Annotated in this window: 42 protein-coding genes and 1 pseudogene; 25 read left to right on the forward strand and 18 right to left on the reverse strand. The window is 40.8% G+C overall.

All coding sequences use genetic code 11. The features are described 5' to 3' along the window. Positions 1 to 103 precede the first annotated feature (103 nt). Entirely contained in the window at positions 104 to 643 is a 540-nt protein-coding gene (locus tag H6G26_RS16960) for a hypothetical protein (protein ID WP_190730355.1), read from the forward strand. Positions 644 to 829: 186 nt separating this feature from the next. Here H6G26_RS16960 and H6G26_RS16965 read toward each other — a convergent pair whose 3' ends face one another. Beyond that, on the reverse strand, positions 830 to 1,150 hold the full coding sequence (locus H6G26_RS16965) for a hypothetical protein (protein ID WP_190730356.1): 321 nt from the start codon (positions 1,148 to 1,150) through the stop codon (positions 830 to 832). A gap of 93 nt (positions 1,151 to 1,243) precedes the next feature. Here H6G26_RS16965 and H6G26_RS16970 point away from each other — a divergent pair, with 93 nt between their 5' ends. Together H6G26_RS16970 and H6G26_RS16980 are read left to right on the forward strand one after the other, a co-directional pair. Further along, complete coding sequence (locus H6G26_RS16970; RefSeq protein WP_190730357.1) at positions 1,244 to 1,540, forward strand: hypothetical protein; 297 nt, start codon at positions 1,244 to 1,246, stop codon at positions 1,538 to 1,540. A gap of 791 nt (positions 1,541 to 2,331) precedes the next feature. After that, complete coding sequence (locus tag H6G26_RS16980; protein WP_190730400.1) at positions 2,332 to 2,487, forward strand: hypothetical protein; 156 nt, start codon at positions 2,332 to 2,334, stop codon at positions 2,485 to 2,487. A 154-nt stretch (positions 2,488 to 2,641) separates the two neighbouring features. Here H6G26_RS16980 and H6G26_RS16985 read toward each other — a convergent pair whose 3' ends face one another. Both H6G26_RS16985 and H6G26_RS16990 read right to left on the reverse strand, forming a co-directional pair. Then, positions 2,642 to 7,249: an NB-ARC domain-containing protein gene (locus H6G26_RS16985; RefSeq protein WP_190730359.1), complete on the reverse strand. Its 4,608-nt coding sequence runs from the start codon at positions 7,247 to 7,249 to the stop codon at positions 2,642 to 2,644. Positions 7,250 to 7,273: 24 nt separating this feature from the next. Further along, complete coding sequence (locus tag H6G26_RS16990) at positions 7,274 to 7,672, reverse strand: hypothetical protein (RefSeq protein WP_190730360.1); 399 nt, start codon at positions 7,670 to 7,672, stop codon at positions 7,274 to 7,276. Between the two features lie 255 nt (positions 7,673 to 7,927). Between H6G26_RS16990 and H6G26_RS16995 the strand changes: the two genes are divergently transcribed. Beyond that, positions 7,928 to 8,242, forward strand: coding sequence for a hypothetical protein (locus tag H6G26_RS16995; RefSeq protein ID WP_190730361.1), 315 nt, complete (start codon positions 7,928 to 7,930; stop codon positions 8,240 to 8,242). A gap of 106 nt (positions 8,243 to 8,348) precedes the next feature. On the opposite strand, the gene H6G26_RS17000 is transcribed toward H6G26_RS16995, so the two are convergent. Both H6G26_RS17000 and H6G26_RS17005 read right to left on the reverse strand, forming a co-directional pair. After that, entirely contained in the window at positions 8,349 to 8,660 is a 312-nt protein-coding gene (locus H6G26_RS17000) for a hypothetical protein (RefSeq protein WP_190730362.1), read from the reverse strand. A gap of 216 nt (positions 8,661 to 8,876) precedes the next feature. After that, positions 8,877 to 9,266 carry a hypothetical protein gene (locus H6G26_RS17005; protein WP_190730363.1) on the reverse strand — a complete coding sequence of 130 codons (390 nt, stop codon included), beginning with the start codon at positions 9,264 to 9,266 and terminating at the stop codon, positions 8,877 to 8,879. Positions 9,267 to 9,487: 221 nt separating this feature from the next. On the opposite strand from H6G26_RS17005, the gene H6G26_RS17010 reads away from it, so the two are divergent. Further along, positions 9,488 to 9,631 (forward strand): hypothetical protein, encoded by a 144-nt coding sequence (locus tag H6G26_RS17010; protein ID WP_190730364.1) that lies wholly within the window; start codon positions 9,488 to 9,490, stop codon positions 9,629 to 9,631. Positions 9,632 to 10,193: 562 nt separating this feature from the next. On the opposite strand, the gene H6G26_RS17015 is transcribed toward H6G26_RS17010, so the two are convergent. Continuing rightward, a complete protein-coding gene (locus H6G26_RS17015; RefSeq protein WP_190730365.1) occupies positions 10,194 to 10,529 on the reverse strand; it encodes a hypothetical protein in 336 nt (111 codons plus the stop codon). Between the two features lie 704 nt (positions 10,530 to 11,233). Between H6G26_RS17015 and H6G26_RS17020 the strand changes: the two genes are divergently transcribed. Both H6G26_RS17020 and H6G26_RS17025 read left to right on the forward strand, forming a co-directional pair. Then, positions 11,234 to 11,623, forward strand: a complete 390-nt coding sequence (locus H6G26_RS17020; protein WP_190730366.1) for a hypothetical protein — start codon at positions 11,234 to 11,236, stop codon at positions 11,621 to 11,623. Between the two features lie 593 nt (positions 11,624 to 12,216). Then, positions 12,217 to 13,236 (forward strand): DVUA0089 family protein, encoded by a 1,020-nt coding sequence (locus H6G26_RS17025; RefSeq protein WP_190730367.1) that lies wholly within the window; start codon positions 12,217 to 12,219, stop codon positions 13,234 to 13,236. A gap of 445 nt (positions 13,237 to 13,681) precedes the next feature. Here the strand turns inward: H6G26_RS17025 and H6G26_RS17030 are convergent, their stop codons facing one another. From H6G26_RS17030 to H6G26_RS17050, 5 genes are all read right to left on the reverse strand, one after another. Next, a complete protein-coding gene (locus H6G26_RS17030; protein ID WP_190730368.1) occupies positions 13,682 to 13,957 on the reverse strand; it encodes an HU family DNA-binding protein in 276 nt (91 codons plus the stop codon). Positions 13,958 to 14,433: 476 nt separating this feature from the next. After that, positions 14,434 to 14,805: a hypothetical protein gene (locus tag H6G26_RS17035; RefSeq protein WP_190730369.1), complete on the reverse strand. Its 372-nt coding sequence runs from the start codon at positions 14,803 to 14,805 to the stop codon at positions 14,434 to 14,436. 723 nt (positions 14,806 to 15,528) lie between these two features. Further along, positions 15,529 to 15,780, reverse strand: a complete 252-nt coding sequence (locus tag H6G26_RS17040) for a hypothetical protein (RefSeq protein ID WP_190730370.1) — start codon at positions 15,778 to 15,780, stop codon at positions 15,529 to 15,531. A gap of 481 nt (positions 15,781 to 16,261) precedes the next feature. After that, positions 16,262 to 17,149 (reverse strand): protein kinase family protein, encoded by an 888-nt coding sequence (locus H6G26_RS17045; RefSeq protein ID WP_190730371.1) that lies wholly within the window; start codon positions 17,147 to 17,149, stop codon positions 16,262 to 16,264. Between the two features lie 554 nt (positions 17,150 to 17,703). After that, complete coding sequence (locus H6G26_RS17050) at positions 17,704 to 19,917, reverse strand: phosphoketolase (protein WP_190730372.1); 2,214 nt, start codon at positions 19,915 to 19,917, stop codon at positions 17,704 to 17,706. Between the two features lie 572 nt (positions 19,918 to 20,489). On the opposite strand from H6G26_RS17050, the gene H6G26_RS17055 reads away from it, so the two are divergent. The 6 genes from H6G26_RS17055 (at position 20,490) to H6G26_RS17080 (ending at position 27,852) form a co-directional block, all read left to right on the forward strand. After that, positions 20,490 to 21,866 (forward strand): cytochrome P450, encoded by a 1,377-nt coding sequence (locus H6G26_RS17055; protein WP_190730373.1) that lies wholly within the window; start codon positions 20,490 to 20,492, stop codon positions 21,864 to 21,866. Between the two features lie 102 nt (positions 21,867 to 21,968). Continuing rightward, entirely contained in the window at positions 21,969 to 22,727 is a 759-nt protein-coding gene (locus H6G26_RS17060; RefSeq protein WP_190730374.1) for a DUF2993 domain-containing protein, read from the forward strand. Between the two features lie 104 nt (positions 22,728 to 22,831). Beyond that, positions 22,832 to 24,526 carry a beta-carotene ketolase CrtO gene (crtO, locus tag H6G26_RS17065; protein ID WP_190730375.1) on the forward strand — a complete coding sequence of 565 codons (1,695 nt, stop codon included), beginning with the start codon at positions 22,832 to 22,834 and terminating at the stop codon, positions 24,524 to 24,526. 407 nt (positions 24,527 to 24,933) lie between these two features. Continuing rightward, the gene (locus tag H6G26_RS17070; protein ID WP_190730376.1) at positions 24,934 to 25,677 is read left to right on the forward strand and encodes a tetratricopeptide repeat protein; all 744 of its coding nucleotides are present in this window, start codon (positions 24,934 to 24,936) and stop codon (positions 25,675 to 25,677) included. Between the two features lie 80 nt (positions 25,678 to 25,757). Next, positions 25,758 to 26,642 carry an NAD(P)-dependent oxidoreductase gene (locus H6G26_RS17075; RefSeq protein WP_190730377.1) on the forward strand — a complete coding sequence of 295 codons (885 nt, stop codon included), beginning with the start codon at positions 25,758 to 25,760 and terminating at the stop codon, positions 26,640 to 26,642. Positions 26,643 to 26,940: 298 nt separating this feature from the next. Beyond that, positions 26,941 to 27,852, forward strand: a complete 912-nt coding sequence (locus H6G26_RS17080; protein WP_190730378.1) for a PDZ domain-containing protein — start codon at positions 26,941 to 26,943, stop codon at positions 27,850 to 27,852. Positions 27,853 to 27,889: 37 nt separating this feature from the next. On the opposite strand, the gene H6G26_RS17085 is transcribed toward H6G26_RS17080, so the two are convergent. Beyond that, positions 27,890 to 28,189: a hypothetical protein gene (locus tag H6G26_RS17085; RefSeq protein WP_190730379.1), complete on the reverse strand. Its 300-nt coding sequence runs from the start codon at positions 28,187 to 28,189 to the stop codon at positions 27,890 to 27,892. 77 nt (positions 28,190 to 28,266) lie between these two features. Here H6G26_RS17085 and H6G26_RS17090 point away from each other — a divergent pair, with 77 nt between their 5' ends. From H6G26_RS17090 to H6G26_RS17100, 3 genes are all read left to right on the forward strand, one after another. Further along, complete coding sequence (locus H6G26_RS17090) at positions 28,267 to 29,103, forward strand: trypsin-like peptidase domain-containing protein (RefSeq protein WP_190730380.1); 837 nt, start codon at positions 28,267 to 28,269, stop codon at positions 29,101 to 29,103. Continuing rightward, entirely contained in the window at positions 29,100 to 29,732 is a 633-nt protein-coding gene (locus H6G26_RS17095; RefSeq protein WP_190730381.1) for a response regulator transcription factor, read from the forward strand. Before H6G26_RS17090 ends, H6G26_RS17095 begins: the two co-directional genes overlap by 4 nt. Before the next feature lie 436 nt (positions 29,733 to 30,168). Then, positions 30,169 to 31,389 carry a glycosyltransferase family 4 protein gene (locus H6G26_RS17100; protein WP_190730382.1) on the forward strand — a complete coding sequence of 407 codons (1,221 nt, stop codon included), beginning with the start codon at positions 30,169 to 30,171 and terminating at the stop codon, positions 31,387 to 31,389. A 271-nt stretch (positions 31,390 to 31,660) separates the two neighbouring features. On the opposite strand, the gene H6G26_RS17105 is transcribed toward H6G26_RS17100, so the two are convergent. Both H6G26_RS17105 and H6G26_RS17110 read right to left on the reverse strand, forming a co-directional pair. Further along, the gene (locus tag H6G26_RS17105; protein ID WP_190730383.1) at positions 31,661 to 31,942 is read right to left on the reverse strand and encodes a hypothetical protein; all 282 of its coding nucleotides are present in this window, start codon (positions 31,940 to 31,942) and stop codon (positions 31,661 to 31,663) included. Next, positions 31,935 to 32,168 carry a hypothetical protein gene (locus H6G26_RS17110; RefSeq protein ID WP_190730384.1) on the reverse strand — a complete coding sequence of 78 codons (234 nt, stop codon included), beginning with the start codon at positions 32,166 to 32,168 and terminating at the stop codon, positions 31,935 to 31,937. Before H6G26_RS17110 ends, H6G26_RS17105 begins: the two co-directional genes overlap by 8 nt. Positions 32,169 to 32,882: 714 nt before the next feature. On the opposite strand from H6G26_RS17110, the gene H6G26_RS17115 reads away from it, so the two are divergent. The 4 genes from H6G26_RS17115 to H6G26_RS17130 all read left to right on the forward strand — a co-directional run bounded on the left by H6G26_RS17115 (position 32,883) and on the right by H6G26_RS17130 (position 38,639). Beyond that, complete coding sequence (locus H6G26_RS17115; RefSeq protein ID WP_190730385.1) at positions 32,883 to 34,322, forward strand: calcium-binding protein; 1,440 nt, start codon at positions 32,883 to 32,885, stop codon at positions 34,320 to 34,322. A 274-nt stretch (positions 34,323 to 34,596) separates the two neighbouring features. Next, entirely contained in the window at positions 34,597 to 35,406 is an 810-nt protein-coding gene (locus H6G26_RS17120; RefSeq protein ID WP_190730386.1) for a hypothetical protein, read from the forward strand. An 896-nt stretch (positions 35,407 to 36,302) separates the two neighbouring features. Further along, complete coding sequence (locus H6G26_RS17125; RefSeq protein WP_190730387.1) at positions 36,303 to 37,523, forward strand: MFS transporter; 1,221 nt, start codon at positions 36,303 to 36,305, stop codon at positions 37,521 to 37,523. Between the two features lie 141 nt (positions 37,524 to 37,664). Then, positions 37,665 to 38,639 (forward strand): hypothetical protein, encoded by a 975-nt coding sequence (locus tag H6G26_RS17130; protein WP_190730388.1) that lies wholly within the window; start codon positions 37,665 to 37,667, stop codon positions 38,637 to 38,639. Positions 38,640 to 38,996: 357 nt separating this feature from the next. Here the strand turns inward: H6G26_RS17130 and H6G26_RS17135 are convergent, their stop codons facing one another. Next, positions 38,997 to 41,048 (reverse strand): bluetail domain-containing putative surface protein, encoded by a 2,052-nt coding sequence (locus H6G26_RS17135; protein WP_190730389.1) that lies wholly within the window; start codon positions 41,046 to 41,048, stop codon positions 38,997 to 38,999. Positions 41,049 to 41,491: 443 nt separating this feature from the next. Further along, positions 41,492 to 42,937: an FAD-binding domain-containing protein gene (locus H6G26_RS17140; RefSeq protein WP_190730390.1), complete on the reverse strand. Its 1,446-nt coding sequence runs from the start codon at positions 42,935 to 42,937 to the stop codon at positions 41,492 to 41,494. Between the two features lie 245 nt (positions 42,938 to 43,182). On the opposite strand from H6G26_RS17140, the gene H6G26_RS17145 reads away from it, so the two are divergent. Then, a complete protein-coding gene (locus H6G26_RS17145; RefSeq protein ID WP_190730391.1) occupies positions 43,183 to 43,758 on the forward strand; it encodes a cupin domain-containing protein in 576 nt (191 codons plus the stop codon). A gap of 152 nt (positions 43,759 to 43,910) precedes the next feature. Here the strand turns inward: H6G26_RS17145 and H6G26_RS17150 are convergent, their stop codons facing one another. Beyond that, positions 43,911 to 44,117 carry a transposase gene (locus H6G26_RS17150; RefSeq protein WP_190730399.1) on the reverse strand — a complete coding sequence of 69 codons (207 nt, stop codon included), beginning with the start codon at positions 44,115 to 44,117 and terminating at the stop codon, positions 43,911 to 43,913. 312 nt (positions 44,118 to 44,429) lie between these two features. Here H6G26_RS17150 and H6G26_RS41800 point away from each other — a divergent pair, with 312 nt between their 5' ends. The 4 genes from H6G26_RS41800 to H6G26_RS17165 all read left to right on the forward strand — a co-directional run bounded on the left by H6G26_RS41800 (position 44,430) and on the right by H6G26_RS17165 (position 47,065). Beyond that, entirely contained in the window at positions 44,430 to 44,654 is a 225-nt protein-coding gene (locus H6G26_RS41800) for a hypothetical protein (protein WP_199326947.1), read from the forward strand. Beyond that, entirely contained in the window at positions 44,647 to 44,790 is a 144-nt protein-coding gene (locus H6G26_RS41805; RefSeq protein ID WP_199326948.1) for a filamentous hemagglutinin N-terminal domain-containing protein, read from the forward strand. Before H6G26_RS41800 ends, H6G26_RS41805 begins: the two co-directional genes overlap by 8 nt. Before the next feature lie 23 nt (positions 44,791 to 44,813). Then, positions 44,814 to 46,457: a hypothetical protein gene (locus H6G26_RS17160; protein ID WP_190730392.1), complete on the forward strand. Its 1,644-nt coding sequence runs from the start codon at positions 44,814 to 44,816 to the stop codon at positions 46,455 to 46,457. A gap of 233 nt (positions 46,458 to 46,690) precedes the next feature. After that, positions 46,691 to 47,065, forward strand: a complete 375-nt coding sequence (locus H6G26_RS17165; protein ID WP_190730393.1) for a hypothetical protein — start codon at positions 46,691 to 46,693, stop codon at positions 47,063 to 47,065. An 805-nt stretch (positions 47,066 to 47,870) separates the two neighbouring features. Here the strand turns inward: H6G26_RS17165 and H6G26_RS17170 are convergent. Then, positions 47,871 to 48,058: pseudogene (locus tag H6G26_RS17170) on the reverse strand (IS630 family transposase); the annotation flags it as partial.

Consider the following 48,058-nt stretch of genomic DNA (forward strand, 5'->3'; position numbering starts at 1 on the left):
ATAATGGCGTGATTTTTCTAATTGTTGCCGCTATTTACTACGGCATTATCAACCCCTAGTGTGTTGGTACAAAACAACTAAACTTTCAATACAGTGCAAAACAATGACTTTACCTGAACAAAAGCGCTCTATCGGTGTATTTCATAACGATTCTGATGCCCAAAAGGCACTTACTGAACTGAAAACGGCAGGTTTTCCTATGGATAAAGTTTCCGTGCTTGGGCCGAATGCAAGTTCTGATGAGATAGTGGAGGCTGCTGGCAATAAAGGCAACGTTGAAAATCAAGGTGATCAAATTGCCAGAGCAGGTACAATCTCCGGAGGTGCCTTGGGAGGGCTAGTTGGCGTAGTAGCTGGCCTTACGGCTTTAACAATCCCTGGTTTGGGCGCAATCGTAGCAGGAGGCGCGGCAGCAAACGCTTTAGCTACAACCCTTGTAGGTACTGCTGTAGGAGCAACAGCTGGTGGCTTGGTTGGGGGAATGAGTAGTTTAGCGATTCCTGCACAAAGAGTTGAAGCTTACAAAGATCAGCTATCACGCGGTGGCTACTTGGTGATGGTGGAAGGCTCAGAAGATGATATCGGTCGCGCTGAAGTTATTCTTAGCCGTGGTGGTATTCAAGACTGGTTTACTTATAGCTGATAAGTCTTTCGCCAAGTTAATACCTTCGCTAAAAAGGTAGGTATAATTGACACTCCCCCATCAAGCTACGCTGTGATGGGGGAGTGTCAATGCTCCATTTAGATTGCGGCCACTCTGGCAATGCTGTCACCAGTTGGAGAAGAGATCGATAAATATGAACTTCAGAAAGCTTGGGGATAGTGTTGCCTATGAGTTTTGATGTCGGTTAATGGTAGTTTGACGACATCTCTTGAGAGGGGACTGGGAGAAAGTCAGCAGCCGACATATTAGCGATCGCCGCGTGTTAGACTGTCCACTGGACAAACTAGACACGTCCACTGGACAGTTACCTATATGACTGTAGAAATCGATCCGTTCCCCGTTGCTGCACTCCTTGATAGGTACAATCTTGGCAAACAAGCGGTTTACAACCGGATAGACGCGCTCGACATTAAGACATTCAAGCAGGGGAATAAATCTTACATCACTGCATCGGATGTGGAATTGCTCGATCAGCTGCACGACCATATCAGCGCTGGGGGGAAAATGGATGATTTCAAATCCCCATTAGCTGAACTAATGAGCAGTCCAGTGGACACGCTAGACACGTCCAGTAGACTAGTGGACAGACTGGACACGACCACTGGACAACCAGACTTGGCACTGGGGGAGGTAGTTCAGTTGGTGGAAGCGATCGCTCGTCACCTGCGACCCGCCGAGCCACTACAGCACCTCAAAGAGCTTCAGCTTGCTGCTACCGAGGGCTGGCTACTTTCTTCATCTGAAGTGGAGGGGCTTGTTAGGTGTAAGCCGAGGGTGAAGAAGGGCGAACAGCAGTTTACTCGTGGGTCGTTCAGTTTTGTGAGGTCTGGGAAGATTGGGAACCAGTCAGCCTGGAAGATAGTAAGAGTCAATTAAGCAGTAATTAAGAAACAGCAATTTATATAAAGCTGTGCATCGTTCTTGCCCGGTCGGGGCTGGAGGGGGGAATTTAATGATAAAAGTCAAAATAAATAGTGATACTACTCAGATAAAAAAACCTAAAAAATATTACGCTGGCATGGTGTAAACGCACCTTCCGTTATTTTTAGTAGCTAAACAGGGTACAAAAATGGTGATCGCTCTATAGAACAGTGAGATATTGCAAGGAAATTTTAATATGTTTGCAGAAAATCTTGAGGGCGACGAATTACCAAGGTTGTATAACGATGACTTGGAAACAGCCAAGAATTATATATATTCACTGGTAACAGCAAAAAGACGCAGTTTTTATGATCTTGGTAGGGTCTTCACATTGGGACAGCATTCGGTATATGTGAGTCAAGAACTCGAACGGGGACTTGAATGGGGAAGAGGATTTTTTCTAGAGATTTTATATGCATTACGAGAAGATGGACTTATATTTGTTAGATTTTTTGGAGATCCAGAATATAAATTTACTCTAGTCAATAATTGGAGTGTTCTTGACAACTTTGTGGGGAACATAATAGCCGAGCTACCCAGAGAACACCTGAAAATGTGTGAATACAAAGATTTTCTGAAGAGTGACTATTGGAAGCTTATACAAAGGTTAATACTAGAGCGGGACAAACATACTTGTCAGCACTGTAAGGCAAAAAGTAAATTACAAGTGCATCATAAAACGTATAGACACAGAGGAGATGAAATATGGTTCCGAGAAGACTTAATAACTCTGTGTAAAAGATGCCATGATGCAGAACACGAGAGAGGACTGGCATCGCAGTAAAAGCGATCAAGTCTCGACTGGGCAAGGAAGGGGAGCAGCACTGGCAGTCCAAAGCCTTTACTACAAACGATTGACAGCCTTACAAGATAGCCGTTTCTTAATTGGCTTTCTTACTTAGGCTGGCTTATTGCTTCAGAGAATATGCTCTTCTCTGTATCATCTAAACCCAAATTACACGATTGTCGGCTCGACGCCAGATCAATATATATAGGCAGCAATTACACGTAATGGCTCATTCGTGTAATGCGATCGCTAACTAAAAATGTTGTTCTTTAGTGCCACCATCGTACCACATCCTGGATAGCACTACTAACGGATGCTATTGCTTTGTGACCACCTAGCGCAAAGATCATTGGAACTATTGCCTGTATATCATGCAGCAAATCCTTTCGTGTGCGGAGAGATAGCCTGTGAAGTGAATCTTGCCATAAAAGAATAAGTTGGGATTGTGGCATTTGGGACAGTTTGTCAGCTAAGGCACTCAGGGCATCGACGCGATTCTTATCATCCTGAATCTCCCTAGTAACAGCCAGTGCCTCTCGTAACAATTCAGGTGGCAGTTTATCAGCCAAAGTACTTAAAGCTTGGACACGCTCATTTACTCCCTGAATTGCTAGAACTGCTTTAAAGGCTTCTGGGAACAAAGTTTCTGGTAAGTAAGGAGCCAAAGTACTTAAGGCTTGGACGCGCTCATTTACTCCCTGAATTGCTAGAACTGCTTTAAAGGCTTCTGGTAACAAAGTTTCTGGTAAGTAAGGAGCCAAAGTACTTAAAGCTTGGACGCGCTCATTTACTCCCTGAATTGCTAGAACTGCTTTAAAGGCTTCTGGCAAAATATTTGGCAGTTTTTGAGCCAAGGCAATCAGCAACTGGACACGCTCATTAGGATCTTTAATTGCCTCCGCTATCTGTAAAGTTTTTAGTAACAAACTTTCTGGTAGATGGGGAATTAAAGCAGTTAAAGCTTGTACTTGTAAGCTATTGTTTTGAATTATTTGTGTTCCCTGGAGAAAGCTACCTTTAATTGCTTGCGTTGCTTGTAAAGCTTTTGGCAACAACTCATCTGGGAGATAAGGGAACAAGGCAATCAAAGCTTGAGTATAGTATTCTTTATCCTCAAATCTTAAAGCTATATTTAGTGCTTCTGACAACAAGTTTTTTGGTAGTTTAGGAACTAAGTTTCTCAAACTTTGAACACGGTTCTGTTCATCCGAAATTGCCTGTAGAGTTTTAAGAGCTTCAAGAAAAGCTTCTGGTAGTAATGATGATATACTTATAAAGTATTGAACGCGTAATCTCGCCGATGTAATTCTCTTTGCTATCTTTAGCATTTTTGATAAATTTTCACGGCGTTGCTGAATCATGAGATGATTTTGTTCAATATGGAACAAAGTTTCAATGTTTCCAGCCTCTAATTCATCCTGCAAATATGCAACGCCATTTTCAGTAAAATATAGAGTTAAAGTAGTTAAAGCCTTAGCACGCTCCCTCTTATCCTCGATTCCCTGTGCTGCCTTGAGAGCTTTCGGTAAAATATTCGGTAGATGAGGACTTAGAATATTTAAGATTTGAATACGATATTGATCATCAGGGAGTGACTGTAAAAGATTAATAATTTTTGGTAAAACATCTGGGATATAAGTAACCAAAGCACTTAAAAGTTGAGTACAATAATATTTATCCTCAAATCTATCTGCTACTTTGATAACTTCTGGTAAAAATTTTTGTGGGAGGTGTGCAATAAGATTTATCAGGACTTGAGCGCGATAATTTTCATTTTTAATAGTCTCTATTATTTTAAACGTTTCTGTTCCATTTTCTGCTAAATAGGGTAATAGATTATGTAGAATTTTTGCAAATTCAAAGTCATCTCTAATTACCTGTAAGAATTGCAGGGTTTGCGGCAAAATATTTGACGGAGAATAAGGAACTAAAGCGCCTAAAGCTTGGGCAACTTCCAAGTCATCTCTAATTACTTGCACTAATTGGAAAGCTTCTGGCAAAATCGTTGGTAAATAAGGAGCCAAAGTACACAGTGCTTGGATTTTATGATGATCTGTGAGTGACCTTGTTAATCTTAAAGCTTCTAGCAATAAATCCTTTGGTATGCGAGGAATCAGAACACTCAAAAGTTGGGTACAATGCTTCTCATCTGAGAACGCTCGTGCGCTATTTAGGGCTTCTGGGAATAAAGTTTCTGGCAAATGAGGAGCTAATTTAATTAAAGCTTGCACACGAAGTGCGTGATCTTTAATAGCTCGTACTTTCCAAAATACTTCTTTTAGTAAATCTTTTGATAAGTCAGGATAAAAGGCACTTATAGCTTGAACATAAAGCTTATTGTCGTCAGTTTCTCTGACTACTTTAAGAGCTTCTAAAAACAAATCCTGTGGTAAACGAGGAACTAGTACGCATAGTACTTGTACATAATGCTCTTCATTTAAGAGCCTCAGTATCTTTTTTAAAAAATTTGACAGTAAATTTTTTGGCAAATAGGGAACAAGAATACATAGTGCTTGGGCTTGATATTTTGCATTCCTAATTCTCCAGACTTCTATCAAAGCTTCTGATAACGAAGAATCTGATAGGTGGTGTGCCAAAATTTTTAAAGCTTTAATAACATATATTTCATTACTAATATTATTTACATTTCTTTCTTGATTAACAAGATTCCGTATTGCACTAAGGGCTTGTGGTACAATATCTTGGCAATATGAAGCTAAGGTACTTATAGCTACTGCTTTATGTCCCAGTAATGCTGGTTTCTGTTGTTCGTAAAAATCCGCTGTTTTGAGAGCTTCTGGCAAAATTTCTGGGAAGTATGGAAACAGGGAACTTAAAGCTTCAGTGCGATTAATTAACTTTGTTGATCTTGCCGTGTTGAGAGCTTCTGGCAAAATTTCTGGCAGATAAGAAGCTAAAGCAATTAGAGCTTCAAGTCGATACTCTTCAGTCTCAATATTTCGTGCAGTTGTGAGGGCTTCTGACAACAAAGACTCTGGTACACTAGGAATCAAGGCAATTAAAACTTTAACTCGATACTCTTCAGTCTCAATACTCTGTGCAGATGTGAGGGCTTCTGGCAACGAATACTTCGGTAGATGAGGAGCCAAGGCAATTAGCGATTCAATAAAATCTAACTCATCTTTAATTATTTTTGCTGCATTGAAAGCTTCTAAAATTGCCTGTTCTGCAAGTGGTTGTGATAAAAAAGCAACTAATCTTAAAATTGTCGCCACTTTTTGTTTTGGATCTGGAATATTTTTAGCATAAGCTAGACTTTGTTGCGAACTCCACATCTGTTGTTGGACAAGTTCTACTAATAAATTAGGAGGAATTTTACTAGCAAAACTGTTGAATGAAGTAGTGATAAGCGCATAGTAAAATTGTAGTCCTATGGTTTTTGGTAATATTGTTTCGGTGCAAGAAGCATCTATAAGTTTGCAAGCACGATCAATATCATTTAAGTAACCATCTATCTGTCCTAAGTGTTCTCGTACTTTGTACCAGTCATTGCATCCTGTTTCAGATTCTTCACGCAATAACTGGTGAATCTCTTCTACTTTTTGAGCCTTTTCCAAATGCCAAACTAGATGCTGATGGATATAACCGTCATTGGGCAGGGTATGCCAAAGGTTTTTATCGGTTAAATTTCGATACTTCTTCAAGAAAGTAGCGTGAGCAACAGGCAGAGTTATACCTAACCCTGGTAGATTGCCAAAGCGCTTCGGGTTTAGTGGGGCAGTTAACAAATTACGTGCAAGGTCATGAAATAAGTCATGTAAACGGTAGGTTAGTGTTCCATCTGTCAAGGGGACACCAGACAATAACAGTGCTTTCGAGTGCAAGTAGCTCAACTCATCCTCTGCATCCCGCTCATCATCCATATCCCAGAGCGTTGCAGTCATTGTCTGAGTAATAGTTACATCCTCCGGTAATATTCCCAGCCAGATGAAATTTTCTCGCGTAACGGAAGCTAATCGCTGGACGCTCAAATTTAATGATGCAGTTAAACTGAGTTTTTTTAAGCTTGCTTCATCCGCCGCATCTCTGGCTGATTTATTATCTAATGTTTTTAAGCGGGCTACCTCTAACTGCATATCCTCCACAAGAACTTTCCAAGGAGTACCACCAGCAACTTGGGCAGCGGCTAGTTCCAATGCCAAAGGCAAGTAACCAAGTTCTTTTGCTAAAGCTTCAGCCTTCTGAATTTCCTCTGTGTCAGTGAGGTTACGTCCTAATTTCTTAGCCAGCAGTTCCATCGCTTGGGATGCCTGCATCACATCCAGAGAATATGTGCTGGCTCCGAGAAGTTGGGCGATTCCTGCTTCGCGGGTTGTTATCAAAACTTGACAACGCGCTCCACCAATATTAAATGCTTGTGCATCCCTTGTATCCCAAGCATCGTCTACTACCAGCAGCACAGCTTTGTCATACAGCAGTGTACGCAGTTGATTGGAAGTAGCTTCCACGCTAGTGGCTTTAAAGTTGTAGTCCCCCAATGCCTGTACCCAGCCACTAAGCAGAGATAGAAGATTAGGCTGCTGACCTAATGTTGCCCAGAGAATCCCATCACAAAAATGAGCTTGCACTTCTTGATCTTGTGCTAAAGCCGTTGCTAGGGTGGATTTACCAACCGAACCCAAGCCGTGAATAGCTGTCACTACCAAAGTACGGACATCATTTGACTCTGTAAGTAGACGAGTTTTTAGGTCTTGGCTGTATTCGGGACGATCTACATAGTAAGTTGGTAATGGTGGTGCTTGGAATGGACGTAACTGTTTTTGCTCTCTAATATTCTGAGTTCCGATGAAAGCTTGTCCACCAGGAGCAACATAAACACCAATTTTCTCAGCGAACTTCCCGGAATCGTCAGGCATTTATAGAGTTACTTGTCACTAAGTTTAAAAGGACATATTATCGATCTTTCCTGTTCCACCAGGCATAACCACCTGACCAATTTTTTCTGCCAATTTTTGTAAATTAGGCATAGCAAGAATTTCATTAAATTTGGGATTGGGTTCTGCTTTCGCTGCTGCTGCTAATTCCTGCATGGCTTGATTTACTTCAGGATTTATTTGAGCAACAGATTCTACTTCTAGTACAGCTTTGCCATAATCGAGTGGTTGAGAAGGTGCTTTTTCAATAGCAACTACAGTATCGGGAGAGTGTTTTTTGAGAGTGACGAGAAACTGAGCAGTCTTATCCCATAAGGCTTCGCCTACCTTTTCGCCAGTTTTTTCCAAAGCTTTAGTCGCAATCACAGTCCCAATAGCGATCGCACCAGCAGTAAGCGGTTCCATATGCTACCTCGTAAGCACAGCATTTTATTTATTAATACATGGTTTCTGTTCTAGATTCCACAATCTCCGCAATTGAAGTAAAAAGCTTCTAGTTTAAATTTCGACTCATCAATCACATCGCATTACACGTTTGGGCTATTACGTGGAATCGGCGCGTCAAAGGATTGATCTGACGTTAGTCGAAGTAATACCATTTTCGATTGAGAATTGCTGTCTGCGCCTTGGCTTGTCAATCCAAAAGTTTAGCTTAGTTTTATGGACAGTATAATTTGCCCCGTTAGATATCGAGTCATTGAGCGTAAGATTACTCCGGAAAGGTCTTACTGGCATTTTGTTCAAAGTAAAACTTTTTACAACCCATTAAATTTGCCAGATGGCGATATTGAATTCATGTTTGGCACAACTAAAAAGAAAGTTGTTGTTGAACTTTTCCGGATCAGCGGTGGGAAGCCGGGATACTACTTGGCTGACCTCCGCAACAAAGAATATTATTACTGTGGAACCGATCCAGAAAATATTAAGGTACAACTGCGATCGCTTGGCATTGGCAGAGACGATCCAGTAGGGTAGCGGCATCGCTACTCCAAAATGATATCAGCTATGCTGACAACATCATATCGACACCCAAGAGCTTGCCCGCGTGCTGGTTTTTCGCATGGTATTATAATGTCAGTTTTCAGACCATTGGATCATCCCGCCCGATACCAAGCGATCGCAGTTCCGCGTGAACTGAATCAGAATTATCCCCGCAATAATAAAATTGCTTTTGCTTGAGATCGCCAATGTAATAACCTGGCTTTCCACCATTGACTCGAAATAACTCAATTACCAACTTTTCACGCGAAATATCATATTTACGGGTGGCAAACTCAAGATCCGGTGGCTCACCAAGCGGGTTGTAAAAAGATTCACCCTTTATATGCTGCCAGCCTCCTTGATTGTGATAGAAGATTCTTAAGTAACTGGGAATGCAGATGTTAATATTCATGTGCCATCGCTTTCATATCATGTCTGGCTAATTAGTTACAGTTACCACATCTGTGCAAAAATCGGAAAACCCTCTTTCTCCCCTGCTCCCAGCAAGAACTGCGGTCTTAATGATAAGTCTTTAATTGGTTTTCTTAAAAGCTCTATAAATTCATTTCCCTTTAATTTTCTGTCAACAACCGCGTCAATAGCGTTTAGTGCAAGAAATAATCTGAGGTCAAGCCAAGGTTTGTGGACAGTAACCCAATCCTTTGATGAAATTTTGCTGGAACGTTTCTATCTCCTCTTTTTGTGGCTGACCATGAGAAACTACAGCAACCTGGTAGCGACGCATGACATCAACAGGGGACTGTCCGCCAGCTAAACTCCAAAGCGCCAATTGTACCCGCTTTGGTGGTGAGTAACTACTTCCTAATTCACTTAAGATTGACCTGAAGTTACCATCTTCTTTATGTGAGAGTTGATGGTTCAGCCTGACTCTAATCACCCAGCCGTCAATAGTATTAATCACAGTGACAAAACTGACTTTGAGTTGAGGTCTACCATGCAGGTATTCAACCAACCGTAGTGTAAGGCTAGCATTTGCAAGATAGCAGAGGTATTCCATATGAGTGCTGGTGAATTGGGGTTAGTTCACTTTAAAAATATAGAAACAATTTGAGGAACTTGTGAGCAAGAGATTTAAATGTATTTTATATATCTTTTTTATTTCGGTTTTTACTGTTGAATCCTTTTAATTTGCGGGGAATTTAACAATGTATCAATTAATTTATCCGAAGTCTGGCTAATCCAGGTGTTTTTTTCTCTCTTGTGAGAAATTCGGGTTAAGTGACTGGGAATGGAGATGTCAATATTCATGTGCGATCGCTTTTTCTGGATATCCAGAAAATTATCGACGAACAAGGTTTGAAGAAGAACGAACTAGGATCGGCGATCGCCTACAACGGGACAAAACCGATTGGCTTAACCTGAAGCCGCGCATACCGAGGTTTTGCACCTTCTAAGTATACCGCTTAACGGTTAAAACTGGCGACGTAATCCTATCGCATCAGTGAGAGGTTAGAGTGATTGCACTTTTGTCAAGAGGGTACAGGAGGCGAGCGACGCTCGCTTCCTGTACCCTCTATTTGATTATCATTATCTTTAACATCTTTGACAACTTAAATAAGATATCAAAAGGTATTGTAACGAGAGAATAACTTTGTCAAAACTGGGCTTAATTCTTAGGTAAATTCAATTATCAAATGAGGTAATGAAAAATTTGGTTTACCGCCATGCCCAAGCGACTAAAACAAAACTCTGACCACCCACACCGCATTGGTAAGAGGTTAAGATAAAGCGCCTTTTGTCAAACAGTCTCTACATTCAGTCATCTCGCATCCTCTGCATTAATCGCATAGTTTAAGTTATGTTTGAAACAAAAACTCCCTAAGTGATTCTATTCACCTGTTGTTACAGTTGGACACTGGTTTATCTGACCTGTACGGGTGACTACGGTTGGTGCAAGAAATGAGTCAAGAGTACATGAAAATACTTAGCGGATGACTTCTAGAAAGCGGTAATCGCGCATCCACTTTTCCCCTTCCTGGTCGCTCAAGACGGCAAGACGTCCGGTAGTCATAAACGCTAGCTTGAAAATTTCCCACTGCTCATCAGTAATTTCCCCCTGTTGTGACATCACACCTCCTTCATCCCAGATAATGGTCACTTGTCTACCTCCGGCAATCTCGAAGTGACCCAAGCGAATAATCCGACCAGTATGCCACTCAAACTGAGAACCAGCTTCCCTGGCTTGAGAAGCTTCGAGTGCTTCTGCGCTGGAGTGGAGAGTTTGATCTTGTTGATTATTCGGTGATTTCTGCTTTGTCATAGATTGTCCTAATCCTTTTTGATATTTGCTTGAGTTGATTGGGCATGAAGGCAAGGCTCAATATACAACGCCGGTTCAACCTGTATCTTCTACCTCACGCTGTAGCCTTGTTGAAAGTGATTGCCGCTTTTCTAGCTTCAGCTAATATTACATTTTTATAAATATCTGTTACATTACGTTACATATAGCGAACTGCAAACAAGGCATTTTTGAAACCACCCAAATATTGGGTTTCTCCAAAACGAATCGCACTTACTCATATCTCGGCTCAATACCTTATTAGTATTTACTTTTGTCAATAAGATAGCCTAACCGCCCCAAAACCTTAATTTGACGTGAGCGGTAGTCAGGGCTGACTCTCAATACGGTTCGGTTAAGGTTTAAGCAGTATTGGTTACATAGAATGTGAGTGTTTCAATTTTGCCTCCAGTTCCTTTATGTATGGTTTCTTGGAAGGAAATTTGGCTCTAGTTTTTTTAACAACTCTTGGGTTACTTCTTCCTTCACGCTCTGATATCTGCTCATCAAGAATTTCACACGCAAGCCAGGTTAAAAAAAAGGTACTTCTTCGGGATCAAGACGTTGAAATTTAGGAATAGCACGGCAGGCAACGTTAAGGGTTCCGGTAAAACTTAGTCGCAAAGGGGAGATTTGAGAGTTAGAATTTGCCGTTTGCACCCTGATGACAATTATCAGTTTACATAGTGTGTGACCTTAACCGAACCGTATTGCAAGTGATTGTGGATGAATTTACCAACCTCAAATCGCTGTGCGGCGAAAGTGCGATCGCATTTTTCAATATGAGCTTAACCGATACTCGCAAAGCCAAGGAATATTTATTAGGTATAACTCACAATGCCACTAATGAATCATTTCCAGATAGTACAGCAAGCGCTCATCAATCGGGTACTGTGTTACTTGAGAAATTCTCAGCCAATGGTGAAACACCTTTAAAAAGGGTCGTTGTTCGCTATGGGCTAGTGGATGAGCAGGGCAATAATCTTGATGATGTTGAGAAGACTTTACCAGATTGGTTTCGCCCAGAAAAGATTTATCAGCATTTCAACGGTAAGCTATTAAATTTTGAAGATTAACCAATCTTTCCATACCAAAGGAAGGCTAAACAGTACGATGCCTGCGACGGTAAACTACGTACCGAAGGACAAATAAAAAAAGCTGGCTAATCTCAAGCCAGCTTTTCCATTAGAGTGTATGTTGCTTCTCTTAGAAACGAATTTACCATCAAGTCTTCTTTGTATACATCTATTAAATTGATATTAACCTACTAATACTTTCCTTTTTTTCCATTTATATAAGTTACATTTTGTCAAAACAAATTAGATGCGTTTCCCCTGGAACATTACCTCTTAAATAAATTTTACAAACTTAAGGCAAAAAATAAATATTTCTTCTCATCTGTAGGGAACCTAATACAGATATTGTTGAAATCGTAAGCTGAGTGCAAACATTAGTTGTCACAAATTATTTAATGTATCGTTATTTAATTCAACTACCCATTTTTCTGGCTGACAACTAAATTTATTTGCATAAAGCGTAACTCTATTGGTGGCTTTTTAGTAAATTCAATTGGTTCTGCTACAACAAATTTAGCTGTTTACAATAAATTGCTAGTAGCCACGACAGTTCTATTACACAAGTTCTTCCTTAGGCAACAGAGGTAAAACATATGGCAACCTTCCCCACAAATGGTAATGATACTCTTACCGGCGGTCCAAACGCTGATACTTTGAACGGGCTCGGTGGCAATGATACTTTGAACGGGCTCGATGGCAACGACAGACTTAATGGTGGTCCTGGGTTTGATAACCTTAATGGTGGTATTGGAAATGATAGCCTGCTAGGTGGAACTGGCAACGACAGACTTAATGGTGGCTCGGGGCTTGATACCCTCGATGGTGGTCCTGGGTTTGATACCCTTAATGGTGAAGGTGGCAATGACATACTTCGTGGTAGCCAGGGAAATGATGTCCTCTCTGGTAGCGCTGGAAGGGATAGATTTGTGCTTAGGCAAGGGTTGACCGATAACATTTTCAATACGGCTAGTGGTAATAGTGACTTTACCCGCATTACTGACTTCAATGTTAACGAGGGTGATGTAATAGAACTACCTAATCTTGGAGTTAATGGTAATGTGAATGAAAGCGGCGATGCAGGAGAGACTATTTCTAATAGCCAGGTTATTCCACAAGGCACAACACCGCTAGATAGTATTTCTGGCACAATTGATAATAATAACGATGTTGACTTGTACCAAATCAATTTAACAGGCGCACAGTTTTCTGCAACGACAACTGATGCAGCTGAATTTGACACACAGTTGTTTTTGTTTGACGAGGATGGCGTTTTGCTCGCACAAAATGATGACGCCAGCAGCCTTCAATCAGAGCTTACGGGTTTATCATTAGATTCTGGAACCTACTTTTTGGGAATTTCGAGCTTCAATAACGATCCAAGCAATCCAGTTGGAGACCGACTTACCTCCTTTATAGGTACCGGAAACTCAAGCGGTGACTACACGATTGAATTAGTTGGGGTTGAGTCTAATCCTCCTACGTTTACCTTGGGTGAATCTCCTGCTGGTTTACCTGTAGGAACAGCGTTATTTTTTCAAAACGACTTAATTGCAATTGTTCAAGGAAGTGGGGTTCCAACAGATTTTACAACTGGCTTCGATTTCGGTGTCTAGATGCCTGAAATTACGTTTCTGAATTGATTATTCTCCGGTGTTTTTCTAGATCGGTTGGTTGAGTATTCTGAATTGATTATTCTCCGGTGTTTTTCTAGATCGGTTGGTTGAGTATAATGAGTAAAAAGTTTTACTAGTTTGAGGACCAAGCAACCGATCTATCTCTCTTCTGCCACTTTCCGGGTATTCTGAATAACTGGAGCTTTTTGAGTTCGGCATCAGAGATAGTTGGAGAACCTGCGATGCCTACGCCTACGCCTGACATTCACCAGCATACAAATCCTTGCTTGCCGCTTTCACAGACTCGATAACAGCCCCAGTTTCATCATCATCAGCCGCCTCTGCATCAATAATGGTGTACCCATCCTCGACTAATCCCCTCTAGCACCGATTCGCGATAGCAGCGCATCTCGACGTTTATGACAGAGCCATGCATCACTAGTGTTTAAGGTGCTACTTTTTCCCGAAACTGTTTACCAGCAGAAAATGCAGGTATTTTGGTAGCTGGAATCGTGATTGTCTCATTGGTTTTGGGATTACGCCCTTCACGTTGGGAGCGTTCGCGTCGCTCGAATGACCCAAAGCCTATAAGTGTTACCTTCTCACCATTTGCTACAGCTTCAGTAACCACTGACAAAAAAGCACTAATAACTTCATCGGCTTGCTTTTTTGTGATGTTGGTCTTTGCTGCTACAGCATCTACTAATTCACCTTTGTTCATAAATTTCCACTAAGCATTGCAAGTAAAGGAAATGTAGCATTAATAACTATTATCAGGAAAGGGGAAAAAGGAATAAGAATCAAACAATACATGAAAATTAACAATGCACAACTACTATTGCATTCTTGCCCTGTTCCAGATTTTCTTTGATCAGCAAGCCATCACCAGTAGCCAGGGTAAACAATGGTTTATAGAGGTTTTTATTATCTGGGCAATCGCGTAGTTATGATTATAAAATTTTATATTTACGCAATATATAACAATTTTTAGGATCATAAAAATTGTGCGACACTGCATTGCATTACAGACGAGTAGGATTGTTGCGATCGCTATACGGGATCATTATGCAAAGTTTAGGCATGGGCTGTTTTTCGTCAACAAACGACCTTTGCTTTGATCTTGGTCAGATCAAGATTTAATGATCGCCTGTTGACACAAATGAGAGAATATACCGCGCTTGAGTGCAAACGATATTCTTATTTTTGTTTGCAGCTTGCGGTAGGTTCTACATTGTAGAAAGTCCCTGGCTTGGGGTTAATTGAACGCAACTCCTGGATAAAAGCATTAAATTTTGTATTGCTTATGCCGAAGCCAGCTTCAGCACAAGCAGATAAACCCCCTTCGATGGGAATAGGAGATCCCACCCTGGGACTAAATACAATGAATTTATCGACGGTGCCAGTGGCGACCCCAAACCCGATAACCTGGCGAATTGTTCGCAAAGCAGCATTATCTAAAGAACCACCAATACTGCCAATACTGATATTAACCGCACGACTCTCAGCAAAGGCCGGCGCACTAATAGACAATACTGCCCCGACAATAATCAAAGAGGTGAACTTCTTCATTTTCCTTTCCTCCAAAAAATAGAAAAACTAATACAGAGGTTCTGACATGGATGAGGTACATTAGAGACTTTACCATGTAAGAATTTCAGATATCTTGTTGTACCTCACTCGACTCAAAACCTATGTAGGTAAAAAAGCGTAGACTAACTCTTTATTATACGGAAAGTTTCTATTTTTAAGAGGAATTCAGCAGTCAGAATCAATTTATGTGGGGATTCAGACCTCCACTGATTGTTCGCATAGCATCCTGTCGGGAAGACCACCAAATTTTAAATTTGGTAGGGTGGGGGCATTGCTCCTGCATACCTATTTAGAAGTCTAGTTGAGGGAGTGAGGAAAGGAAAAACTGCTCTGGCTCGCAGATCATGCTTCTGAACGTTTAGGGCGTTTAATTACGGCTAGGGGAGTTAAACCTGTAGGTTTAAGCCAATTTCCATTAGGTACTTACTTTATACCCAGCAAAATTTGTGTGGATATAAAAATGAGTCTACTTATAGGAAGTTGGCTTCATCGTCTGTAAAATTGGTTACGCAGTTGCACTGAGTTAGATAGGTTGTAAAATTTTTTAAATAACCGCAGAGGCACAGAGAACGCAGAGAGAATTAAATATAGAGACAAGAGGAATAATTTCTAAGAATTCCAAACTTTTGTGAACTTTATCATCTCTCTTTTCTCTGCCTACTCCGCGCCTATGTGGTAATTAAAAATTGTAGTCAGAGTAAGTTACCCATGAATATGAAGAAATAGGGAATAACCACTGGCAGCAAAAATAAAAAGGATAGCTGTAGGAAAAATTACTACATCCCTAACAATAAATAAAATCCAATCTTTTCTTAGTTCTTGTTTAAATTTAAGTTCTCTCAGCTTTCGCTCAAGTTCTACGTCTTCTTGTGACTGCAAATTTTCAGGTGAGATAATTAGTGGATTGTCACCTTTTTGGGCAATTATTTTTGGTAAATCTGTTCTATCTGTCATGCTGTTTAGATGCCAAGAATTAAAATATTACTGCCGAATCCCTTTGATAAAGTCTGTCCTTGCTTCAATTATTGAAGACATTAAAACATAACACACTAACAAATTTATATTTAATCAGATGAGAGGATGATTTCATTCACTATCAATTGATTTGCTTCTGAAACTCCTAGTTTTTTGGTTTCTTCTTTAGCTATAACCATAATTTGCATCAAGGTTATAGCCTGACGTAGAACATCACTTTTACTTATGCCAGATGGAGAAACTGTGGCAATTGTTTCACTCTATAGCATACAAGTACGTCCAATCGGTAGAAGAGAAATTGCGCGATCGCGCCTGATAAATTAATGTAAACAGTGCGATCGCATTTCCTCAACTCATCTTCCTGAATACTTAACGACTGAAGTCACGGATATACGAATAAAACCTGCAAAGGCAGGTTTATAAAAGGAAAATATTGCTTACTTTTACCAATTATTGATTACTACTGTAATTTACTTGCCTGTGATATTTCACGCCAAAAATCGAGGGCTGTTTGGGTTCTGTCAGCAACGTGCCTACGTAGTGCTTTTGCTATCGCGTATTTATATGGTGAAGAGAGACTTTCTGCTAATTGGCGTGGTTTTCCTGCCAATATTTCTTCACATGTAAAAGTTTGAATATTTCCAATTAATAAACTTAATAGCAATAACCCTGTGTGGTAGATGTCTACCTGTCGTCCAATCTTCCCATATTCTTTTGGATCAAGAGATTCTGGAGGTAGCATCCATTCTGCAAGTATGGTATTAAAAATATTAATATCATTTTCTAATCTACTTATTCCTAAGTCCCCAATTTTGAACATAAAAACTGGCTCTTTATTTGGAATTAACCTATCGTACATCAATGACACAAAAACATTTCCAGAATGGATATCTTTGTGAACGTAACCAGCATTGTGCATAAAGTGAATTCCACATAATAGCTCTCGTGCAAGGCATGGTAGCCAAATCTCACCTGCTAAATCTGGCATCTCAAGCAACTCTTTAAGCGTACAATGACAACGCTCTATAATCAGGTAAAAAGTATTACAATACTCAAAGGCATCATACACATAAGTAATATTTGGATGACGTAAGTCCACTAGCTTATTTAACTCTTCTGACCATTCTTGCTGAACCTGCTCATAACTGCGGTTTTGAGGCACAAGAACTTTAGCTACTAGTTCATTTTCCCACTCATCTTGACATTCATATACCAAGCCGAAGGAACCTTGTCCTATACTTTCACCAATTAAGTATCTTTGATTAATAACATTTCCAGGTTGAGGGGGGCAAAAAAACTTTGGTAGCTGGAATTTTCGGGAATTAATCATTAGTGGCTTTAGCCTCATTATTAAAACCCCCATAATAGCAAACACCCACCCAATAAATCACTTAGGTGGGCGTATCAGATGATATTATATGTATTCAGCCTTAATGTACTAAAATGATCGCACTTTTCGTCAAGCCTCCACAGTGAATCCATTAAACGCCATGTTTTCCATAAAAATATCGCCTTTCATCCTGACTTGTGAATCAAGTTTTGAACTCGTAAACTAGCTTTTGTGACTTGAAAAGCAGCTTTTGCGACTTGAAAACCTGTTAACGTTAAACAATTTCAGCAAATATAACCATATTTATTTTATAAACTAACGCGGTGTGCAACTTTATCTCAAACCTAACCTCCAGCCTCTTCCCTACGAGGGAAGGGGAGTAATATTCAAAGCCTCTCTCCGCTTCGGGGAGAGGTTTGGAGAGGGGTTTTAAAAATAAGTCGCACATCGCGTTAAACTAATCTCAATGCCTTAAAAGTTCTCATAAAAAAAAACGCAAATATACGCATTAAACGCAATTTTTCAGCATTCCCATACGTATATTTGCGATAAAATAAAAGACAATCGCAGCCTTAATGGACTAACGCGATCGCACGTTTCGTCAACGCTTCAGCAGTTAATCCATTAAACGCCATCAACTCACCAGCACTCGCTGTAGTTTCGCCACGTTTCCAAGCAAAGGTGTCGCGCTTGGCTGTACTCCTTAACAGAATCGGTTCTAGCATCCCCGCAGCACCACCAGTAACGGCAATTAACGCATCGCCATCAAATAATTCGGCAAATTTAGCATCATCTAAGAAACCGCCTTCGGGTTGGGAACAAGTATCCCAAGCAGTATCATGGCTACGGTACAATTGCCGAGGATTGATAACAGAAACTATCTTTGCACCAATACCTTCAGTTTCTAAAAAAGCAGCAGCTTCAAATACTGGCATTAATGTTAAATCGCCAATCACAGCAAATACAACTTGTTTATCGCCAGCAACTTCATGCAATAGCACCGCACCATCGCGTAACCCTTGACGAGTTTGTTCTAAAGTTGTGCGAATTGGCAATGGCGATTTACTAGCTGTAATCACAACTCCCTTATTCTTAGTTTTCAATGCCCAGTCATAACAGACTTGAATACTATTAGCATCAGGCGGAAATAATGGGAAAACATTTCCATTTCGCATCAACGAAGCAAAGTAAGCTTCAATTTCGGGACGTTGGTGAGTCCAACCGTTGCGCCCTTGCTCTAATGCGCCTGCTGTAAATAAAGTAATAGTCGAAGGAGTTTGACGGCGTAATTCTGCCATTGATTGGGTTACAGTTTGCCAAATTGGTAATCCGTTGATGGCAAAAGATTCGTAAGAACACCACAATGTTCTCGCACCCATTAACGCTAAACCCGCAGCTAAACCGGCACAAGCATCTTCACTCAATGGTTCATAAACTTGTCCATTTGGTGCTTGATTATATAAGTCGTCGGTTGTGGGGTGGATAATCTTTAATGCTTGGTTGATGTTGGCAATTCCTGATGCTTCATTACCATCGGCGTTGGTGACGAGGAAATTCTGATCTTTATTTCCCACTATTCCTACCAATCGTCCCATTGCGGTTGTGGAAACTTTTGGTTCGCCTCCAACTGCATATTCTTCTAAAGGTAATTCGCCTAATTCTGGTAATGGAAATTCAAATTCTGTCACCACAGTTTTTGCTGCTGGGCCACCACCGGCGCGTTCTGCATTTGTTCTAACTAATTGCCAAGCTTCCGCAGACAAAGCACGGGTTTGCAATGCACTAACAATATGCGGCGCATCCAGCGTATCTTTAGGATACAGGTTGTGAGATTTTGCCCCGCGCGCGTGGACTCCTGCACCTTTGAGTTGTTTAATAATGAAGACGGTAAGTTTACCGCCTAACGCCGATCGCGCTGCTTTATCTACACCAGAAAGTACTGCTTGAGTAAATGCTAGGCGTTTCTCAAAGGAAAAGGCGGTACTATCAACGTAATCCCCTGGTTGATTTTGATCATCGAAATCCTTGGCATCCACTAAAACCACTTCATCAAAACCGTTACCTTGCCAATATGCCTGCATCTGTTCATTGGTTTTCAGAGAAACCATGCTGTGATGTTCTTGGCTGTAACCGTTCCACACCAACACCGGCAAGAAATTGGTGACAGCAGGATAAGCAGTATGGAAATGTGCGATCGCACTTACAATATAAGGCTCACCCAATCCACCATCACCAACTGTAAAGGGGAACAACTTATCTTTGTGCAACAGTGCAGCTGCCATTGCAAAGTGTTGCCCTTGTCCCAAAGGCCCAGCCGGTGCGAGAATACCGGGAATGTAACCAGAAAGGTGTCCTAAAAGTCCGTGCTTTTCTCGGAAGCGATCGCGCAATTCTTGGACTGTAAAAATTCCCATGTCTTCTAACGAACGATCCAAGAACATGGCACTATAAAATCCGGGGGCGTGGTGTCCGACTTCGGTAATAATGTTCTTGTATCCCAGCATGACAAGAGATGCGTAAGCTTCCGCTTGGCTGGCGAATCCGCCGGGATGCCCAGAAGCTTTACTCGCAGTAACTTGCAAAGTTAGGTAGCGTAAGGCATCAGCAGCAAGTAAAGTTTGATATACAGCATTCGGTTCTGTGGGAGATGCGATCGCTACTTTGCCCGACTCTATAGCAGGTGTTGCGCCATAAGTTTCAAAATCTGGTAACGCTTCACCAAAATATTGAATTCCTTCAGAAAAATTAGGAAGCGCTGAAGATGCCTTTGGGGAGATTGCAGTCATGCTGAGTACCTTTTGACGATTCGGTGAAACTGTAGATGCTTGTTGAATTTAACAAAAATTTTACATCTTCGAGGTTGTAACAGTTTATTGCTTTTTTGCAACCTTAGAATAAGTACTTTAAATGGTTACGCGCCAAAATTATTTAGATTGATTTTCAATGCTTCTACATAATCCCCCACAGTCCTCATTAAAAAGGGCTATGGGGGATTTGAATATATTGCAACTGTCAAATAATGGATTTTAAAATTGTTATTATACAGCAATACAGGACATTTGAATAAAACCAAAAGATGTAATTTAACTGGACATCTACCCAAAATATATTTAGTAAGTTTTTTCCGTAAATGCTTTTAAAGATTCAGAAAAAATATTATTATTGTCCTTGTAAAAATTAATGGTGTTTATTTGCCAATACGTTTCAATTAGTAGAATTTTCATTTATAAAATTCTCTTAAAAACTTTTTCAAGCTTACTCTAATTTCCTCTTTAAAAAGAAGAGTGGGGAGGAAAAGCATTACTCAAACTTATTGAATTATTGTCAGCCTAGTAAATCCTAAAACATCGAATAAACAATGAAAGGACTTGATAATATACGCACACCAGCATTACTACAAACTCTGCAATTAATTGCTAAACCCACAAAAACCTTAGAAAGTTGTGCCGCCAACTATGGTGACATTTTCACAATGCGGGTAATGGGTTTAAAGTCACCACCGATAGTATTTTTTAGCCATCCTCAAGCAATTAGTGATTGTTTCGCTATACCTGCACAAAAGTTAGATTTTAAGAAAGCAACCCATGTATTTAAACCCTTATTTGGAGAAAATTCTATTGTATTTCAAGAGGCGCGATCGCACCAACAACAGAGGCAGTTATTACTACCAGCCTTTCATGGCGATAATTTAAAGTCTTATGGACAAGTAATTTGTCAAATAACTAAAAAACTAATACAAGATTGGACATTAGGTAAAAATATTTGTATACATCACTTAATGTCAAATATCACTTTAGAAATTATTTTACAGGTAGTATTTGGTATTACTCATGGTGCGCGTTACCAACAATTAAAAGAACAATTGAGTTCTTTGTTAGAAGATGTAACTAAACCTTGGTATTCTAGCTTATTTTTCTTTCCGTTGCTGCAACAAGATTTAGGTGCATTGAGTCCTTGGGGAATGTTCCTAAAAAGACGAGAGCAAATTGACAAACTTATTTATGCAGAAATTTCTGAAAGACGTTCGCAAAATGATGCTATGCGTACAGACATTCTCAGTATGCTGATGTCAGCGCATGACGTAAATGGACAAAAGATGACAGATGAGGAATTACGCGATCAACTAGTTTCATTATTGTTGTTGGGTTATGAAACTACATCTGGCGTATTAGCCTGGATATTTCACTTAATTCACTCTCACCCAGAAGTGAAACATCGGTTAATGCAAGAACTAAATACTTTGGATGATATCACAAATCCTGAAGGAATTACACAATTACCTTATCTTACCGCCGTCTGTCAAGAAACACTGCGAATTCATCCTATTGCTTTAATTTGCACACCACGAATGGTAAAAGATAGTGTGGAAATTATGGGACAACAATTTACATCAGAAACAGTTTTAGTTCCTTGTATTTATTTAGCACATCGTCGAAGCGAGACTTACCCAGAACCAGAACAGTTTCAGCCAGGAAGATTTCTCAACCACAAGTTTTCACCTTACGAATATTTACCCTTCGGTGGGGGTTATCGCGGTTGCATTGGTGCTGCATTTTCCATGTATGAACTAAAATTAGTAACAGCGATAATCTTATCCAATTTTGAACTAAGCCTTACTGATAAACGTGTAGTGCATCCAGTCCGTCGTGGTATTACGATTGTTCCTAGCGGCGGTGTAAAAATGGTTGTTACCAAAAAAGCAAAACTTAAAAAACAAACAATACTTTCTAGTTGATTACTCAATCCTCCGACTTGCATATACCGCAATGTAGATTCGCTCGTTAGTACCTAGCCTTTACAGTAACTAGTAAGAGAAAATTTAGGAGATTACTAATTCATGCTTGATGAGAATCGGTTGGAGGAAAAATTTCTATCACAGGAAGCTGAAAGGAGAGTATCCGAAAAGCTAGATACAGTAGAAGAAATAGAAATAGATGTACAAACCGATCTTTTGAAAATAGTTCAGGGACAGGCGGATGGAGTTTCGGTTGCAGGACAAGGATTAGTAATCCAAGAAGGCCTTCGGGTACAGGAAATAAAACTGCAAACAGAAAGTATTGCCATTAATCCCTTCAGTGCTATTTTTGGTCAAATAGAACTTAATGAGCCAGTAAATGCCATAGCTCGCGTTATAGTTACAGAAGTAGATATTAACCACGCCTTGACTTCAGATTTGATTCGCACCCAGATGCAAAATTTGCAGTTGGATGTAAATGGCGATATTGTTAGTTTTGAGCCGCAAAAAATTCAGGTATTTTTACCTGGTGATGGCAAAATAGAATGTAGGGGAAAGGTACTGTTAAAAGAAATGGGAAATACTCGCCCTTTTGCCTACACCGTGATTCTTCGCCTACGGACTAATTTACAATCCATGATGTTGGAGAGTTTTAACTGCACTGAGGGAGAGGGTGTTTCAATAGAATTCGTTACAGCATTAATGCATAAAGCTAAAGAACTAATCAGTTTACCATATTTTAAATGGGAAGATATAGCCTTTTCTATTAAAGATATAAAAGTAGAAATTGGTAGTTTAATACTTCTGGTAGAAACTCAAGTAAAGCAAATACCATCATCCTTAACCGTACTATCTCCTTAGTGGTATTAACACTAGTTAAAGATATTTTTTGTAACTAGGGAGTGATGCAAGTTTTTTAAAAGTTTTATAAGCTTTTAAAATCTACTTATTTCTAAATTTCAACTATGCAAGAGTATGATGTTGTGCTAATCGGTGCTGGACACAATGGCTTAGTTTGTGCAGCTTATTTGCTGAAAGCTGGTTATAGCGTCCTGTTACTAGAAAAGCGTTCTGTTCCAGGCGGTGCAGCAACAACTGAAGAATGTTTACCACAAGAAGCTCCTGGATTTAAATTTAACTTGTGTGCTATTGACCATGAATTCATTCACTTGGGGCCGGTAGTTGAAGAATTAGAACTAGAAAAATATGGCTTGCATTATTTGGAGTGTGATCCAGTTGCTTTCTGTCCTCATCCTGATGGTAAGTATTTCTTAGCACATAAGTCGCTGGAAAAAACTTGTGCAGAAATCGCTCGTTATAGTGAACGTGATGCCAAAAAATACGCAGAATTTGTAGATTATTGGCAACGAGCGATCGGTGCAATGGTTCCTATGTTTAATGCACCGCCCAAATCGATTATAGATATCCTTGGTAACTACGATATCAAAAAATTAAAAGATTTATTTTCGATGATTGGTTCCCCGAATAAAACGCTGGACTTTATTCGCACCATGTTAACCAGCGCTGAGGATTTACTTAACGAGTGGTTTGATGAGGAATTTTTAAAAGCGCCATTAGCCAGACTTGCAGCAGAACTTGGTGCGCCGCCATCGCAAAAAACGCTTGCCATTGGTGCAATTATGATGGCGATGCGTCACAATCCTGGAATGGCCAGACCACGCGGCGGAACTGGCGCACTTGTGAAAGCTTTAGTGAATTTAGTCACAAGTAAGGGTGGCGTTATTCTGACAGACCAGCATGTTGAAAAAGTTTTAATTGATAATGGAAAAGCTGTTGGTGTACGAGTTGCTGGTAACACTGAATATCGCGCTAAATACGGGGTTATTTCTAATATTGATGCCAAGCGGTTATTTTTGCAAATGACCGATAAAAGCGATATCGATGGAGCCGATCCTGACTTATGGGAAAGATTAGAACGCCGTATCGTTAACAACAACGAAACTATCCTCAAGATAGACTTGGCTTTAGACGAACCATTACGCTTTCCATACCACGCCCACAAAGACGAATATCTCGTTGGTTCTATCTTGATTGCCGATTCCGTGGCTCATGTAGAACAGGCTCATAGTAAATGTAGCTTGGGAGAAATTCCTGATTCTGACCCATCAATGTATGTGGTGATGCCTAGCTATTTAGATCCCACATTAGCACCACCAGGTAAACATACCGTATGGATTGAGTATTTTGCCCCTTATCAAATTGCTGGTGCAGAAGGGACTGGTTTAAAAGGTACTGGTTGGACAGATGAATTGAAAAACAAAGTTGCAGATAAAGTGGTTGATAAGTTGGCAGACTATGCACCAAATGTCAAGAACGCAACGATCGCCCGTCGTGTAGAAAGTCCAGCAGAATTAGGTGAGAGATTAGGTGCGTATAAAGGGAATTATTACCATATTGACATGACTTTAGATCAGATGGTATTTTTCCGTCCCTTGCCAGAAATAGCCAACTACAAAACGCCAATTGAGAATCTATTTTTGACTGGTGCAGGAACTCACCCAGGTGGTTCGATTTCGGGAATGCCGGGACGCAATTGTGCGCGTGTATTTTTGCAGGCAAAGCATCCCATTAGCCAAACTTTGAAAGATGCGCGGGATTCGATTAAGTCAACTGTCGAGTCGGTGTTTGGGATTAATTAAGCGTTGTACATCCTGTTAGGCAATAAGTTTTTAAGCGGACATGATATCATTGTTGCTCGAAAACCCTAGCTAATTAGCAGTTGGCATCCTCCTACGTGAGTGAAGTATAGAGAGGCTCAGATCCGCGACTTATTAAATAAGTCGCGGATCTTTTTGTTCGTAACTCTTGTATGGATTGCTATAGCGACGCAAATTATCGTTTTTGGCTGAAATATTTTCTAAATAATTGCTTTATGTGTATTTAATATGATAATGTAACATACGCTTGATTTGAAGAAGCTTCTATGCATCCTCAAAAAAGTTATTTTTCAAAATTTAAGTAAATGAATGGTAAAACTAGTGTATTTTGATAACACTCAAAAAACGAATAAACTTTAACACCATTTTATAAATTCTGTAGGTACAGCATGGTTTTTCGGAGCTGCTTCGTTGCATCTGGCTTGATAGCTTTCTTGGCATTTGGCTGTAGTGGTGGGGCAAACTCATCAACAGAAAAGACTACACAAGTTGTGCAAAAAAGTAATGTAACCCAGCTTTTCATTGAAGCGAAGGTTACCCAGAAAGCAGAAGATTTCTTTCATCAAGGTAATAATTTCTTAGATGGACAACGTTACGAAGATGCAATAAAAGCTTATGACAAAGCGATCGCCATCAAAGTTGAAAGTCCTGAAGCTTGGATTAACCGTGGCATAGCTTTAACATCGTTGCAACGCAACAAAGATGCGATCGCATCCTACAACAAAGCGATCGCGATTAAACCCGACAAATATGAAGCTTGGTATAATCGTGGCATAGCCTTAACATCGTTGCAACGTTACGAAGACGCGATCGCATCTTACGACAAAGCGATCGCCATTCAACCCGGCAAATATGAAGCCTTAATTAACCGAGGCATTGCTCTAACAAAACTCCACCGCTACCAAGATGCGATCGCATCTTATAATAAAGCGATCGCTATTAAGCAAGATTTGCACCAAGGATATTACAACAAAGCTTGTTCTTATGCTTTACAAAGCAATCTCGAATTAGCAATTGAGAACCTAGATAAAGCAATCCAGTTTGTTCCTGATAAATACAAGAAGTTAGCAAAAACTGACCCAGACTTTAGCAAAATTCGTAATGAAAAACAGTTTCAGACATTACTTCAATAGTATTATTTAACTAGAAGTCAGGATAGAATAGAAACTTGCTGTAGCAATAATTTTTTCTCTTCAGCGGGTTACGATTAGACATGAAAAAATTGTTAATCACCGGTGCAAGTGGTTTTTTGGGATGGCATCTTTGCCAGCTTGCAAAACAAGAATGGGAAGTTTATGGCACTTATCTTTTCCATTCTCTAGAGATTCCGGGCATCAAAATGCTAAAAGTGAACTTAACAGATTTTCAAGAATTGCAGCGTATATTTAGTGATGTCAAACCAACAGCAGTCATTCATACTGCTGCACTATCACAACCAAATTTTTGTCAAACCCATCCCGAAGAATCGCACGCAATTAACGTTACAGCATCCTGCAATATTGCCGGACTGTGTGCAGATAATTCTATTCCTTGTGCTTTTACCTCAACCGACTTAGTTTTTAATGGTTTAAATGCTCCCTATCGAGAAACAGATGCCGTGTGTCCTGTGAATCTTTACGGGGAGCAAAAAGTCATGGCAGAAGCAGGTATGCTGGAAAGACATCCTATGACCGCAGTGTGTCGGATGCCGTTAATGTTTGGTGCAGAAACACCCACAGCTAAAAGTTTTATTCAGCCATTTATTCAAACTTTACAAGCAGAAAAAGAACTAAATTTATTTATTGATGAATTTCGCACCCCAGTGAGTGGGACAACTGCCGCCAAAGGACTTTTATTAGCATTGGAAAAAGTTAACGGCATTATTCACTTAGGTGGAAAAGAACGAATTTCGCGTTATGATTTTGGACGAATATTAGTGGAAGTGTTTCAACTCCCCCCTATCGGTCTTAAATCTTGCCGACAACAAGATGTGAAAATGGCAGCACCTAGACCAGCAGATGTTTCTTTGGATAGTTCTAAAGCTTTTGTATTGGGTTATCAGCCTTTATCTGTAAAGGAAGAATTAGAGGAGTTAGAAGTTTTAATTCCTAACTTTTAATATCATATCCGCCAAATTACCCATAATAAAAGAACCCCACTCCTAACTCCTCCCGCTTTCAAAGGTAGGGTGGTTTTATACAACTAGCTCTGTGTCCGGGAGGATCATAAATTATTTTTAAACCGCAGAGGCGCAGAGAACGCTGAGAAAAAACAATCTTATTTTACGAGTCACCTTGAAAGTCCTAATAGAAATCCTAGCCATTTTTCTAGGATGAGTTCTCCCCATTTTTCCGATGTCATCTGTGTCGATAAAACGGCACGATATGAACATCTAAGAACGTTTGCACAAAAATCTTATGTCTTCATTACTGGCTTTATCCAACAGTTTAGCTGATACCGTAGAACAAGCTGGAAGCAGTGTGGTTGCAGTTAATGCGGGTACTCGTGTTTCCCCAAGCGGCATTCACTGGCGCAATGGAATTATTGTTACTTCTGATGAGTCCCTCCAGCGCTACGATGATATTACCATCACTCTATCAAGTGGTAGCACTGCACCAGTAACACTCATCGGTCATGACTCTAGCACCGATATAGCTGTTTTTAAACTAGAAAATGTAGAAATACCTGTGGCAAAAATTGGCGATGCCAAAACACTCAAAGTTGGTCATCTGGTACTTGGACTGGCAAGAAGTAGCGAAGGTGACTTAAGGGCAGCGATGGGTACGGTTAGCGTGGTTAGCGGTGCTTGGCGGAGTATGAGTGGCGGAAATATTGACCAATTCATCCGCCCAGATATCACCCTTTACTCTGGTTTTGCAGGTGGGCCGCTTGTAGATGCTGCTGGTTTTGTGGTAGGCATGAATACATCGGGACGGCGTGGTACTGCTTTGACTATTCCTACTGTTACAGTCGATCGCGTTGTTGACCAATTAGTAGCAAAAGGACGCATTTCAAAAGGCTACTTAGGTGTGGGAATGCAACCTGTACGCTTACCAAAGAACCTGAAAACTGCTCTCAATTTAACTGCTGCAACTGGGGTAATTGTCGTTAATGTTGAGTCTTCCGGGCCTGCTGACAATGCAGGTGTGTTGCTTGGCGATGTTTTGGTAACGTTCGATGGCGTAACTGTGGGCGATACAGGTGATGTGCTGGCGCTGCTTAATGATAGCGATCGCATCGGTAAAACTGTCAACTTGCAAGTTGTCCGGGGTGGAGTGTTAGTTGAGTTAGCGATCGCAGTTGGCGAACGACCTACTAAGGAAGAATAATCCAATTTGGGATGAGTTTAACTAACTGTGTCAAGATTTATCTAAATTTTCTATTCATTCGAGCTTCTGAACTCGGAACTTCCACCTTTTTACTCGAAGGTTGAGCCTCTGAACTCGGAACTTCCACCTTTTTGCTCGAACGTTGAGCTTCTGAATTCGGAACTTCCATCTTTTTACTCGAACGTTGAGCTTCTGAACTCGGAACTTCCACCTTTTTACTCAAACGTTGAGCCTCTGAACTCGGAACTTCGACCTTTTTGCTCAAACGTTGAGCCTTTGAACTCGGAATTGTCAGAATTTGCTTTCCAAAGTTGGGTTGACTGATATCTTGCAGCATTCTCAATTATCGCAACCTGATTAAAAACTCTTGTCAGCCCACTGATTCTATTTTGACATAGGGAAAAATTGTATAACATGGCAAACACAACATTAACTAACATCGCTGCTGAATTAACAGAGGTAGCTGCTAAACTACGCGATTGCACTGTCAAAGTGAAAAGCGGCTCTTTAGGAGTCGGTTCTGGTGTAATTTGGCAATCTGACGGACTAATTATCACTAATGCTCATGTGGCTACCAGCAACCGCGCAACTGTGGAATTGGCAGATGGAAGGGTATTTGATGCAGTGCGTACACAATTTGATCCACAGCAGGATTTAGCAGCCCTGAAAATTGTCGCCACTAATTTAACTACTGCAATCATTGGCAATTCTGAGGCGCTACGAGTGGGTGAATTAGTTTTAGCGGTGGGTAATCCGTTTGCTGACAGTGGCGCTGTGACAACTGGAATTATCTATGCAAATAATCCACGGGCTGTTATGGCTGATTTGCAATTGTATCCTGGAAATTCTGGGGGGCCACTTGCCGACTGTCTCGGTCGAGTTGTGGGAATTAATACGATGATTGTTAATGGTTTGGCTGTGGCAGTTCCCAGCAACACCGTTGAGCGTTTTTTACAGCGAAATAGTCGTCCGCAACTGGGAGTTACACTGCAACCTGTGCTTTTAAGTAGGCGTAGCTTGGGTTTATTAGTGTTGTCAATTTTACCTGGCAGTGCGGCGGAAACTGCTGGTGTGCAAATCGGGGATGTTTTAATTGGAGTTTCGGGACGATTATTCACTAGCATGAATGATTTAAGCAGATATCTCCATGACAGTAAAGGATCTGTGCCACTACAACTCCTACGCGGTGGGCAGCAATTCGTGATTTATGTTGAGGTGCAGTCTGATAAAACTGCTGTGGAGGCGACATGATCCGAGTGATGGTAGTTGCCACTTCCCCTGTTGTGCGGGCAGGGTTATCAGCTGTGGTGGCTACCAATCCTCGGCTGACGGTTGTGGGGAGTGCATCCGATTTGGATGTATTGGCAAGGGAAGTTGGGCAATTACAACCAGATGTGGTGCTGGTAGATTTGAGTGGCAATCTTCAACAATCAGTGTGGGATAAATTGCTGCTAATTCAAGAACAGCAATATCCGCTAGGAATGATCGTTATTGTTGAGGAAATGGACAGCATCGACTTAGAGACAGCATTACGTTCTCGTATCCGAGGGATATTGCCCAGTACTAGTACAGAATCAGAAATTGTTGCTGCTGTGGAGGCGATCGCTTTTGGTTTGGTAGTGCTGCACCCGGATGCTATAGAATTACTATCTATCCGGGAGAAAGTGGTAGCGAATCCCGTACAAACCTTGACACCACGGGAGATAGAGGTTTTAGGTATGCTTGGTTCTGGGTTGGGGAATAAAGCGATCGCTAAAAGCTTGCACATTTCGGAGCATACCGTCAAATTTCATCTCTCATCCATTTTTCAAAAGCTCAGTGTCTCTAGTCGCACCGAGGCTGTTGCTGTGGGTGTGCGACTGGGTTTGATTATGCTGTGATTTGTAGTGATATCCTGTCCGCTTGATTGCTTATTAAACTCGAAGAACCCCACCCCGCCAAAGCTATGCTTTGTCTCCCCTCCCCGCTTGCGGGGCTACGGTGTACACATATTCCTATACAAAACCAAAATGTTGTAGATTCTCCTAAATCCTCCGATCAATTGGAGGACTTTGAGAGGTTTTTGCCCCCCTTTTTTAAGGGGGGTTGGGGGGATCAAAAGGTTGTGAGGTAACTCTAGAGGACTTGTGTGTACACCGTAGGGGGTTTGGGAGAGGTCTGCTGACTTGTGTGTACACCGTAGCCTCTTAGGAGAGAGGTTTGGAGAGAAGTCAAAAATTAAGTTGCACATCGCATGAAGTCTATTCAATATCAAATGATGACATACAGCCTCAAATCAGGTCATGGTGTATGTATCACATTTAATTCATTATTTATATGAACATCTTAATGTTATCTTCCACCTTTCCCTACCCACCAACGCGCGGGGGAACGCAAGTAAGGACATTTAATTTACTGAAATACCTAAGTCAACGTCATAGTGTTACCCTCGCAACTCAACGCGAGGGCGATGTTACAGACGCAGAAGTAGCAGGATTACGCGATTGTGTGGATCATCTAGCCATTTTTGAACGCCCGCCAGATTCTGGAACTACCGGAATATTGAAGAAAATACAGCGATTTGGGAGATTTATGCAGCAGGGGACACCGCCAAGCGTACTTAACCGCTACTCAGTTGAGATGCAAACATGGGTTGATAACTGGGTGGAAGCGGGAAAATGTGATGTAATTACCTGTGAACATAGCGTTAATGAAATTTATGTGCAGCCACATTTTCAGAAACAGCTAAAAACTATAGTTAATATTCATAGTTCTGTTTACGCTACTTGTCGCAACCAACTATCAACCGGCATTTCCGAAAATTCCCTCAGAGACAGAATTAATCTACCACTTCTGCGGCGTTATGAGCAAAACTACTGTGCTAAATTTTCGGCAATTGTTGCAACAACAGAAGAAGATAAAATTCAACTACAACAGTTTAACCCCAATAGTGAAATTACAGTTATTCCCAATGGTGTAGATTTAGCTTCTTTCCCCAGCCGTACCACCGATCCAGGTGGACATCGCTTAATTTTTATCGGTGCAATGGATAATTTGGCAAACATTGATGCTGTCTGCTTTTTCAGCAACGAAGTTTTACCAGAAATCCAAAAATTGTATCCTGATACAACTTTCGATATTGTCGGTTCTCATCCGGTGTCAGAAGTTTTAGCACTTGATAAAAAACCAGGAGTTAGTGTGGTTGGGCGCGTGCCTTCGATGGTTAAATATTTACATCAATCTACCATTTGTGTTGTCCCCATGCGGACGGGGTTTGGCATTAAAAATAAAACTTTAGAGGCAATGGCAGCTGGTGTACCGATAGTAGCTAGCGATCGCGGTTTAGAAGGATTAGCCGTAGATGGCGCTAGTCATCCATTACGCGCATTACGAGCGAATAAATCGGCGGAGTACGTCACCGCTATTAGTCAACTATTTGATCGCCCACATCTGCGTTCACAATTGTCTCACAACGGCAGACAACTAGTAGAAACACAATTTACTTGGGATATAGCTGGTAAAAGCTATGAACAAGTTTGTCTTGGGAGAGAGCAATAATAATTTGTATGATAAATTTTAATTGTTAAGCTGATGCGCGCTTAAATTGTATAAACACTCTTTACGGTCGTTAACTGTTGACGGTTATCATTCATCAGTCATCGGTCATCAGCCTTCATGTAAATGTTCAAGTTAAATGCGTAACAGCTTATTTGTTGTTGGTGTGGAACAAATGTGTGTAGAGAGGTTGCGATGAAACCTCTCTACATCGGTAGTGCACATTATCTTATCTAAATCAGATTGGTTGTTAATTAGCTTGTAAAGAAACACATTAATTATGATCAAACTTAGTCGAAGCACCTAACACAAGTAACTTTTTATGTTTACGTTTATTCTTATTTTTCAGGGTAGTCAAATAATTATCAACGTAACGAAAAGCAGCTACACCATCGTAATCAGCAATGGCTATAGCTTGTAAGAAAACCTTTGAAGGAATTTCAAATGCTAAAAATTTTTCTGTTAAAATTAGCAAATCTTGATCTGTGGCAGGAAAAGTAGTTTCTTCTGCCTCTTCTGGATCAGAAAAGATATCTTCAATTAATGTTTTATACACTTTGTACCTCTCCAAATGCATAAGATGCAAAGCCTGTAATAAAGTTTAACTGCTGATCGCGAGTTTGTAGGTTGACTGGGAGTTCAGTACCAGCACATCCTATCTCTCGCAAAATCTCCAAACAATAAACACCGAGTTGAGTGTATGGAGCTTGCTCTAATTCTTGAGCTACTTCTAGAGCCATCTCCAGATTGACTTGGATAACCGTCTTTACAGGGTTGGTCATAAACACGCCCTAATAAACTGGATGCTCTAAGTTTTGATCACAAGCACAAATAGCGTAACGGTGTTTTTGCGGAATTTATGAAGAGGGGAAAATAAATTATCAGCGCATTTGCGGTAATGTATCCGAAATTATGCAAATAAGTCTGGAAACTAGGCAATTTCGATCTATGTGCGATCGCTGTTCGCGTAACAGACACACTAGAAAACGCTGGTAAGCTGTCGCCCATCTAAGTTGCACATTTTTCTGTGTTGACTGTTGACTGTTAACTGTCAGCAGTCAACAAACCTGATGAGTTATTGTGTAATTTAAAGGCATAATAGCTTATAACGCTTTGGGAGTCTTGCTACGCGCGACACGCTGCGCCTTTGCATAGCATCCCGCAGGGAACGTAGAGAAGTGCGGACTAGACTTATGCAATCAATAAATAAAAGGTGATTAGTAAAAGCCTGAAACGACCATTTGCCATAGTACACAAAATCTTTTTTTTGTAAAGCGTGTAAGTCCTAATTTTATTACTTCTCAATATTTTCGACACAAAAACGCATTTTTGGAAAAACTGAATCCTTATGCATCTTTAGTTGATCAGATATATAAAACAACATTAATTATGTTTAAGGTGATTTCATCAGAATTTTATAATTCAAGGGGTTTTATTATGCAATTATTACAACGATCAAATACATTTGATCGTTGTAATACTGCAAGAGGTATACTATGTCCATTGTTGTTGGAATTCCTAACAATAATTTTTTGTCGAGCAGTGATGGTGAAGATCAGATTTTTACTAGTGGAAGCAATGACAATATCTCCATTAGCCAAGAAAATAATGTAGTTGTTGGTAGTGGAGGCAATGTGTCATTGCTAGGTAGTGGAGACAATCTGTCATTGTTAGGTGGTGGTGGCAATTTGTCATTGCTAGGTGGTGGTGGCAATGCGTCATTTCTAAGTGGTACAGGCAATGACACATTGGTAGGTAGTGCAGGCGATGACACATTGCTAAGTGGTGCAGGCGATGACACCTTCAAGGGTAGTGGGGGTAACGACAGTATTGATGGTGGAGATGGCTTTGATACCGCAGACTACAGCCAACTGGGTAAAGCCATCACCCTCTCAGGTGTAGGGACAATTACCAAAGCTGATGGATTTGGAACAGATCAACTCTTTAAAGTAGAAAAGGTGATTGCTGATGCTAGTGTTGCGAATAACACCATAGATGCGTCTCAATCTTTGTCTGGGGTATCCGCCACCGCTAACTTAGAAGCCCAAACTATCTCTGCCTTTAATGTTCCTGGTTTGGGAACATTAACATTCAATGTAGTCAACTTTGCCAACGTCATTGGTACAAATGAGGCTGACAACATTAAAGGCGATAGTCAAAATAATCAATTAACTGGTCTGGCTGGAAATGACCTGATTGATGGTGCATCGGGAAATGACACGTTGATAGGTGGTGCAGGCGATGACACCTTCAAGGGCAGTGGGGGTAACGACAGCATCGATGGTGGAGATGGCTTTGATAAAGCAGACTACAGCCAACTGGGTAAAGCCATCACCCTCTCAGGTGTAGGGACAATTACCAAAGCTGATGGATTTGGAACAGATCAAGTCTTTAAAGTAGAAACAGTTATTGCTGATGCTGGTGTTACGAATAATACCATAGATGCATCTCAATCTTTGTCTGGAGTATCTGCCACCGCTAACTTAGAAGCCCAAACTATCTCTGCCAACAACGTTCCCATCTTGGGGAAATTGACATTTAATGTACTCAACTTTGACAATGTGATCGGTACAAATGAAAGTGACAGCATTACTGGCGATAGCCAAGATAATCGATTAGTCGGTAATGCTGGCAATGACACTATCTCAGGTGGCTTAGGTAATGACACCATTATCGGTGGAGAAGGTAACGATATTCTCACAGGTGGCTTTGGTGCAGATAAGTTTATTTTCAACAGTGCTAAGGAGGGTCTTGACATCATTAAAGATTACAACTTTGCTCAGGGCGACGTAATCGAAGTTTCTAAAGTAGGGTTTGGTACTACTAATGTTAGCGACTTTTCCTACAACACCTCTAGCGGTAACTTGTCTTTCTTAGGAAATCAATTCGCTTCCCTCGAAAATCTCCCATCCAGTGTGAATATTCAATTGGTATAAAATTACTTCGAGTCCCCAGTCTACGACAAATTAAAGTTTTTTGCAGTTTGTTACCAGGATAAAAGTTCTGTTGTAAAAAAAGAAAGAGGTTGGGCTGATAAAAGTATAAATTATATCAGTTTCCACCAGCTAGCCTTCAAAGAGTTTTTGCAACATAACCGTTGAAAACGGCAGTTGCTTTAACTCTCTCAACCAGAGCAATGCACTGCCTCATCCTGGGTATTAAATTCTTCCATTTAGATGATATTTTCTACAAAATTAAGGAGTAAGTCTTGTGGCATTTACGATCAATCAATTATTCAAGTTATCTATTAAATATTTACCAACAATTGCAGCAATAATAACGGTTATTCCATTACCCGTTAAAGCCGCTACATTTTTTGTAACTGAACGTGCTGCTTTAGGAGGTAATGATGAAGTTAATTGGGAAAGTTTAGGTAAAGTATTTAATCCTTCTGCGCCTGACTTTTCTGTTTTTTTACCTAACTCTTTTTCAGCAACATCCCAAGGTGGATTAGAGTTGGATATAAATATAGCTCCAACTAATAATCCTCAGATTACTCCACCGTATATCTTCCAAACTTTACCTCCACCAGGCATTCGGACTAACTTTGCCCAAGGAGATTTTATTCTCTTCGGAGGTATAGATCCAACAGGTTTTAAACCTCTTCCTCCTGGCGCTCCTGATCCTCGTACTCAGGGAAATGGAGGGCCTTTGAGTATTAGTTTTGCCCAGCCTGTTTTTGGCGCTGGTACTCAGATAGCTATAGATATTAGTAATTTAGAAGTTGAAACTTTTATCACAGCTTTTGATAATGCCAATAACCTCTTGGGTAGTTTCTCAGCTCTAAGTACTTCATCGCTAGCATTAGATAACTCGGCAGTGTTCTTGGGAATTCGTAGTGACACTCCAAACATCTCACGACTCGTTTTTAGCAGTTCTTCTCCACAATACGCCTTAGCTATTAATCAGGTAAGTGTTATTGCAGTTCCTGAACCAACTTTTACCTTGGCGATATTAGCATTTGGTCTTTCATGTGCTGTTTTAAAACGACGCCAACGTACTTGGCCAAATAATTACTAATTTGTAATACTCGTCTCCGGCGAGAAGTAAGCTACGTAATTCGTAATTGAAGAGGCTACAGCAGCCCACATCAAAATCTCTAATTGGGTGGTCTGCAAGATGCTCCATGCACTTTTCCCAGTGGAGAATCAGAATTGGCTCAATCAGTCTATTAGGTGGCGTTGCAGAACAGCGGGATAAATTGAGGCAAGCTCTTGAGGCAACACTTCTCTACGAACCCAAACAGCGTGTTGCAGACAGACGCTCTTGCTAGCTTGCTTCCCCAAAAGGTTACGACTACGCTCAGTGACCGGGAGCAGGGGGGAATTTTGGAAGTTGCTAAATCATCCCGCTTTCTCTGCAACGCCTATTAAGTAATTTATTTTCTAGATAGGTAATTGATTTTCCGGAATTGCCTCAATGGGATTGTAATTATGTTAGCGAGCTGTGTAACCCTACGGAGAAGCTAGCTAGCAAGAGCGTCTTATAGAGAGCGTCATTACGAATTATTATGATGAATTATTTCATCACTATGGGAGTGTCGAAATGATTCACCATTGAATAAGCTCGATTTTTTGAACATACTCAAATTTCTATCAGACGTAATTTCTATATAATTTTTATCTTTAGCCAACTTCAAGTCAATGTCATACAAAGAATTAGAACACATCATAGACAGTAAAATACAAAAAGCTATACGAAAGCACGAAGTAATAGTTGCTTTTATTAGTAGTTTGATTGGCTTAGTTTTTATACTCGGTTTGTTTCACGCTATTTTGCTCAACCACACTCAAATTCAATCCTTTTGTTTGAGATGATTACTTATTGCATTCAATAGGTTTTTATTATCAAAAGTTCCCTAATTTCTATAAAGTTAATCCAAGCTACACATATTTTTTATAAAAGTGAATTGCATTATGGAGAGTAAAAATAATGGCAGGGCTATATTCGTCTTATTTTTGACTGTATTTATAGACTTGCTAGGTTTCGGAATTATTTTGCCGATACTACCTTTGTATGCTGAACAATTCGGCGCAAAACCTAATGAGGCGACTCTACTTGTAGCTATTTATTCTTTAATGCAGTTCTTATTTGCACCATTATGGGGCAGATTTAGCGATCGCTACGGTCGTCGTCCGATTTTATTACTTACTTTATTAGGTTCTGTAATTGCATACACTGGGTTAGGTTGTGCCAACTCATTATGGATTTTATTTATTGCTCGTAGTCTTGCCGGAATTATGGCAGGGAATATTGCTACTGCTCAAGCATACATAGCAGATATTACCACGCCAGCTAATCGAGCGCGTGGCATGGGCATAATCGGAGCAGCTTTTGGCCTTGGTTTCATTCTTGGCCCAGCGATTGGAGGTCTTCTTATCGGATCTGATCCAGACAATGCTAACTTCCATCTACCGTCGTTGTTCGCAGGCGGATTATCTTTATTAGCATTGCTTTGCGCTTTGATGTTACTTCCAGAATCTCTAAATTCTGAGACTAAAGCCAAAATCCAAGCTTATCGCTACCGTCAGCGACGGCTGAACTTGCTACAACTGTCACAACGTCCACAGTTCTGTATGCTTGTTGGCATCTATTTTTTAGTAACCTTTGCTGTTGCGGCTATGGACTCTACATTAGCTTTATGGTCTAAGCAGGAATTAAACTGGGGCCCTCAACAAACTAGTTATCTTTTTGCTTTCATGGGGATTGTCAGCACAATCATTCAAGGAGGACTGATCGGATTCCTCAAGAAACACTTAGGTGAAATAAAGTTACTTACCTTGGGGATATTAGGGTTAGGTGTAGGATTACTGCTAATTGGATTCTCACAAAGCTTAATTTTATTGTTGGTTGCCACCATGCTTGTGGCATGGGGAATTAGTATCAGCCAACCAATATTAAACAGTCTGATTTCCCAAATGACAGCCGCAGAAGAACAAGGACAAATATTAGGAATTGCCAGTTCTTGCTCTGCGCTGGCACGCATCGCTGGGCCAATATGGGCAGGGGCTAGTTTTATGAAATTTGGGAGTTCTGCTCCTTTTGTGAGTGGAACTTTAGTAATGCTAGTAGCTTTGATTCTTAGTTTGCAAGTGACTAAAAGTGCATCTGAACCAAAGACAGAACGTGTTGCCTGACAATCTAGGTCTTAGAGAATCTTTTAAAAGTGATGGCTGATGTATCCAAAACTTTAGATCCTCCTAAATCCTCCAATAAATTGGAGGACTTTGAGGAGGTTATTCCTACTTTTTATTACGAATTAAGAATTACGAATTATTATGACAGGTCGCCGAGTATTGTTTTTAGGCATCTTTGTAAGTATTCTCCTTACTTACGCAATTTGGATCGGTGGGAGCATTCCTGCAAGTATCACCAAACTTCCTGACCAAGGATTAAACTGGTACTACTGGAAGCTTCCCCAACCAACCTTTTGGAGTCGAGCGACGGCTTGGGGGATGTACCTTGGGCATCAGTTTAGCATCTGGGGGTGTATCTTGTGGGCGCAGCGATCGCAGTTGCAATACAAATCAGCCTTGCACCCGATTAATTACCTCATGCTTGCTATTAATGGTACATTCATCGCTTTACATTTTCTCCAGACCTATATTTGGTACGATGCTCTAGCTCAAGACACTTCAATTTGGGCTTCTCAAGGTGCGGTTGTACTTCTACTAGTGTTTGTACTGATTTTGGAAACGCCTCGACGCGGTTTGTTTTTTGGCAATTCTGTTCCATTCCATCAACAGTTTTTGCAAATTATCAAGCTGTACCACGGCTATTTTTTCTCCTTCGCCGCTATCTATACCTTCTGGTATCACCCAATGGAAGCGACGGTGGGGCACTTAATTGGTTTCCTCTATATGTTCTTACTTCTGCTCCAATCGTCGTTAATCTTTAACCGCACCCATGTAAGCCGTTGGTGGACATTCACTTTGGAAATTACAGTGGTTTTACATAGTGTTGTTGTGTCGTGGATGCTAGGACAAACCAAGTGGCCAACATTCCTCTTTGGTTTTCTTGGCATTCTGGTGCTTACTCAGCTTCACGGTCTACCTGTGGGGATATGGACTAAACGTACTATCTACGGAGCCTTTTTAGTGAGTGTAATCGCCGTTTATGGATTGACTGAACGCGGCTTGGGCAGAATTTACGAAGTAACCTATATTCCTTTGATTGAGTTTGGGCTAGTTGGCGTAATTTACTTAATCTTCCTGCTCATCTTATGGGCAATTTCTCGTTTAAAGGTTGTTTGAAAAGTAGTTGGCTGTGATTTGAGGCACTAACTGATCCCCCCTAGCCCTGCCCTTATAAAGGGGAGCTTTGTCGTACCACTTGGTGAAAGCAAGCTAGCAAGAGCGTCTCGTAGAGAAGTGCGGGCTACGCCAACGCATTTGTTATTTTGGCGTACTCATTTGTTATTTCGGGGTGTCTATAACGCACCCTACGAAACTACTAAACCGCGTCCACCTTGAAAACTACAGAAAAAACCCTCATCCCCCAGCCCCTTCTCCCAAATTTGGGAGAAGGGGAGCCGGAAAAAAGTCCCTCTCCCAAGTAGGGAGATATGATTAGGACTCACGCCCACTCTAGTTTTGGTCAGCAGTATGAAGTTAGACAACTGCTAAATTATTCAAGCTGCCTTTGTAGGAACTAATCTCAATCACAGCATCCGTGAGGGCAGAGAATCCATTAGTGTTATCGTTGAGTGCCAAAAAAGTCTGCCCCTTATTACCTGTACCCAGGGTAAAAGTTGCTGCACCTTTAGCCACAAAAGCAGTTGCACTCAATATCTGCTGTACATCGAAAAGATTTAGACTAGCAACAGTGCCAAGTTGAACTAAATTAGCAGCGTCAACTGCATATAGCCCATCAATTTTATCTTGAGAAATGTTCAAGTCAGTTATTTTATCAAAGCTAGACAGCAGCGAATCACTCAGACTACTAAACACAAATTTATCAGCGCTACAACCGCCTGTGAGGGTATCACGCCCAGCGCCACCATTGAGGATGTCATTACCATTACCACCAACTAGTTTGTCATTTCCGGCTAATCCAAAGAGTTTATCGTTGCCATTTTTGCCGGAAATTTGATCGTTACCAGCCTCACCACTGAGTTCATCTGCACCGTTACCACCTTTTAAAGTAATCTTTGGCACATTTGGGTCTGTGGTGGTTTTGCTGATTAATTGACCATTGGTATCATACAGATAAGTGGCAACTGCATCAGTAATGCCATCACTGTTGTTGTCAATATCTGCGGAAATTAGTTTGCCATTGCGATCGTAGTTGAAAGTGGTAATCTCATCAGGGATGCCATCATTATTTTTGTCAGCTACCTGTGCAGTCTGTTTGCCGTTAACGTCGTAACTATAAGCGGTGACTTCATCAAAGATGCCATCATCATTATTGTCAATTTTTTGTGATTTCAGGTTGCCGTTAAAATCGTAGCTGTAGATGCCAACTGCATCAATTACACCATCATTGTTGAAGTCATAGCTAGCGGATGCGCGTCCATAAGTATAGGAAGTATAGGTTTGGACAGAATCAAATCTGCCGTCGCCGTTGTTTTCAACTATAAAGGATGTCAGGTTGCCCTTGGCATCATAAGTAGAGGTTTCGACATAATCAACTTTGCCGTCACCGTTGAAGTCACGGCTAAAGGATGTCCGGTTGCCCTTAGCATCATAAGTAGAGGTTTCAACAAAATCAACTTTGCCGTCGCCGTTGTCGTCACGGCTATTGGATGTCAGGTTGCCCTTGGCATCATAAGTATAGGTGTTGACAGAATCAACTTTGCCGTCGCCGTTGTCGTCAACGCTATCGGATGTCCGGTTGCCCTTGGCATCATAAGTATAGGTTTGGACATAATCAACGCCGTCGCCGTTGTTGTCAGCGCTATCGGATATCCGGTTGCCCTTGGCATCATAAGTATAGGTGTTGACAGAATCAACTTTACCGTCGCCGTTGTTGTCAAAGCTATTGGATATCAGGTTGCCCTTGGCATCATAAGTATAGGTGGTGACATTAATAGGTATGCCGTCGCCGTTGGCAAAGCTACTAAATGTCACCTTGCCCTTAGCATCATAAGTATAGGTTTGGACATAATCAACGCCGTCGCCCTTCAAGTCAACGCTATCAGATGTCAGGTTGCCCTTGGCATCATAAGTATAGGTTTGGACATAATCAACTTTGCCGTCGCCGTTGCTATCAGAAGTATAGGATGTCCGGTTGCCCTTGGCATCATAAATAAAAGTGTCGACAGAATCAACTTTGCCGTCGCCGTTGTTGTCAACGCTATCGGATGTCTGGTTGCCCTTGGCATCATAAGTATAGGTTTGGACATAATCAACTTTGCCGTCGCCGTTGTCGTCACGGCTGGTGGATGTCTGGTTGCCCTTGGCATCATAAGTAGAGGTTTCGACAAAATCAACTTTGCCGTCGCCGGTGAAGTCACGGCTGGTGGATGTCCGGTTGCCCTTGGCATCATAAGTAGAGGTTTCGACAAAATCAACTTTGCCGTCGCCGGTGAAGTCTTGGCTAAAGGATGTCAGGTCATAGCGGTAGGTAATAACTGAGTCTATTATCCCATCACCGTTGTTGTCTGTCCTCTCAGATATCACTTTGCCATCGACATCGTAAGTGTAAGTTGTGGTTGAGGTCATAAATTGGTGTTCCTTATCTGTTTGATTCCAGTTGTTTTGCTACCGCATTTATTATTTCATTTGTCAATGCGTTAGAGAGACGTAGCAGTGCTACGTCTCTCGTCAATAAGTAGTCGGACAAAAATATTTACAGTCATTGCGAGCGATCGCAATGACATTGTGTAATTAATTCTGTCTGACTACTTATTTAAATGCGATCGCCCTATAGCAACACAGGGCTATTTCGTTCTAGACATAAATCGCCCAGAACTAAAGTTCACAGGCTTTTAGCTAAAGTCCGTTTTAACGGACTATAACCTTTTATCAGTCGTCTTAAGACGACTTTCGCTATTAGACTGGTGAATTCATTCTGAGGCGGGCTAAATGAGAATGAAATAGCCTTATAGCAAGATTCTTATTATGATACAGTATTAACCTAAATAAACATTAAAAGAGTCACAATTTTACTCACCACCACCAAGCGTTTTTTGCTGTTGATAACGCAGTTTAAATTGCTGTTGTTGTATTTTATGATCCACAATTGGTTCAGGATAACCAACAGCATGACGTTCCAAAGATGGAATTTTACCAGTAACTAAATATTCTGTATCTACAGACCGCAATTCTGATACCCATTGCCGAATATATTCCCCCTCTGGATCAAATTTTTGTGTTTGACTGGCTGGGTTGAAAATTCGCACAGGTTTAGGGTCCATGCCGCTAGAAGCACTCCATTGCCAACCCCCATTATTGGCAGATAAATCACCATCAATCAGGTGCTGCATAAAGTATTTTTCACCCAATTGGGGATTAATTAACAAGTCTTTGGTAAGGAAACTAGCAACAATCATTCGACAACGGTTATGCATCCAGCCACTCTCATTCATCTGGCGCATTGCTGCATCTACAATAGGATAACCGGTTCTTCCTTCACACCAAGCTTGGAAATGTTCTTCGTTAGTTTGCCAAGGAAAGTTTTTAAAGGTGTCACGGAAAGCACCATCAGCTAATTCGGGGAAGTTATACATTGCATGTTGATAAAACTCCCGCCAAGCTAATTCTTGTTGCCATGTGCGAATATTAACAGCTGTTTCCTCGCTGCGGCTGTTTTCTAGTGCTTCTATCGTGGCTTGCCAAACGGTGCGAATGCCAATTACGCCAAATTTCAAAGCTGCACTCAGTTGCGATGTTCCGTCCACTGCGGGGAAATTTCGTTGTTCTTGGTATTCAGTAATTGCTTTAGCAGTAAATTCCTCTAAGCGTTCTTGCGCCGCCACCTCTCCCGGTGAAATAATCAATTCTCCATCCCAAATAAATCCTAAATCTTTCGCTGAAGGTAGCGTTAAGGCTCCTGCAAGTTGAGCAATTTCCTGTTCAGCTTCTGTTAACCCTTCAACATTTTGCAGAGTTTCTACTGGGTTTGCTTTCGGTTTGGTAATCCAATTTTTCCAGAAAGGGGTGTAAACGGTGTAAGGTTGATTGCTACCGGTGCGTAATTGCTCTGGGGAGTTGAGAATCTGATCCCAGTTTTGGTTAAGAAACTGAATGCCTTTTTCTTTGAGGGCATTTATAACGGTGCGATCGCGTTCTTGCGAATAAGGTTCTACATCCCAATTCCAAAAAACGGCTTTGGCATTTATTGCTTCTGCTAAAGCTGGTATCGCTTGTACAGGATTGGCGTGGAGTATTAATAACTGGCTACCAACTTGAGCGTATCGCTCTTGGAGTTTCTGCAAACAGCCAATCATATAAGTTATTTTCACAGGAGCTACATCATCCCGTTCCAGAATATTCAAATCAAGGCAAAACACGCCCACCACTTTCGGACTCTGCCGTTTTGCCGCAGCCAGTCCCGTATTGTCAGAAATGCGTAAATCGCGCCGATGCCAAAACAGAATTAAGTCAGACATTCCCTATTGGATATAGTTCACCCGTACTAGCTTAAATGCTAGTGGTACCAATGATCATCATTCTGGCGATAAATTTCTTCTGTTAATGGGCATTGATTATTCTGAAGCTCCATTTCCTTCATCCCTCTCATCTCACTATGCCCTATGCTCCATTCACACAAACCCCGGTTTATCAGTCGGGAATAGTGGTTTTTTAATTCAAAGTTGAGTATACTCTTCTTAACAGTTAATTAGTCTTTTTGGTCATGGCTAACCTACTACTTGATGACGGTAAGATTGAAAGCGATTTAGGCGAAATAGCTCGTGAACTTGAGCCTCTTGGGATTCAACTCAGACATTACGACCCAGGAACATCGCTTCTCTTCCCCGATATGCTAGACCAGGACGTGTTAACTGAGTCTGAGAAACGCTATTGTGTAGAACTCCATAACAGCGTTTTTGAATTTATTCAGCAAGAAAATGGCGCTCTCTGGTGTGACTTGCTAAATGTACATCCAGGTTCTTTCAATCTTCACCACCTAATAGCAACTTACGGCCGTTACCATACTCATCCTGCTGCTGAACCCCTCTACGTGTTGGCAGGAAAAATGATTTATGGCTTCGTGCGACCTGATGGCAGCCAAGTACAGCTTTTAGTTCAGGCACAAGACTATCTTTACATCCCCGCCAACGTTGAGCATTGGTGCAGCCCGACTGCATCGTTGAAATTCAAAGGGATACGCTATTTTGCGATGCCTGTGGCGGGCTGTGCCAACGCAGAAGGTTGGATTCCAAATTATACAGGTACTCAAGTCAGCGATTCGCTCCAAAAGCCACGTTAAAGGTCATTGAGCTTGTAGTCATCTGTGATTGTTATTACTTTATATAGCCCTAGATATAAACGTCCCATTTTATTGCGTGCATCCGTAATTTTAAAGCGTTAATTTACACTTGCTTTACTAGAATTGCGATCGCTCTGCCAAGAAGCGATTTCTTAAGATAGTGTTTGAACGTTAGCAATTCGTCTTTCTAAGCATTGACGAGCTAAAACGGATAACTCAATCTCAACTTGATTTAGCCAACTTCCATGCTTAGGCGTGTAGTGGAGTTCTAATTTTTGGACAATCTGACGTGCTTTTTCTGATGGAAATACTTTGTACAAAGCAGCTGGATTATGTGTGTTGAGGTTATCAACTACCAGACTACCAGACGAATTGACTCGGCTTGTGGTGAAGTGGGATGAGTAGCGTTCGCCGTAGTTTGAGGGCTATGTTTGTAAAGGTTTGTAAAATTTTTAATTTTTTGCGAAAAATTTGAGTTTGAGAATGAAATTTTATTAGGTTAATTGCTAAATAATAAAAAGAAAAGTTTGTAACATGATTCATGCTTGGCTAGTCTTCAATACTGGTAATAGTTGTGGAGGTGTGTAATATTTAGCTGGCGTTTTACTTGTTGGAGAAGTTTATTTAGTATTGCTATAACTGGGGCCAGGATTTTACCTGGAAGTTATGCGTTGGCTCAAATTACTCCAAATGCCTCTATTGTTAATTCTTCTAATGGCGAGATCGCTGACAGCTTTAGAATTATCCAGGGTGGCATTCAAGTAGGCAATAACTTTTTTCACAGCTTCTCTGAACTAGATGTATTTACTGGTAGTAGTGCTTATTTTAATAATTTTTTAGATATTGAGAACATTTTTACTCGTGTGAATGATAACAATATTTTTAATATTGATTAATCGCTTAATTCATACTAATGGCACAGCTAACCTGTTTTTTGTAAATCCCAATGGCATCGTTTTTGGTTCTAATGGCAGTTTAAATATCGGCGGTTCATTTGCAGCAACTACTGCCTTCAATAAACCACTTGTATAAAGAAAGTACCCAACAAAACAGTTATGACTGGCTTTACCCAACTCAAACCCCAATTTGTAACTCATTTAGGATTGCTATATCAAAAGTTTCCTTCAATTTCTTTGATTTGTGTGAATATTAATCAGCCACTTCAGTACATTCTCAAACTATGCCTTTTGGCAACAACCCTTAATGCTCTAGCTGTCAATGTTGTCGCTGCTGAAGTGCAACCTTTTGGCCAAGATGGTAGACATGGGGTAGATGGTCGATCTGGACGAGATGGGAACTCTGCTACCGAGCAAATAATTCGCACTAACGAACAACTACAAACGATTGACCTCTCCGGTACAGATGGCGAAGTGGGAGAATCTGCTACCTCTGGTGAACAAGCTTCTGGATGCCAACAGCCCCAGGATGTGACAGTGAATGTATGCGGTGCTAAAGGCGGCAATGGCGGTAATGGTGGTAATGGTGGCCATGGTGGTCATGGTGGTAAGGCTACTGTTTACTTTGAGTCATTATCTCAACTCAAGAATGTGGTGTTACGTAATCGGGGTGGGAGGGCAGGTGTTGGAGGAAAGGGCGGACAAGCAGGTAGTGGATGTAACTGTACTCAACCGCGCTGGACTGTAAACTATTGCACTTGGGCATTGATGGCGCAACAAATCAATATAGCTAATGCCGAGTGGAAAGAAATTAAAAGAGAATTATTTCGCTGTTCGGGTGATGCGTTCTATGATGAACAACAAAATCGACCCCAGCAGCTTCCAAATTTAGATCCAAACTACCGCTATGGCTGGAAATATATTGGTCTATCACAGCAGAGAGATTTTACTTGTGAGAATGGCCTTATTGGTCAACCGGGACGCAACGGTAGAGATGGGGAACCTGGTAGTTACGGTCAAGTATTGTTAGTCAAGGGTACAGAAATTCCTCAAGAACAAATTAGTTATAGCAATCGCGTTAGCCTGTTAGTTGATCGAAACATTGGGCTGATCAAGAAAAATTTGTCGAAAAAAACGGGACTACGGAGTTTACTTGGTACTGGTTCGGATGTCCGAGATAGCTATCGTTTATTAGAAACCGTCCAAGGTTCTTTTAAAGTGTCTTGGCAAACTGTAAAACGCCCACAAGATTTAGGAGATCCTCCGCTCAAAGCTGAAATTACTGAATCGGGGAAATTGCAATTTTATATTCCAGGCACATTGGAATATAAACTCAATCATTCACAAAACCAAGCTGAAATTGCGATTACTGGAGGTATTCACCCCAAACGCTTAGGACGTTTTAAATTTGAAGAATTTGATCGCTTCCCCGATCCCCGCAATTTTACTCTTCTAGATGAAGGTAAGCTTCTGGGCGAGTTAAAAGCAGTTAAATTGACAATTGTTTTGTCCCAGAACAACTCTAAAGTCAGCGAGATGTCTTACCCACTTGTTCCACATCGACCCTATCCTCACTGGGCGGATGCTTATAAGATCAATTTGGGCGCGAGCTTTGATTCTTGGCTTCAACCAGGGCAACCTGTTGAGTATGAAATTCGCATTGAACAAACTACCCGTTCCGGAGTCACCTATACATCTGGAATGAAAATTGGCTTCGTTGTAGATAAAGTCACTCATTCTCCCGATATTCAATACTACTCAGGAACGGCACTAACAGATATCTTAAGGCTTATAAGTCAGTAGGCAGGAAAAGTTTAGTTGTGACCGCAATTGATGAGGTGGAAAGGATCGCCCAGCAGACAAACAGCATTCAACTGTTTCTGGAGAATGATTAAAGAAGAATTCAGCAATTAAATTCTTACTAAAGAAAAATTGATCCCCCTCTGTAGAATGTAGTACAACCTCTAACGGAAGCTTATTATGTTTTCACTGATACTGCTATGGATGCTATTAAAATTACATTCTGGTAATAACAAATGGCGAATAATCAACAAATTGCTTACCCTCTAATCGAACAAGAGCATATAGAGCGTGTAGACACAGAGAAATTAGCCCTGCTCCCTAATCGCCGTCAACAAAAGCCTCTTGTAATAAATCCGCGTTTTCCCGTTCGGATTCTAAATACAATCACGATTGCCTCTATTGCCAGTAGTTGCTTGTTTGGGATAGGTACGCTTTCATGTTGGGGGTTAGAGATTATTGAAGCGAATACAAAACCAATTACCCTTAGTCAGCAGTATGAATGGCAGATACGAAAACATATCTGCTTGGGTTGGATGCTTGTTGGGTTTTCCAGTTTTGTTGCTAGTGCTTCATTCGGTGAAAAGCCTCAGCGACAAATTAACGAATAGTATGTACTAATTGCCAAAGAGCAAGAATCATTGCTTCATTTATTAAACAAACAACAACATTTTAAATTATGAAACTACCTCAAATGATTGTCACAACAGTGGCAGCTATCACCTTTGGATACGTCGGCTCACAATACTTCACTAAAAATATTATGTATATCATAGGCGGTGGAATAGCTGGGCTTGGTGCAGTAGCATATGTCATTCCGGACAAAACCAAACAAAAGCCAACCCCCGCACAACCGAAGGAGCCTGTGGGAACTACCCGCCGTTGAGCGCAGTACTCAGATGGGAGCAAATGCTCAAAAAATTTAATAACAGAACGCCCTTGATGGCGACAAGTTTGTACAACCGTCGTTAGGGTTCAGACTCAAGTTTTCGTAAAGATGTTGGCAGGTCAGCATTTTCTAAGTTTTCAATGCATCGTAAAAGAGATTTGTTAAATTGTTCTTGCTCATCTTGGGTAAACATTGAGAAGACCTGAGCTTCGATTTGTTCAGCGATCGCATCACCTTTCTGTAATAAAGATTCTCCTTGAACGGTGAGATACGCTTCACCAAGATTAATAATTTATATAAAATGAACAATCTATGTCTTTTCCCTGTAGTTTCAAAATCGATGATTCACGATAGTCACAAAAGCCAGCTTACAGATCTACTAGAATGGTGCATAATTTTTTATGGTTGCTTAGATGCTGGGCAAGTCGATGATGCAAAAAATTTCTTAGAACAAGCTATTACTAAAGCTGAAAAACCGAACAAAGGTTAATATAACTGAATTGCAAATATTTAAAATATCTATAGGACTAATATTTGATTTCTGAAAACACTCCGTACATTTGAAGAGTGGCAAAATCAAAGGTAGTGTGTCGGATAAACCACTCAAACATCCACTTCAGATGAGAGAATGAAGGAATCAAAGCACAGAAACGCCGCACCCATGTTTTAGCTTGTAACCAAATATCCTCAATTGGATTTTGTGATGGGCAATTAG

Source organism: Nostoc sp. FACHB-888, assembly GCF_014696655.1.
GTDB lineage: Bacteria > Cyanobacteriota > Cyanobacteriia > Cyanobacteriales > Nostocaceae > Nostoc.

What these genes read in the sequence shown, in the direction of transcription:
- H6G26_RS17130 (WP_190730388.1), top strand. Translation starts at nt 37,665, where the DNA reads ATGACAGGTCGCCGAGTATTGTTTTTAGGCATCTTTGTAAGTATTCTC.
- H6G26_RS17040 (WP_190730370.1), bottom strand. Translation starts at nt 15,780, where the DNA reads ATGACAGATAGAACAGATTTACCAAAAATAATTGCCCAAAAAGGTGAC.
- H6G26_RS17060 (WP_190730374.1), top strand. Translation starts at nt 21,969, where the DNA reads ATGCTTGATGAGAATCGGTTGGAGGAAAAATTTCTATCACAGGAAGCT.
- H6G26_RS17125 (WP_190730387.1), top strand. Translation starts at nt 36,303, where the DNA reads ATGGAGAGTAAAAATAATGGCAGGGCTATATTCGTCTTATTTTTGACT.
- H6G26_RS17015 (WP_190730365.1), bottom strand. Translation starts at nt 10,529, where the DNA reads ATGACAAAGCAGAAATCACCGAATAATCAACAAGATCAAACTCTCCAC.
- H6G26_RS16990 (WP_190730360.1), bottom strand. Translation starts at nt 7,672, where the DNA reads ATGGAACCGCTTACTGCTGGTGCGATCGCTATTGGGACTGTGATTGCG.
- H6G26_RS17070 (WP_190730376.1), top strand. Translation starts at nt 24,934, where the DNA reads ATGGTTTTTCGGAGCTGCTTCGTTGCATCTGGCTTGATAGCTTTCTTG.
- crtO (WP_190730375.1), top strand. Translation starts at nt 22,832, where the DNA reads ATGCAAGAGTATGATGTTGTGCTAATCGGTGCTGGACACAATGGCTTA.
- H6G26_RS17115 (WP_190730385.1), top strand. Translation starts at nt 32,883, where the DNA reads ATGTCCATTGTTGTTGGAATTCCTAACAATAATTTTTTGTCGAGCAGT.
- H6G26_RS17145 (WP_190730391.1), top strand. Translation starts at nt 43,183, where the DNA reads ATGGCTAACCTACTACTTGATGACGGTAAGATTGAAAGCGATTTAGGC.
- H6G26_RS16960 (WP_190730355.1), top strand. Translation starts at nt 104, where the DNA reads ATGACTTTACCTGAACAAAAGCGCTCTATCGGTGTATTTCATAACGAT.
- H6G26_RS17030 (WP_190730368.1), bottom strand. Translation starts at nt 13,957, where the DNA reads ATGAACAAAGGTGAATTAGTAGATGCTGTAGCAGCAAAGACCAACATC.
- H6G26_RS17080 (WP_190730378.1), top strand. Translation starts at nt 26,941, where the DNA reads ATGTCTTCATTACTGGCTTTATCCAACAGTTTAGCTGATACCGTAGAA.
- H6G26_RS17140 (WP_190730390.1), bottom strand. Translation starts at nt 42,937, where the DNA reads ATGTCTGACTTAATTCTGTTTTGGCATCGGCGCGATTTACGCATTTCT.
- H6G26_RS17055 (WP_190730373.1), top strand. Translation starts at nt 20,490, where the DNA reads ATGAAAGGACTTGATAATATACGCACACCAGCATTACTACAAACTCTG.
- H6G26_RS17000 (WP_190730362.1), bottom strand. Translation starts at nt 8,660, where the DNA reads ATGAATATTAACATCTGCATTCCCAGTTACTTAAGAATCTTCTATCAC.
- H6G26_RS17095 (WP_190730381.1), top strand. Translation starts at nt 29,100, where the DNA reads ATGATCCGAGTGATGGTAGTTGCCACTTCCCCTGTTGTGCGGGCAGGG.
- H6G26_RS17160 (WP_190730392.1), top strand. Translation starts at nt 44,814, where the DNA reads ATGACTGGCTTTACCCAACTCAAACCCCAATTTGTAACTCATTTAGGA.
- H6G26_RS16985 (WP_190730359.1), bottom strand. Translation starts at nt 7,249, where the DNA reads ATGCCTGACGATTCCGGGAAGTTCGCTGAGAAAATTGGTGTTTATGTT.
- H6G26_RS16980 (WP_190730400.1), top strand. Translation starts at nt 2,332, where the DNA reads ATGATGCAGAACACGAGAGAGGACTGGCATCGCAGTAAAAGCGATCAA.
- H6G26_RS17050 (WP_190730372.1), bottom strand. Translation starts at nt 19,917, where the DNA reads ATGACTGCAATCTCCCCAAAGGCATCTTCAGCGCTTCCTAATTTTTCT.
- H6G26_RS17165 (WP_190730393.1), top strand. Translation starts at nt 46,691, where the DNA reads ATGGCGAATAATCAACAAATTGCTTACCCTCTAATCGAACAAGAGCAT.
- H6G26_RS17005 (WP_190730363.1), bottom strand. Translation starts at nt 9,266, where the DNA reads ATGGAATACCTCTGCTATCTTGCAAATGCTAGCCTTACACTACGGTTG.
- H6G26_RS17045 (WP_190730371.1), bottom strand. Translation starts at nt 17,149, where the DNA reads ATGAGGCTAAAGCCACTAATGATTAATTCCCGAAAATTCCAGCTACCA.
- H6G26_RS16995 (WP_190730361.1), top strand. Translation starts at nt 7,928, where the DNA reads ATGGACAGTATAATTTGCCCCGTTAGATATCGAGTCATTGAGCGTAAG.
- H6G26_RS17035 (WP_190730369.1), bottom strand. Translation starts at nt 14,805, where the DNA reads ATGAAGAAGTTCACCTCTTTGATTATTGTCGGGGCAGTATTGTCTATT.
- H6G26_RS17100 (WP_190730382.1), top strand. Translation starts at nt 30,169, where the DNA reads ATGAACATCTTAATGTTATCTTCCACCTTTCCCTACCCACCAACGCGC.
- H6G26_RS17085 (WP_190730379.1), bottom strand. Translation starts at nt 28,189, where the DNA reads ATGCTGCAAGATATCAGTCAACCCAACTTTGGAAAGCAAATTCTGACA.
- H6G26_RS17075 (WP_190730377.1), top strand. Translation starts at nt 25,758, where the DNA reads ATGAAAAAATTGTTAATCACCGGTGCAAGTGGTTTTTTGGGATGGCAT.
- H6G26_RS17090 (WP_190730380.1), top strand. Translation starts at nt 28,267, where the DNA reads ATGGCAAACACAACATTAACTAACATCGCTGCTGAATTAACAGAGGTA.
- H6G26_RS17025 (WP_190730367.1), top strand. Translation starts at nt 12,217, where the DNA reads ATGGCAACCTTCCCCACAAATGGTAATGATACTCTTACCGGCGGTCCA.
- H6G26_RS16965 (WP_190730356.1), bottom strand. Translation starts at nt 1,150, where the DNA reads ATGGTCGTGCAGCTGATCGAGCAATTCCACATCCGATGCAGTGATGTA.
- H6G26_RS17110 (WP_190730384.1), bottom strand. Translation starts at nt 32,168, where the DNA reads ATGACCAACCCTGTAAAGACGGTTATCCAAGTCAATCTGGAGATGGCT.
- H6G26_RS17135 (WP_190730389.1), bottom strand. Translation starts at nt 41,048, where the DNA reads ATGACCTCAACCACAACTTACACTTACGATGTCGATGGCAAAGTGATA.